59 protein-coding genes, 1 tRNA gene and 1 pseudogene (2 of these 61 only partly in view) are annotated in these 56,878 nt (G+C 51.0%); 47 read left to right on the top strand and 14 right to left on the bottom strand.

All coding sequences use genetic code 11. From position 1 onward, the window contains the following. The 6 genes from C162_RS14005 to C162_RS13980 form a co-directional block, all read left to right on the top strand. A protein-coding gene (locus C162_RS14005) for a cache domain-containing sensor histidine kinase (RefSeq protein ID WP_036695088.1) crosses the window boundary here: on the top strand, positions 1-1,140 show its 3' portion. 636 nt of this gene lie to the left of the window's left edge; the window shows 1,140 of its 1,776 coding nt (coding positions 637-1,776); its start codon lies beyond the left edge, outside the window; it ends in the stop codon at positions 1,138-1,140. A gap of 195 nt (positions 1,141-1,335) precedes the next feature. Further along, positions 1,336-2,664 (top strand): ABC transporter substrate-binding protein, encoded by a 1,329-nt coding sequence (locus C162_RS14000; RefSeq protein ID WP_036695087.1) that lies wholly within the window; start codon positions 1,336-1,338, stop codon positions 2,662-2,664. Positions 2,665-2,868: 204 nt separating this feature from the next. Beyond that, positions 2,869-3,765, top strand: a complete 897-nt coding sequence (locus C162_RS13995) for a carbohydrate ABC transporter permease (protein WP_036695086.1) — start codon at positions 2,869-2,871, stop codon at positions 3,763-3,765. Next, complete coding sequence (locus C162_RS13990; RefSeq protein WP_036695085.1) at positions 3,758-4,582, top strand: carbohydrate ABC transporter permease; 825 nt, start codon at positions 3,758-3,760, stop codon at positions 4,580-4,582. Before C162_RS13995 ends, C162_RS13990 begins: the two co-directional genes overlap by 8 nt. A gap of 317 nt (positions 4,583-4,899) precedes the next feature. Then, complete coding sequence (locus C162_RS13985) at positions 4,900-5,202, top strand: ArsR/SmtB family transcription factor (RefSeq protein ID WP_036695142.1); 303 nt, start codon at positions 4,900-4,902, stop codon at positions 5,200-5,202. A 144-nt stretch (positions 5,203-5,346) separates the two neighbouring features. Continuing rightward, positions 5,347-6,531, top strand: a complete 1,185-nt coding sequence (locus C162_RS13980; protein WP_036695084.1) for an MFS transporter — start codon at positions 5,347-5,349, stop codon at positions 6,529-6,531. Between the two features lie 177 nt (positions 6,532-6,708). On the opposite strand, the gene C162_RS13975 is transcribed toward C162_RS13980, so the two are convergent. Further along, on the bottom strand, positions 6,709-7,614 hold the full coding sequence (locus C162_RS13975; RefSeq protein WP_036695083.1) for an AraC family transcriptional regulator: 906 nt from the start codon (positions 7,612-7,614) through the stop codon (positions 6,709-6,711). Between the two features lie 300 nt (positions 7,615-7,914). Between C162_RS13975 and C162_RS13970 the strand changes: the two genes are divergently transcribed. The 3 genes from C162_RS13970 (at position 7,915) to C162_RS13960 (ending at position 10,415) form a co-directional block, all read left to right on the top strand. Next, entirely contained in the window at positions 7,915-8,745 is an 831-nt protein-coding gene (locus C162_RS13970) for a copper amine oxidase N-terminal domain-containing protein (RefSeq protein ID WP_036695082.1), read from the top strand. Positions 8,746-8,788: 43 nt separating this feature from the next. Continuing rightward, a complete protein-coding gene (locus C162_RS13965; protein WP_084648924.1) occupies positions 8,789-9,853 on the top strand; it encodes a DUF1835 domain-containing protein in 1,065 nt (354 codons plus the stop codon). 70 nt (positions 9,854-9,923) lie between these two features. Further along, positions 9,924-10,415: a DinB family protein gene (locus tag C162_RS13960; protein WP_036695081.1), complete on the top strand. Its 492-nt coding sequence runs from the start codon at positions 9,924-9,926 to the stop codon at positions 10,413-10,415. Between the two features lie 66 nt (positions 10,416-10,481). Here the strand turns inward: C162_RS13960 and C162_RS13955 are convergent, their stop codons facing one another. After that, complete coding sequence (locus tag C162_RS13955; protein ID WP_036695080.1) at positions 10,482-12,158, bottom strand: ABC transporter substrate-binding protein; 1,677 nt, start codon at positions 12,156-12,158, stop codon at positions 10,482-10,484. A gap of 123 nt (positions 12,159-12,281) precedes the next feature. On the opposite strand from C162_RS13955, the gene C162_RS13950 reads away from it, so the two are divergent. From C162_RS13950 to C162_RS13940, 3 genes are all read left to right on the top strand, one after another. Further along, positions 12,282-13,820, top strand: a complete 1,539-nt coding sequence (locus C162_RS13950; protein ID WP_036695079.1) for a DUF4153 domain-containing protein — start codon at positions 12,282-12,284, stop codon at positions 13,818-13,820. Positions 13,821-13,884: 64 nt separating this feature from the next. Beyond that, positions 13,885-14,583: a Crp/Fnr family transcriptional regulator gene (locus C162_RS13945; protein WP_036695078.1), complete on the top strand. Its 699-nt coding sequence runs from the start codon at positions 13,885-13,887 to the stop codon at positions 14,581-14,583. 160 nt (positions 14,584-14,743) lie between these two features. Continuing rightward, positions 14,744-16,447 (top strand): methyl-accepting chemotaxis protein, encoded by a 1,704-nt coding sequence (locus C162_RS13940; protein ID WP_051493485.1) that lies wholly within the window; start codon positions 14,744-14,746, stop codon positions 16,445-16,447. A gap of 55 nt (positions 16,448-16,502) precedes the next feature. Here C162_RS13940 and C162_RS13935 read toward each other — a convergent pair whose 3' ends face one another. Further along, positions 16,503-17,585, bottom strand: a complete 1,083-nt coding sequence (locus C162_RS13935; RefSeq protein ID WP_036695077.1) for a nucleotidyltransferase domain-containing protein — start codon at positions 17,583-17,585, stop codon at positions 16,503-16,505. 184 nt (positions 17,586-17,769) lie between these two features. Between C162_RS13935 and cysK the strand changes: the two genes are divergently transcribed. Both cysK and C162_RS13925 read left to right on the top strand, forming a co-directional pair. Next, entirely contained in the window at positions 17,770-18,693 is a 924-nt protein-coding gene (gene cysK, locus C162_RS13930) for a cysteine synthase A (RefSeq protein ID WP_036695076.1), read from the top strand. Between the two features lie 19 nt (positions 18,694-18,712). Further along, on the top strand, positions 18,713-19,729 hold the full coding sequence (locus C162_RS13925) for a hypothetical protein (RefSeq protein WP_036695075.1): 1,017 nt from the start codon (positions 18,713-18,715) through the stop codon (positions 19,727-19,729). A gap of 29 nt (positions 19,730-19,758) precedes the next feature. Here C162_RS13925 and C162_RS13920 read toward each other — a convergent pair whose 3' ends face one another. From C162_RS13920 to C162_RS13905, 4 genes are all read right to left on the bottom strand, one after another. Beyond that, a complete protein-coding gene (locus C162_RS13920) occupies positions 19,759-20,274 on the bottom strand; it encodes a VanZ family protein (protein WP_036695074.1) in 516 nt (171 codons plus the stop codon). Between the two features lie 47 nt (positions 20,275-20,321). Next, positions 20,322-21,179: a D-Ala-D-Ala carboxypeptidase VanY gene (locus tag C162_RS13915; RefSeq protein ID WP_036695073.1), complete on the bottom strand. Its 858-nt coding sequence runs from the start codon at positions 21,177-21,179 to the stop codon at positions 20,322-20,324. A 173-nt stretch (positions 21,180-21,352) separates the two neighbouring features. Continuing rightward, entirely contained in the window at positions 21,353-22,450 is a 1,098-nt protein-coding gene (locus tag C162_RS13910) for a HAMP domain-containing sensor histidine kinase (RefSeq protein ID WP_036695071.1), read from the bottom strand. After that, positions 22,443-23,138, bottom strand: a complete 696-nt coding sequence (locus C162_RS13905; protein WP_036695070.1) for a response regulator transcription factor — start codon at positions 23,136-23,138, stop codon at positions 22,443-22,445. The genes C162_RS13910 and C162_RS13905 overlap by 8 nt, the downstream gene beginning before the upstream one ends. Positions 23,139-23,379: 241 nt before the next feature. Here C162_RS13905 and C162_RS13900 point away from each other — a divergent pair, with 241 nt between their 5' ends. The 7 genes from C162_RS13900 to C162_RS13870 all read left to right on the top strand — a co-directional run bounded on the left by C162_RS13900 (position 23,380) and on the right by C162_RS13870 (position 31,243). Further along, a complete protein-coding gene (locus C162_RS13900) occupies positions 23,380-24,252 on the top strand; it encodes a sensor histidine kinase (RefSeq protein WP_036695069.1) in 873 nt (290 codons plus the stop codon). Beyond that, positions 24,221-24,886 (top strand): response regulator, encoded by a 666-nt coding sequence (locus tag C162_RS13895; protein WP_036695068.1) that lies wholly within the window; start codon positions 24,221-24,223, stop codon positions 24,884-24,886. Before C162_RS13900 ends, C162_RS13895 begins: the two co-directional genes overlap by 32 nt. 29 nt (positions 24,887-24,915) lie before the next feature. Further along, a complete protein-coding gene (locus C162_RS13890; protein ID WP_051493483.1) occupies positions 24,916-25,575 on the top strand; it encodes a DUF1775 domain-containing protein in 660 nt (219 codons plus the stop codon). A 266-nt stretch (positions 25,576-25,841) separates the two neighbouring features. Then, positions 25,842-26,108, top strand: coding sequence for a hypothetical protein (locus C162_RS13885; protein ID WP_051493482.1), 267 nt, complete (start codon positions 25,842-25,844; stop codon positions 26,106-26,108). 50 nt (positions 26,109-26,158) lie between these two features. Beyond that, the gene (locus C162_RS13880; RefSeq protein ID WP_036695067.1) at positions 26,159-26,386 is read left to right on the top strand and encodes a bacteriocin immunity protein; all 228 of its coding nucleotides are present in this window, start codon (positions 26,159-26,161) and stop codon (positions 26,384-26,386) included. A 201-nt stretch (positions 26,387-26,587) separates the two neighbouring features. Further along, positions 26,588-29,965, top strand: coding sequence for a X2-like carbohydrate binding domain-containing protein (locus tag C162_RS13875; RefSeq protein WP_051493480.1), 3,378 nt, complete (start codon positions 26,588-26,590; stop codon positions 29,963-29,965). Between the two features lie 606 nt (positions 29,966-30,571). Beyond that, positions 30,572-31,243 (top strand): hypothetical protein, encoded by a 672-nt coding sequence (locus tag C162_RS13870; RefSeq protein WP_036695065.1) that lies wholly within the window; start codon positions 30,572-30,574, stop codon positions 31,241-31,243. 72 nt (positions 31,244-31,315) lie between these two features. Here the strand turns inward: C162_RS13870 and C162_RS13865 are convergent, their stop codons facing one another. After that, positions 31,316-31,933 (bottom strand): nitroreductase family protein, encoded by a 618-nt coding sequence (locus C162_RS13865; protein ID WP_036695064.1) that lies wholly within the window; start codon positions 31,931-31,933, stop codon positions 31,316-31,318. A gap of 324 nt (positions 31,934-32,257) precedes the next feature. On the opposite strand from C162_RS13865, the gene C162_RS13860 reads away from it, so the two are divergent. The 13 genes from C162_RS13860 to C162_RS13805 all read left to right on the top strand — a co-directional run bounded on the left by C162_RS13860 (position 32,258) and on the right by C162_RS13805 (position 42,731). Further along, the gene (locus C162_RS13860) at positions 32,258-32,695 is read left to right on the top strand and encodes a DUF1641 domain-containing protein (RefSeq protein ID WP_036695063.1); all 438 of its coding nucleotides are present in this window, start codon (positions 32,258-32,260) and stop codon (positions 32,693-32,695) included. Between the two features lie 31 nt (positions 32,696-32,726). After that, positions 32,727-33,905: an NAD(P)/FAD-dependent oxidoreductase gene (locus C162_RS13855; RefSeq protein WP_036695062.1), complete on the top strand. Its 1,179-nt coding sequence runs from the start codon at positions 32,727-32,729 to the stop codon at positions 33,903-33,905. Positions 33,906-34,070: 165 nt separating this feature from the next. Beyond that, a complete protein-coding gene (locus C162_RS13850) occupies positions 34,071-34,700 on the top strand; it encodes an SGNH/GDSL hydrolase family protein (protein WP_036695061.1) in 630 nt (209 codons plus the stop codon). A gap of 310 nt (positions 34,701-35,010) precedes the next feature. Continuing rightward, positions 35,011-35,310: a hypothetical protein gene (locus C162_RS13845; RefSeq protein WP_036695060.1), complete on the top strand. Its 300-nt coding sequence runs from the start codon at positions 35,011-35,013 to the stop codon at positions 35,308-35,310. An 88-nt stretch (positions 35,311-35,398) separates the two neighbouring features. Continuing rightward, on the top strand, positions 35,399-35,560 hold the full coding sequence (locus C162_RS35970; protein WP_156949628.1) for a hypothetical protein: 162 nt from the start codon (positions 35,399-35,401) through the stop codon (positions 35,558-35,560). Positions 35,561-35,640: 80 nt separating this feature from the next. Continuing rightward, positions 35,641-36,387, top strand: coding sequence for a type I methionyl aminopeptidase (map, locus tag C162_RS13840; protein ID WP_036695059.1), 747 nt, complete (start codon positions 35,641-35,643; stop codon positions 36,385-36,387). Between the two features lie 153 nt (positions 36,388-36,540). Further along, positions 36,541-36,828: a carboxymuconolactone decarboxylase family protein gene (locus tag C162_RS13835; protein ID WP_036695137.1), complete on the top strand. Its 288-nt coding sequence runs from the start codon at positions 36,541-36,543 to the stop codon at positions 36,826-36,828. Between the two features lie 107 nt (positions 36,829-36,935). After that, positions 36,936-37,358, top strand: coding sequence for an Rrf2 family transcriptional regulator (locus C162_RS13830; protein ID WP_036695058.1), 423 nt, complete (start codon positions 36,936-36,938; stop codon positions 37,356-37,358). Positions 37,359-37,748: 390 nt separating this feature from the next. After that, positions 37,749-38,297 carry a GNAT family N-acetyltransferase gene (locus tag C162_RS13825; protein WP_036695057.1) on the top strand — a complete coding sequence of 183 codons (549 nt, stop codon included), beginning with the start codon at positions 37,749-37,751 and terminating at the stop codon, positions 38,295-38,297. A 29-nt stretch (positions 38,298-38,326) separates the two neighbouring features. Next, positions 38,327-38,722 (top strand): hypothetical protein, encoded by a 396-nt coding sequence (locus C162_RS13820; protein WP_036695056.1) that lies wholly within the window; start codon positions 38,327-38,329, stop codon positions 38,720-38,722. 30 nt (positions 38,723-38,752) lie between these two features. Continuing rightward, positions 38,753-39,418 carry a DUF4085 family protein gene (locus C162_RS13815; protein ID WP_036695055.1) on the top strand — a complete coding sequence of 222 codons (666 nt, stop codon included), beginning with the start codon at positions 38,753-38,755 and terminating at the stop codon, positions 39,416-39,418. Positions 39,419-39,652: 234 nt separating this feature from the next. After that, positions 39,653-40,519 (top strand): VOC family protein, encoded by an 867-nt coding sequence (locus C162_RS13810; protein WP_036695054.1) that lies wholly within the window; start codon positions 39,653-39,655, stop codon positions 40,517-40,519. 181 nt (positions 40,520-40,700) lie between these two features. Further along, positions 40,701-42,731, top strand: a complete 2,031-nt coding sequence (locus C162_RS13805; RefSeq protein ID WP_036695053.1) for a Na+/H+ antiporter — start codon at positions 40,701-40,703, stop codon at positions 42,729-42,731. A 204-nt stretch (positions 42,732-42,935) separates the two neighbouring features. Here the strand turns inward: C162_RS13805 and C162_RS13800 are convergent, their stop codons facing one another. The 3 genes from C162_RS13800 to C162_RS13790 form a co-directional block, all read right to left on the bottom strand. Continuing rightward, positions 42,936-43,373: a threonine/serine exporter family protein gene (locus C162_RS13800; RefSeq protein WP_036695052.1), complete on the bottom strand. Its 438-nt coding sequence runs from the start codon at positions 43,371-43,373 to the stop codon at positions 42,936-42,938. A 27-nt stretch (positions 43,374-43,400) separates the two neighbouring features. Beyond that, positions 43,401-44,168: a threonine/serine exporter family protein gene (locus C162_RS13795; protein ID WP_036695051.1), complete on the bottom strand. Its 768-nt coding sequence runs from the start codon at positions 44,166-44,168 to the stop codon at positions 43,401-43,403. A 150-nt stretch (positions 44,169-44,318) separates the two neighbouring features. Next, positions 44,319-44,900, bottom strand: a complete 582-nt coding sequence (locus tag C162_RS13790; protein ID WP_036695050.1) for a YitT family protein — start codon at positions 44,898-44,900, stop codon at positions 44,319-44,321. 116 nt (positions 44,901-45,016) lie between these two features. Here C162_RS13790 and C162_RS13785 point away from each other — a divergent pair, with 116 nt between their 5' ends. Then, positions 45,017-45,238, top strand: a complete 222-nt coding sequence (locus C162_RS13785) for a hypothetical protein (RefSeq protein ID WP_036695049.1) — start codon at positions 45,017-45,019, stop codon at positions 45,236-45,238. A gap of 69 nt (positions 45,239-45,307) precedes the next feature. On the opposite strand, the gene C162_RS13780 is transcribed toward C162_RS13785, so the two are convergent. Both C162_RS13780 and C162_RS13775 read right to left on the bottom strand, forming a co-directional pair. After that, on the bottom strand, positions 45,308-47,743 hold the full coding sequence (locus C162_RS13780) for a GH36-type glycosyl hydrolase domain-containing protein (protein WP_036695048.1): 2,436 nt from the start codon (positions 47,741-47,743) through the stop codon (positions 45,308-45,310). A gap of 186 nt (positions 47,744-47,929) precedes the next feature. Next, complete coding sequence (locus C162_RS13775; RefSeq protein ID WP_036695047.1) at positions 47,930-48,985, bottom strand: LacI family DNA-binding transcriptional regulator; 1,056 nt, start codon at positions 48,983-48,985, stop codon at positions 47,930-47,932. A 201-nt stretch (positions 48,986-49,186) separates the two neighbouring features. Between C162_RS13775 and C162_RS13770 the strand changes: the two genes are divergently transcribed. From C162_RS13770 to C162_RS13740, 8 genes are all read left to right on the top strand, one after another. Further along, a complete protein-coding gene (locus tag C162_RS13770) occupies positions 49,187-49,621 on the top strand; it encodes a VOC family protein (protein WP_036695046.1) in 435 nt (144 codons plus the stop codon). A gap of 97 nt (positions 49,622-49,718) precedes the next feature. Next, on the top strand, positions 49,719-49,928 hold the full coding sequence (locus C162_RS13765) for a hypothetical protein (RefSeq protein WP_200869206.1): 210 nt from the start codon (positions 49,719-49,721) through the stop codon (positions 49,926-49,928). Positions 49,929-50,011: 83 nt separating this feature from the next. Beyond that, entirely contained in the window at positions 50,012-50,683 is a 672-nt protein-coding gene (locus C162_RS13760; protein WP_036695044.1) for a stalk domain-containing protein, read from the top strand. 165 nt (positions 50,684-50,848) lie between these two features. Then, positions 50,849-51,415, top strand: coding sequence for a hypothetical protein (locus C162_RS13755; protein ID WP_036695043.1), 567 nt, complete (start codon positions 50,849-50,851; stop codon positions 51,413-51,415). A gap of 184 nt (positions 51,416-51,599) precedes the next feature. Then, complete coding sequence (locus C162_RS13750; protein WP_051493476.1) at positions 51,600-52,223, top strand: hypothetical protein; 624 nt, start codon at positions 51,600-51,602, stop codon at positions 52,221-52,223. Continuing rightward, positions 52,216-52,743, top strand: coding sequence for an accessory gene regulator ArgB-like protein (locus C162_RS13745; RefSeq protein WP_036695042.1), 528 nt, complete (start codon positions 52,216-52,218; stop codon positions 52,741-52,743). The genes C162_RS13750 and C162_RS13745 overlap by 8 nt, the downstream gene beginning before the upstream one ends. Beyond that, on the top strand, positions 52,743-52,880 hold the full coding sequence (locus C162_RS35390) for a cyclic lactone autoinducer peptide (protein WP_083677765.1): 138 nt from the start codon (positions 52,743-52,745) through the stop codon (positions 52,878-52,880). Before C162_RS13745 ends, C162_RS35390 begins: the two co-directional genes overlap by 1 nt. A gap of 17 nt (positions 52,881-52,897) precedes the next feature. Beyond that, positions 52,898-53,293: a LytTR family transcriptional regulator DNA-binding domain-containing protein gene (locus tag C162_RS13740; RefSeq protein WP_036695041.1), complete on the top strand. Its 396-nt coding sequence runs from the start codon at positions 52,898-52,900 to the stop codon at positions 53,291-53,293. Between the two features lie 135 nt (positions 53,294-53,428). Here the strand turns inward: C162_RS13740 and C162_RS13735 are convergent, their stop codons facing one another. Further along, the gene (locus C162_RS13735; protein WP_036695040.1) at positions 53,429-53,959 is read right to left on the bottom strand and encodes a GNAT family N-acetyltransferase; all 531 of its coding nucleotides are present in this window, start codon (positions 53,957-53,959) and stop codon (positions 53,429-53,431) included. A gap of 598 nt (positions 53,960-54,557) precedes the next feature. Between C162_RS13735 and C162_RS13730 the strand changes: the two are divergent. From C162_RS13730 to C162_RS13715, 4 genes and pseudogenes are all read left to right on the top strand, one after another. Beyond that, positions 54,558-55,046 (top strand): annotated as a pseudogene (locus C162_RS13730) (Rpn family recombination-promoting nuclease/putative transposase); the annotation flags it as partial. A 117-nt stretch (positions 55,047-55,163) separates the two neighbouring features. Next, a tRNA-Val gene (locus C162_RS13725) sits at positions 55,164-55,235 on the top strand. A gap of 259 nt (positions 55,236-55,494) precedes the next feature. Beyond that, positions 55,495-56,322, top strand: coding sequence for a lipase family protein (locus C162_RS13720; protein ID WP_036695134.1), 828 nt, complete (start codon positions 55,495-55,497; stop codon positions 56,320-56,322). Positions 56,323-56,367: 45 nt separating this feature from the next. Then, positions 56,368-56,878: the 5' portion of a lipase family protein gene (locus C162_RS13715; protein WP_036695039.1), read on the top strand. Its footprint extends 335 nt past the window's final position; 511 of the gene's 846 nt are visible here — the first part of the coding sequence; the start codon lies at positions 56,368-56,370; the stop codon falls past the right edge of the window.

The raw sequence follows: 56,878 nt of genomic DNA, 5'->3' as shown, positions 1-56,878 counted from the left end.
GGGAGCTTTGCCAGTACCGGGAACGATGTATTGATCCTCAATAAGCAGGGTATGATAGTGTCAAGCAACCGTAGTGATCTGATGGGTCAGCAGGCGGGGGATCTATTACAGGTGGCCAGCGAGATTGAGGAGCAGCAGCTTGCTTACCAGAACATTGATTTCCAGGGCACCGATACAATCCTGATTGCGGATTATCTGCCGTCTTATGATTTCTATATTGTGAACCTGATCGATAAGCAGACGGCCCTCGGCCAGATGGTCAACGGTAAAATGGTGGTGCTGTTCTGCTCAGCTATCGTGGCCGTGGCCCTGATCGTGGTGTTCTTGATCTTCAGAAGGCTGACCCGGTCGCTCACGCTGCTTACCCGGCAAATGTCCAAAATCACCGAGCGTAACTTCCACAATTACATTACGGTTACAGGGAGCTTTGAATTTCAGGAGCTGGGGCATGCCTATAACTATATGCTGGACGAGCTGAATGAATATGTCGAGAAGCTGGTGGATACGCAGAAGGAGCAGCGGAATGCCGAGATTGCGGCCTTGCAGCATCAGATTAACCCGCATTTTCTGTACAATACACTGGCTTCGGTCAACTTCCTGGTGCAGCAGGGCAGTCAAGAGAAGGCGGTGCATACAATTCATGCCCTGATCTCGATGCTGCAGAATGCGCTGAGCAATGTCAGCGAGAGCATCACAGTGACACAGGAGCTGGAGAATCTGAAATCCTATGTGTTCATCAACCATGTGCGGTACGGCGAACGGATCAGGGTGAATTTCTTCGTCTCCCCGGATTGTATGGACTGTCATCTGCCGAAGCTGATTATTCAGCCGTTTATTGAGAATGCCTTCTTCCATGCGTTTACGCGCAAAAACGGCGGATATATCCATATCCTTATCTCCCAGGATGCCGGATCTCTGCTCTGTGAGGTGGTGGATAACGGGGACGGAATGGATATGGGAGCGGCTGATCTGCCTATGTCCGGCCTGGCGGGGAAGCGCCAGCTGTTCACCGGAATCGGTATTAGGAATGTGCATGACCGGCTGGTGCTGATGTACGGCGAAGAGTATGGAGTCACCATTAAGAGTGCGCCGGGGGAGGGAACTGCCATCCGAATCCGCCTGCCGCTGATGAAGAAGTGAGATTATTACCATTTTCTAAAAAAAGAACAAACAGCAATCAAGGTAACGCTTACAATTAGGCGATAAAATGACCAATCCCCATAAAGTAAGTTCTAACGGGTCCACCGGAGCGGATGATAAGATTACTTATGTAATAAATAAGCGCTTACATTCAAACGAGATATAGTAAAGCGCAATCAAAGGGGAGGCTTACCAATGAAAAAAGGCTTTGCGTTAGTCCTGATTTGCCTGCTACTGCTTACGGCCTGCAGTTCGAACTCCGGGTCCAAGAATTCCGGCAATACGGCTGCGGACACAGGAAAGACAGAGAATACAGCAGCTACAGAGCCTTCACAGGCGAAGGAAATTACAATTTGGGCTTGGGACCCTGCATTCAACATCGCCGCACTGGAAGTGGCCAAAGCAGAATATGCCAAGACAAACCCTGATGTAAAAATTAACATTGTGGAATATGCACAGGCAGATATCATCCAGAAGCTTAACACTGGGCTGAATTCCGGAACCACCAAGGGTCTGCCGAACATCGTGCTGATTGAGGATTACCGTTCCCAGAGCTTCCTGCAATCGTACAAGGATTCCTTCTACGATCTGAGCAGCTCAATCAAGGGCACCGACTTTGCGGATTACAAAAGCGGACCGACCAGCCTGGACGGCAAGCAGTATGGAGTTCCTTTTGACTCCGGCGTTACCGGCCTCTATCTCAGAACCGACTATCTGGAGCAGGCAGGCTACAAGCTGGCCGATCTGCAGGATATCGACTGGAAGCAATATATTGAAATCGGCAAAGCTGTGAAAGAGAAAACCGGCAAGGCGTTGATTACGCTGGACCCGAACGACCTCGGACTGATCCGGGTGATGATTCAATCCGCAGGCGAGTGGTACCTGAAGGAAGACGGCAAGACGCCGAATATCGCGGGGAATGCACCGCTTAAGGAAGCTTTTGAAACCTATAAAGAGTTGATGGAATCGAACGTAGCCAAGGTGCATGCAGACTGGAGCCAGTTCGTAGCCGCCCTGAACAGTGGCGATGTAGCATCCGTGCCGACAGGCAACTGGATCACCCCATCGATTACGGCTGAAGCGTCACAATCCGGCAAGTGGGGCATCGCACCGCTTCCGAAGCTTACTGTGAACAAATCTGTTCATGCCTCGAACCTGGGCGGAAGCTCCTGGTATGTCATGAACGTGGATGGTAAGGAGACGGCAGCAGACTTCATGGCGAAGACCTTCGGCTCGAATGTTGAAATGTACCAGAAGCTGCTCACGGACATCGGTGTCATTGGCACCTTCAAAGCGGCTGCGGGCGGAGAGGCTTACAGCCAGGCCAATGAATTCTTCAGCGGCCAGAAGATTGTATCGGATTTCGCCGCCTGGACGGAGCAGATCCCAAGCGTCAATTACGGAATCAACACGTATGCGATTGAAGACATTCTGATTGTAGAGATGCAGAATTATCTGAACGGCAAGGATATTGACAGCGTGCTGAGCGATGCCCAGGCCCAGGCCGAGTCACAGATTAAATAGTTAACTCTCATACAGTGACCTTGGGCGTGGCCTGCAGCTTCCGGGAGTTCAGGAGGCGGGCGGCGTCCGGGGTTTATTTTAAATATAAGAATTGATATGTTTCACATGATAAATTATCCTTCTATTTCTCGCTGAAACGGTACCGTCCTTAAAAGGACGGCAACGCCGTTTCCACTTGTATGATAAGGAAAGGACTGGGCAGCTGTGCATCAAACAAATTCCAAACTAAGATTCCGCACCAAAAGCGTTTTGACCGGATGGTCCTTCGTCCTGCTTGCGGTCATTCTGATCTTCGTCTTCTATTTCTACCCGATGCTTCAGGCACTTATTCTGTCGTTCCAGACGGGAACGGGCAGCAATCTTACGTTTACCGGCTTCGATAACTATTCACGGCTTCTGTCTGACAAGACATTTATTGTATCGGTTAAGAACACCTTCATCTATCTGCTGGTTCAAGTGCCGCTGATGATCATCCTTGCGCTGTTTATCTCGGTGCTGCTGAATGACAGCAAGCTGAGATTCAAGGGGTTTTTCCGGACGGCGATCTTCCTGCCCTGTGTCACTTCACTGGTTGCGTATTCTGTAGTATTCAAGTATTTGTTCTCCGGCAATGGCCTGGTGAATACGATGCTGCTGAAGCTCCATCTGGTCAGTGCCCCGATTGAATGGATCACCGATCCGTTCTGGGCCAAAATCACCATTATCATAGCGATCACTTGGCGCTGGACGGGTTACAATATGATTTTTTACCTGTCGGCCCTGCAAAATATCGATCACTCCATCTACGAGGCCGCCAAAATTGACGGAGCATCGTCTACCCGCCAGTTCTTCGGAATTACGGTCCCGCTGCTGAAGCCGATCATCCTGTTCACCTCCATTACCTCAACCATCGGGACGCTGCAATTGTTCGACGAGGTCATGAATATTACGAAGGGCGGCCCGGGCAACGCGACCCAGACGATCTCCCAGTACATCTACAATTTGTCGTTCAAATATGCAGCAGACTTCGGCTATGCAGCCACCGTATCGTATTCGATCGTCATTATGATCGCGCTGCTGTCGGTCATCCAGTTCAAAGTGGCAGGTGAAAAAAATGGATAAAAGTAAACGTTTCTTCATGTATCTGTTCCTGAGCATCGCGGCCATTGTCTCTATCTTTCCATTCCTGTGGATGGTTGTCAGCTCGACGAACCAGTCGGTGGATGTCACCCGCGGGCGGCTGCTGCCGGGTACCCATCTAATGGAGAATCTGCGCAAGCTGCTGGACACCACGGACCTGCAGGTATCCCTGATGAATTCAGCGAAAATCTCCATAACCACCACGCTGCTGGCGCTGCTGATTGCTTCGCTGGCCGGCTACGGCTTCGAGGTCTTCCGCAGCCGCTCGAAGGATATCGTATTCAACATTCTGCTGCTGTCGATGATGATTCCGTTCGCCGCGCTGATGATCCCGCTGTACCGGATGTTCGGCCAGATCTCGAACGTCTTCCCATGGATGGGCATTGATACGATGACCTCGGTCATTCTGCCTACCGTGACTACCGCATTCCTGATCTTCTTTTTCCGCCAGAGCACGAAAATGTTCCCGAAGGAGCTGCTGGAGGCCGGCCGGATGGATGGGCTTAGCGAGCTGGGCATCTTCCTGCGCATCTACCTGCCGACTATGAAGACGACTTACGCCGCTGGGGCGATCATTACGTTCATGTCGAGCTGGAATAACTATCTCTGGCCGCTGATCGTATTGCAGACGCCGCAGACCAAGACCATGCCGCTGCTCATCTCCACTCTCGGCTCGGGCTACGCCCCGGACTATGGGATGATTATGATCGCGATTGTAATCGGCACGATTCCTACTGCACTGGTATTCTTCGTGATGCAGAAGCAGTTTGTGGCTGGGATGATCGGGTCGGTGAAGTGAACTGGAGTTACTCTCTATATTGGGAATAGTCGTGGCTCCGGGGATCGTTTGGACTTTCGGCCGCTGTTGTCTCCAGATTTCTTGATTCAAGCCGCTTCCAGCGGTTGAAATCCGGAGACAAAGGCGGACGCTATCGCTCCTACAGTTCCAAACATCCCCTCCGCCACTCCTCCCAAATAGGGGGAAGCTCAAGTTCACTTACTGTGGGGGGAGGCAGGTGGGAAAGCCCTCTAATTTTATCGATGCGAGATAAATATAAGGAAAACCAATACGCCTTACGTATTGACATATCGCAAATCATCGATATAATAAAAATTATGAATCCAATTGATGTATTTAAAGCTTTATCGAATGAATCCAGGTTACAGATCTTACAATGGCTCAAAGAGCCATACGTTCATTTTAAACCCCACGAAGGAGTGGATATGGAGGAAATTGGGGTTTGTGTAAGTCAAATAACCGACAAGCTGAACATGACTCAGTCAACGGCCTCTCAATATCTTACGATCTTGCAGCGGGCAGGGCTGATCACCACAAAGCGTATAGGCAAATTTACGTATTATCAGAGAGACGAAGAAGCCATACGGCAGTTAGCTCAGTATACGATGACTGACATGTAAGAGAGATGAAACTGAGTTCTGTACACAGAATTCAGCTTTTTCTCAGCACTATGATTCGACATTTCGCGATATCTATTTTTATATATCATATCGACAAATCACGAATTGTACATTTAAAAATATTCAAAGGGGTTGTATCATTCTATGTCTGTAAGCTGGAAAGTGTATATTTTAGCCATTGTTAGTTTTTTGGTAGGGACGTCCGAGTATATTCTGTCTGGCATTCTAGATAAGGTGTCCATTTCACTTGGTGTTTCAGTTGCTGCAGCCGGGCAATTAATTACGATTTTTTCGCTAGTCTACGCTATATTCACTCCAATTCTTATGGCTGTAACCGCAGGTATAGATAGACGGAAATTAATCATGATGGGTCTAGGTTTGTTTGTGGTATCAAACATTCTCGCCGTTCTTTTGCCCGGGTATGGATTGTTTGTAGTTGCCCGCATTATTATGGCCATAGGCGCAGGGGTAGTGGTTGTTACCGCCTTAAACATTGCCGCGAAAATTGCCCCAGAGGGTAAACAAGCAAGCGCTATTGCAACGGTCGTAATGGGCTTTACTGCATCATTAATCATTGGCGTACCTCTTGGGCGCATTGCAGCGGATACGCTTGGCTGGAAATCTGTGTTCGGGGGAATCGCCCTTTTAGGGATTATCGCAATGATTATACTTTCTTTCGCCATTCCGCGTGTGAAGGGAGATGAACCTATTCCAATACGGCAACAATTACGTTTGCTACAAAAGCCTAAGGTCGCCTTGGGACTCTCGATTACCTTCTTTTGGCTTGGTGGATATTCGGTAGCATATACGTATCTTTCACCGTATCTGCTTGAAGTATCGGGCATAAGTGATAAATATCTCAGCGGTGCTTTGCTTATATTCGGAATAGCTAGTATGATAGGCTCCAAAATCGGTGGCTTGAGCACGGACCGGCGGGGGGTTAACCGAACCTTATTCAGCGGGTTGATACTCCATATTGTAATGCTGATCCTATTGTCTTTAGTAACGAATATACTCATTGGTGTAATGGTTGTGCTATTGTTGTGGTCCTTCTCCGCATGGTCCTCTGGTCCGACGCAGCAATATCATTTAACGACAATTGAACCCGAAGCCTCAGGTGTTATGCTTGGCCTTAATCAGTCTATGATGCAGCTTGCTATGGCAGCAGGTGCCGGTATAGGCGGAGTAGCTATTGAAGCAGTCTCGCTTGCATCTGTTACATGGATTGGTGCTGTTGGGGTTGGAATTGCTATAATCGCTACGCTCATTTTATATAGAATGAATTCTAAATCAGAGATGAATGTTCAACATCTAGTTCAAAACCAGTGAATGTTGCTAACCTTGCACAAATACATCTGGTGACAAAAAAGCGGTGGCCGGTTTTTTCCGGGCACCGCTTTTTTCAAAATATAAGAATTTATATGTTTCACGCTATAAATTATCCTTCTATTTCTCGCCGAAACGGTACCGTCCTATAAAAGGACAGCAAAGCCGTTTCCACTTGTCCTATTCCCCGACTCTATACCATAGTTCACAATATTCATAGCCATCTGCGCTTGTACCATACATCTCGAAATTACCGCCATCTAGAATCGTATAAGTTGAGGTTTGCAGCCATTCAGAGAAAATACGATTCTTCAAAGACCGCAAATCATACTTGCCGCTGCCGTTCCCATCATGGAGTGTTGAGAAAACGACCCACGTAGCTTCGGGAACATCAACCACAGTGTATCCGTTCACTTGGCTGCCTGGCGCTTTGTAGCACCCGATTAGATAAGGGAAGGTCGAGTTGCTTGTGAATGTATAGGCATCGAATGCAAAGACCGCTCCAAGTTCCTTGCTGAAATTGCCTTCGTCTCTCCAAGCCCCGCTTACTGACTGGGCTAAACGTTCCAATTCTCCATTCTTGCAGATATTTTGCCAAACCTCCGGGATCGTTACGCCCGCTTCATTCGTAATATTGTCGTAGTGGTAGATATCCTCCAGCCCATACACTTGAAAAGCATCCCGTTTCTCCATCCGGTAATTCATTCCGGTCACTCCCTTTAAGATGATTTGAAAGGAGATGCGGGGATAGGCTCTTAACTCACTTCCGGCATTGCGCGCTAATGTAGGCGTCATTCCATGCAGATTGTGAAACGCCCGGGAGAAGGCTTCCGGTGATTCATATCTGTACTTCAAGGCTATCTCCATCACAGTGTTCTTTCTGTCCTTTAGATCAAATGCAGCCAGCGTCAGTCTTCTGCGCCTGATATATTCGGATAACGGGACTTCAAGTACGAATGAAAACATACGTTGAAACTGGTAAACCGAACATAAGGCAATTTTAGCGATTTGATCGTAATCAATGTCTTGTTCCAGGTTGTCTTCAATATAGCTGATCGCCCGATTCATTCGCTCCAGCCACTCCACCGCAATTCCTCCTTTCGTAACAAGCATATCATCGGGTTGTAATCGTAGCCTGATTATCCATGCAGCATATTGTCAGGTGGTCATCCTTTGCATTAACTTCTCTATTATTATAAATATATCAAGTTGGTATTCAAACTGCTTTTACGTGTTCAGGCAGAGAAAGGTATGTCACAAAAATGACAATGCATCCCTGGGCGGTTTGTTAGATTTTAGTAGAGAGGCGCAACTGAGGCGGGGATTTGGAGTAATAAGAAAGATAATAAAATTATATGAAATAGAGGAAAAGAGAGGATGTCTGGGATGAAGACAGGTAAAAAAGTGTTGACAGCCTTACTGGCTGCGGGATTGAGCTTCGCTATGTTGACGGGGGTGAATCCGGGGAAGGTAGAGGCGGCGGCTAAGAAATATCCTGCACTGCTGAAAATCAACGATTATTATGTGCTCTATACAGCACCGAAGGCGCCATATGTGGATGCCAACTACCGGACGATGATCCCGCTTCGCTCAATCAGCGAGCTGATGGGGGCGAAGGTTAGCTATGATGCCAAAGCTAGAACGGCTGCCATCGAAAAGGATAGTGTAACGGTTAAGTTCACAATTGGTTCTAAATCTGTTTCGGTTAACGGGGTTGCCGGGTCGATGGACACGGTTCCGGTGATGGAGCAGAATTCGATGTTCATTCCGGTCAGTGTGCTCGCAGGACGTCTGGGCATTGTGAGCAAATGGGATCAGGCGAATCAGCTCTACACGCTGACGGGTGAAACCTTGATGCAGACGGATATCATCAAGTATTCTATAGAGGACATTGAGAAGGGCCCCTTCACTTCCCCACCGGGGACGATTATTAGCGACGATGCGTTCCGGCCCATTTCTTACACCTTTGACCCTGTAAAAGGCAGCTTCACGGTAAAGTCGAAGAATATAACAGGTAAGGATGTTCCTGAAGGGGCGGCGGATGTAGCAGCGTATATACTGTATGATGATCAATTGATTCAGTTGCCGGCGCAGAAGCGGGAAAGACCGGCTGTCCGTAAGGATGGAACAATTGAGGTTACCGTTAAAACCGAAACACCGAGTACTCCTGCTTATTTACTTGTAAAAGGGCGCCTGCTCGACCGCTCCGAGAATTAATTTCAATTTAGATTTTGAATCAGAGGTGAATCCGGTGAAGGACATGCTGGCGATCAAAAAGGCTGTAAGTACGCTCAGGGATGAGGAAGTTAAGTCATACTTGACGCAGATTCTGGCGGGGATAGGTGAGTTGAAGGAGCAGTACGGGCAGCTGGAGAGACCGCTGGAGGAGCATATGGCGGAGCCGGTTGCCGAATTGATTGAACAGTACTCATCATTGATGAGTCTTCCGGCACAGCGTGCCTTCTGGGACCCGGCTCCTGACAGCACCCATGTCCACATCCTCTGCGGCGACTCCTTCGGGGGCAGCATGAAGCAGGTGCTTAAAGAGTTTGGCTGGACGGATACCCATAAGCTGATTATTCTGCGGGAGAATTATGCTATAGGTCCGCTGGATCAGTTGGATACACCAGTGGGAAGGAAACTGCGCAGCGATTGGTTCCGCCAGCATATCCATGAATATTTTACGGTCTCTGATGAATGTGAAAGAGAGTATACTGAGCTGCTGGACAACCTGGAGCAGATTTCTGAGCAGGCCCAAATTGTAATCTGGACCGGGAGTAATGCATCCGAGCAGGCGGGGCTGCGTCTTGCGGTCCATCTGCTGGGGAACAGACAGAATGAGATTATAGTGCTTGATGCCGGGGCCATCTGTGAGAAGTTGTTCAACCAGCCACATGCTTTTATAAACTACTGTCATTCCGGTGAGATTCCGTCAGACAAGCTTAGGGAAGCGCTTCTGCGGATCGATGGGGGCAGCAGGCTGACTGCTACGGATATTGCGCGGTTATCTCAGGGTTGGCTGACGATTTCCGGGCAATCCGGCGTGCTGCGAATCTGGCGGGAGGATGCCTTGCTGGAAGTGCCCGCTGATTACTACGACAGCTATCTGCTGGAGAAGCTGGACTCGCTGGAGCCGCCGCCAGGGAATGATGGATTCCTGAAATCAGCCCGGCTGGTCGGAGAGGCGATCGGATACTGTGAGCAGTATATCGGTGATGCTTATTTCGAGCACAGGGTGAGGGAGCTGATCTACAGCGGTGTGCTGGAGATCAAGGGTGTTCCCACTGCGATGAGATTCTATAGCATCCGGCGTAAGAAAGGGTAAGATATAAAGGTATATAAGAAGCACTAGAGAATTTAACAAAAAGCAAAAGAAGCGGAGGGGAAGGCCAACCATGCAAACTTTATTTCGCTATAACTGGCAGGTCCGCGAGGAATGGTATCAATGGTGCGAGGAGCTGCCGGAAGAAGAACTGGTGAAGACACGGATTGGCGGAGTGGGCGGAATCCTGCAGACGCTAGTGCATATTGTGGATGTGGAATTAAGCTGGGTCCGGGATATGGAAGGTAAGCCGGATATCCGTTTAGACTTCACGGAGTACAACACTCTGCAGAGAATCAGAGAGGTAGACGCACGCTTCCGGCCGGAGGTGGAGTCCTTCGTAGTGGCCTGGAATGAGGAATTGGAACGGAGGATTCTAAGTGAGGATGGGCCGGATGGGCAGCTTACCCAGCATAGATGGGGCGAAGTCATGCGCCATGTTGCCGCGCATGAGATTCATCACATCGGCCAGCTCTCCATCTGGTCAAGGGAACTCGACCGTAAGCCAGTCTCCCCTAATCTGGTGCGCAGAGGTCTGGCTACGTATTTACCCGGCAGAGAATAAAGGGGGCTGCCGGTCTTGTTATAGTCTGGCGGTGTAGTCAGCCTCCCCCGACCTTCTACTCTATAGCTACAGCTCCGGCGGAAACCACAGATGGCGCAGATCGACCCAGCCCTGGCTGTTGAAGGTCACCCCGCGTACGGAGGGCAGATAGGCAGTCTCGGCAGGCCGTTCGTACAGAATATGCAGCTGGTGGTCACGGGTTAGAGTATCCTCAATCAACAGGAAGCCTTCCGCCCGGACGGCGGCGTCAGACTCCCGCGAGATCTGGCGCAGCCTGCCCTCAATGCCCGCACGGGTGCGCGGTTCGATGTGCTGCGAGAGGGTCAGATACAGATCGTACAGCCGGAGCTGCTCATCCTGGTCGCGGAGCAGCGAGAAGACGATCAGGTCGGACTTCAGGCGGATCGGGCCTTTGAATTCCTCCGGCGACACGGATAACACCTTGCAGGAATATCCATGCTGCGTTAGTCTTGCGGCGATGTATTCGGCATCCCCGGCATACTGCGGGATCGTGGCAATCTGCAAGACTTCAGCCGGAGGCGCTGCGAAATGCCGGAAGGGCACTCTCGGAGTTTCCTGCAGACAGGATAGCAGCTCGGCACGGAGAAGGGGATCGCTTAGCGGTCCCTTTTTCTTCGTGTTGCAGGTTACGAATTTGCGGACATAGGACTCGGAATGAATTCTGCTTAGAGAGTCTGCGCCCGCTGTGGACGGATTAGGGATGACATGGAAGGCAGAGCCGGTCTCTGAGGGCTCCCGGTCAAGGCTCCACGGGACATAGATAATCTCCACACGGTCCAGATGGGCCCGCCCCTGGAAGTAATACGGGAACACTTCCAGCACACAGGTGTCTTCATTCATCTCCACGACCTTGAACGGACCGGTGCCCGCCGGTCTGCGTCCAAACAGATTCTCTCCGATGGACTCCAGATCGCGTGGCACAATCGCCGCCCGGCTGGTGCAGAGGAAGGGAAGGAAGAGCTCATTCGGGTTCTTCAGCAGAATGCGGACGGTAGAGGCATTCAAGGCTTGGACCTCCTGAATCTCCTTGACAATATAACTGTACAGCATGCGCTGCGAGGTGGACATCATCCGTTCGAACGAGTAGACAACATCCTCCGCGGTCAGTACCTTACCGTGATGGAACAAGACCTCCTTCCGCAGATGAAAGGTCCAGGCCGTCCGGCTCCCGTCTGTCTCCCAGGCATGGGCCAGGCCGGGGATCACCTTGCCGCGTTCACCGCTGCGGCCGACCAGCCCGTCAAAAACATGGCTGGAGACAAACGACTCCGCCAGCAAATTCATATAGAGCGGATCGAAGGTATGGAGCTGCTGGGTGACCGGCAGCCGCAGCGTATCGATCCGCTTGTCGCTGTGCACCTCGGCATGATGCCCGAAGTAAGCGAGCAGCCAGCCTTGCAGCGTGTCCTGCAGCGATGAAGTTCGGGCATGTCCGCGGATGCCCTCCAGCGCACTGCTGATATCCTTGCTGCTTATGGCCTGCTTCATGGATTCCAGGGCAATGTCCTCGGCTGCCGCTAGGAATACCAGCTTGGAGCGCCGTCCCCGTCCCCGGCTGGGGGTCCAGGTGATCCAGCCGAGATCGGCCATTTTGCGGATCACATGCAATGCATTGCGGTGGGTGCAGCCAAGGGTCAAGGCCAGCTCGTCCAGGGTGATGGAGATCTCAGCCGGACCTCCATGCTGCGAATGCAGCTTCAGGAATTGACTGTGCAGCTTCATCTGGGATATTCTCCTCCTGCCTCAACATTAAAATAGGAAATTAATAATATTATATTTCTCTTTTTCTTCTTATTTTATCAGCTAGAATCAGGATATGACAGTAAAAAGATGGGGGAATTTACCATGGATGAACAAATGGTATCCAAACCGGGGCTTGGGCGTGTAGCCTTATTAGCCGCATTTCTGCTTGCGATTGTGCATCAGTACCTGTTCTACGGCAAAATGCCGGGGATCTCTTACCCGATTTTTGTCACATTGTTCTACGCCTTTATGCTCTATTTCGCCAAGGAGCGGCTTCGCAAGCAGACCTGGTTCAGCTATGTTTGGATGGCTTCTATTTTTTTGTTGTCCCTGACCTATATGCTGTTCGGCAACTGGTTTTTCTTTGCGCTTAATATCGTTGTTATTCCGGTGCTGATTCTATTACATATGACGTATATGCTTAGTTACCGCAAGCCCGCTTGGAGCGGAATCGCACTGATCGGCGCGGCCCTGGAGCATCTGTTCCCGCAAAGTCTGCGCAACTGGGCGACGGGACTGAGACTGCTGCGCCGGGGCAAAGGCGGGATACCGAATGAACGCAAGCAGGTATTGATGCGGGTGCTGATTGGCCTGCTGATTTCCGTGCCGCTGTTGCTGATCGTGATCTCGCTGCTCTCTACGGCGGACGGAGTATTCAGTCAGCTGCTGGCAGCGCTCCCAAGGATTTTTGACAATATTTCGCTGGGGGACTGGATCTTCCGGGGCTTGTGGGTTCTGCTGCTCGGGCTGGGCATGTTCGGCTTCGTCTGGGGGTTTGTACAGAGTAAATCCTATATCCGCACTCCACTGGCCAGTGAGTTTGATTCGATGGGACAGAAGCTGGTAGCAGCTGAAGCAGGGGACGAGGGTATTGGTCTTGATGACCCCGTCATTATCACTACTGTACTGACTGCAATCAATGCAGTGTACATGCTGTTTGTGAGTGTCCAGTTCTCGTATCTGTTCGGCGCCTGGGACGGGATTCTGCCGGAGAACAGTACGTATGCGGACTATGCGCGGAGCGGTTTTCTGGAGCTGATTCTGGTCACATCCATTAACTTCGCGATCTTGCTGCTGTCCTTACTGGCTGTGCGTAAAGCGGGCGGCATTCTGAAGCGGGTAATTCAGCTCCTGCTGTACATTCTGGTGTTATGCTCCATGATCATGCTGTATTCTGCGTACTCGCGGCTGACTCTGTATGAAGAGGCTTACGGTTATACCTACATCCGGTTCCTGGTGCATGCCTTCATGATCTTCCTCGGAATGCTGCTGGTGCTGGCGGCCGTGCGGATTAGCCGGGAACCCTTCCCGCTTCTCAAATGTTACATCGTGCTCGGCCTGCTCTCCTACGTGCTGATGAACTATATAGGAATGGATCATATCATTGCCCAGCAGAATATCCAGCGTTATGAAGCAAGCGGCACACTGGATGCCGGTTATCTGGCCGGACTCTCCGCAGATGTGGTTCCAGAGCTGATCAGGTTCAGCAAGCAGGAAAAGGGGATTCTGGACGAGGCGCTGCGCAGCAGACTGTCTGAACGTACTCAGCCTAAGCAGAGCTGGCCTTCGTTCAATCTGGCGAATCACCGGGAGCGTAGAGTGCTTGCGGAATATTTTGCAGGAGAGGTAGTGTACAAATAGCTTCCGGGCTTTGACTTGTGATACAGTAATTTCAGCAGAAATGACACAAGGAGAGAAGAAGCTCATGCAATCGATTATAAATCCGGAGGCGGTTCGAAGCCTTACCGAGCAGAATGGACTCACAGCCATGTTCAGCAGCAGCGCGATTGCCCAGATGGAGCTTCGGCGTTACAGCGGCGGGGAGGCCGTCTGCTCAGTGGGCGACCGGCTGGAGCATATGTTTTTCCTGATGCAAGGCAAGCTGAAGATTCATACGCTGCTGCCTAACGGCAAGTCCATGCTGGTCCGGTTCGCCCGGCCGATGTCGGTAATCGGGGATGTGGAGCTGCTGCGCCAGTATCCGGTCAAGAATGAGGTCGTCTCTGTAGGGGACAGCCTGCTGCTTGTCGCCGGAAGGAAGCTGCTGCTCCGGGAGATTGAAGACAATACTGCGCTGTTGCGCTTCCTGGTAGGAGAGTTGAGCCACAAAATGTACACGCTCGGCCAGACCTCAGCCATGAATGTGCTCTATCCGGTAGAGAACCGGTTCGCCAGCTACCTGATGTCGCTGTTCGCGGACAACACCGGCGCCCAGCGCGTAGAAGAGATTCGTACCTCCACACTGACAGAGACCGCCGATCTGCTTGGCACCAGTTACCGGCATCTCAACCGGGTGGTGCGCCGCCTGATTGAAGACGGAATTATTGAACGCAGGAACGGCCGATTGATTGTTCGGGATGAGGAGCGGCTGGCAAGGCTTGCGAACGGGAATTTGTACGATTGAACCGGATGATAGGAAGTCATTCAGAGAACCTCTATTTCTGCCTTGGCAGGGATGGGGGTTTTTCGTGTGATCAGTGCATTTCAGATTTATTTAAGTATTGTGATGTACGATACGTAGAGATTACATAGTAGAGCTTACATATCGAGTGGAGGTAGTTATCATGTCGAGCAGACTTAGAGGAATCCGGGCCAAAATCATGTTTGGTTTCGCCGCTGTTATTCTCGTGTTCATTCTCGCAATAACCGGCAGTACTATATTTCAGGGTAAGGTGACCATGCTTACAGATCAGATCAACCGTAATTACAGCAAGCTCTCGATGGTACAGAAATTAACCGATGAGATCCGGACGGCGGACGGCCTGGCCGCAAGGTATGTGATGAGTAATACCACTGAGGAGAGAACTGCCAATCTGACCGCCTATGAAGCCAAGATCCCGGAGATTACAGCCGCAGTTGAAGAGCTTAAGGGCGCCGGCCTGAATCAAGCGGAGCTTGCAGGAATTCAGAAGCTGGAGGGGGAGTGGGACAATTATCTGACGGTGCTGAAGAAGGCTTTTGCCTTGGCTAAGGAAGGGGATTTCCCGCAAGCGCAGAAGTCGTTCACAAGCCTCTCCCTTACGACTATTATCGATTCCCAGCTGGTGTTCGAGACGATGCTGCATGATGAAATTATGAAGGAACAGAGCCAGGCGGCTACCCACCGCAGCTCCTCGATGTTTACCAGCATGGGGGTGACAGGCTTATCCGTGGTGCTGGCTCTGCTGATCGCATTCGTATTGTCGGCAAGGATTCTGAAGCCGGTGAACGATGTGAACAGGCAGCTCCAGGAGATTGTGGGCGGCGATGCCGACTTAACCCGCAAGCTTAGTGTGCAGACGAAGGATGAGATCGGTGAGCTGGCCCGGAATTTCAATACAATGACCGATAATCTGGCAGCAATGATCACCCAGGTGAAGCTGTCGGCGAACGGTCTGGCGGCTTCTTCAGTGAAGCTGACCTCGGATAGCGGAGCGACCGCCGATACTACCGAGAAGATCGCCGGAATTATGGGTGAGGTCGCAAGCGGCGCGGGCATGCAGATGAATGATCTGCAGACCAACATGAACACCATTATTGAAATGTCGGACGGGATTCAACAGATTGCTGCCAGTGTACAGGATATCTCGGAAGCTTCTATGCATTCTTCAGATTATGCGGTGGCCGGGGATCTGTCTCTGCAATCTGCCGTCCGGCAGATGGAATCGATTAACGAATCCATTCAGTCATTATCGCAAAAGGTTATGGGCTTCGTGAATCGTTCACAGGATATAAGCAGCATTGTAGGGGTGATCAAGGGGATTGCCTCGGAGACGAATATGCTGGCACTGAATGCAACCATTGAAGCGGCCCGGGCCGGAGAGCACGGCAGAGGATTTGCTGTTGTAGCCGATCAAGTGCGCAGACTGGCCGAACAGTCCGCAGATTCCGCCAATCAGATTGCCGAAATGGCGACTGGAATCCAGGCCGATGCTGATCATGCAGTGAAGGTGATGAAGAACAGCATGAACGAAGTAATGGGCGGAACCAAGATCATAGAAGAGGCAGGGCAGTCTTTCAATGCCATCCGCCATTCGATTGATTCACTGGCGGGACAGGTCCAGGAGGTATCCGGTGCGGTAGAAGAAATCACGGCAGCGACGGAGGAGATTGTAGATTCCATCCGCACCGTTACGCATATCTCGGAGACCACCGCGGCAAGTACACAGCAAGTATCCGCCGCATCGCAAGAGCAGATGGCTTCAGTGGAACAGATCGCCTCTTCTGCCAGTGCACTTAGCATGCTGGCGCAAGGGCTGCAAGGTTTGGTAGCACGTTTTAATGTATAATTAGACGAAGCCCCTACCCTGAACGAGAGGGAGGGGGCTTCGTCTTGCTTTTTCGCTACTTTTTCATATATTCCCGGTACAGCTCTTCCAAAGTATCGTAACGCTGAAGCTGCCGTCCGACCCGGTGATATTCCTCCAGATAGTCGTCCATTGCCAGGAGGAACCGGTCCTTGAACAGGTCCAGATAGTCCACATCAAAATACTGCATAAGTTTGAACTTCCGCGTTCCCCGCGACTCGGTCATCTCATCCAGCAGACCCTGCGCTCCCATAGCGGCGTAAAAGGCGTAAGAGGCATCCTTACTTTCAACGCTGGAAATCACCTTGTTACGGTAGTTGCACCATAATTCCTCATAGGTTCCCTTTAGATTATCATAGGTGGGCACAGGCTGTTCCACATATTGCTGATGCAGCGCTTTGTGAAGCTCAAGGATGCTATTCAGCAGGAAACGGGAAGTGTTTCTGATCTCATCCACATTTTTTGCTCGGATCACATTCCAGTAGTTCGTCTCGAAATCCCCCGGAAGATGCCGGAAGGACTTCACCTCCTCCAGATAACGCTTCAGCCCTCTCTGAAAATACGTATTATTCATTTGCGACAAAGCGTTCACCAGATTATACACCATTTCGGCTGATGCCAGCCTGACTGCCCCGATCTCCTCATGAAGATATGCATTCGCATACTCCTGCTTCGCCAGATCAATCCACTTCTTGGCCCGCTCCAGGCATTCGCTTCCAATGGGCTTCGCCAGTGCATCCTGCGCCCGCTGCTGATAGGCTCTCAGCTTCTCCATATATTCCGGCTTCGCGCAGTAGAGCACCAGCAGATCGGTCAGACTGGAGATCATCGGACTCTCAAGCGCCGCCTGATCTTCAATCCGGGTCTCCCAAGGCGTGCAGTAGATATCATATCCGACATCCCCGAGAATGAAGCAGGATGAGATGTCCCAGCCTTCATTATTGTTATTGATGATGATCAGATCGAGATCGCTTTTGTCATGGAAATCCCCGGTTCTGAAAGAGCCCGTAAGTCCGATCACTGCAATCTCTTCCGGAAAATCCCGTTTGGCCCGCTCGATCACCATATTGATTAATTTTTCATTTTTGGATAATAATTCTTTCCTGGTACTTTCGTTCATAGCTGATTCCTCCTGCGTTGTGGCTTGTTGTTGTATTCATTGTAAAAGGATCTGGAGTCCTCGGGTATACCGACTTCGGTTAGGATCATTCTCTCCCTGATGCAAAATCGACAAGCAATACAGGTTAGCGATACAATAGAAGCTAAATCATGAAGACCGAGGCAGAAACAAAGGAGGCATACCCATGACGAATCGGGTAGTAAGCAATATTACAGAGCTGATCGGCGGCACGCCGGTTGTGCGCTTGAACCGGGTAACGGGATCTGCGGATGCGGAGCTGTATGTGAAGCTGGAGATGTTCAATCCCAGCGGCAGCGTCAAGGACCGGGCGGCCTATAATCTGATTCTCCAGGCGGAGCTGGACGGGCGGCTGCAGCCGGGCGGGACAATTATTGAGCCGACCAGCGGAAATACTGGAATTGGACTGGCGATGAACGCGGCAGCGAAGGGATATAAGGCTATCCTGATCATGCCGGATAATATGACGAAGGAACGGATCAATATCCTGAAGGCTTATGGGGCGGAAGTGGTGCTGACTCCGGCGGCGGAGCGCATGCCCGGCGCGATTGCTAAGGCGGTGGAGCTGGGACGGGAGATCCCCGGCAGCTTCATTCCGCAGCAGTTCGAGAATCAGGCGAACCCGGATATTCACCGCACCACCACCGCGCCGGAAATTCTGGAACAGATGGAAGGGCGGCTGGATGTCTTCGTTGCCACTTCCGGGACGGGCGGCACTATTACCGGAACCGGGGAGGCGCTGCGCGCACGACTGCCGGAGCTGCGCGTGGTTGTCGTGGAGCCGCAGGGTTCGCCGGTGCTGTCCGGCGGCCAGCCCGGGCCGCATAAGCTGGTGGGAACCAGCCCCGGCTTCGTGCCGGCGATTCTGAATACCGGCATCTACGATGAGATTGTGCAGGTATCCGATGAGGATGCCTTGGAGATGGTAAGAGAACTGGCCCGTACTGAGGGAATTCTGATCGGACCTTCCGGCGGAGCCGCAGTCTGGACGGCCTTGCAGGAGGCACGGCGCCTGGGACGGGGCAAGCGGGTGTTATGTATCGCGCCGGATACCGGGGAACGTTACCTCAGCATGGGGATTTTTGACTAAATCATATTGGAGGACCGCTATGAATCAAGCGAAGCGCAGTTTCAGGTACGGGGTAAGAGCGGCCGGAAGTCTTATTCTTACAGCAGCGATAGCCTCTAGTCTGACCGGGTGTGCCCGGACGAACAGCAATGATGCTACCAGCAGTGCAGCAGCTTCGGCAGGGCCGTCTGACGGCAGTCCATCACCAGCCGCACAGCCGACGGATAACCAGCCAAGTGCCGTTCCGGCAGCATCAGCGTCAGCTACGGCCTCCCAAGCCCCGGCTACCTTCCTTGACCCTGCCAAGCTGCAGCCAGTCTTCGGATTCGCTAGTGAGACCGGGAGTCATATTATCGTCACCAGGGAAGAGGAGGGAGCCGGAGAGCAGTTGAAGTCCCTGAACACTGCCATCGGGAACGGAGGTCAGGTGCTGGCTGTGAAGCTGGAGAAATGGCAGACGGGCAACGATAACAACAACGGACGGGAGCTGGCGAATAATATTCCGAATATGTCCGGTTATCTGTTCAAGGTAGAGGGTGACGCAGCGATGCGGGATGAGACCTATGTTCTGGTTGATTCTGCGGTCTTTCCGCAGGCAGCGTTGCTGGAGCTTCAGCCCGCCGACCCGGCAGGCCCGCAGCTTGCAGCCGGTGATCCGCTTCGTAAGAGTATAGCAGCCGTCAAAGGGCGGAAGATCCAGGCCGCCTGGAAGCTGGCCGGGCTGGGACCGGACAGACAGCTCTATCTGGTGCAGTTCGTAAGACAAGATAAGGATATGCTATTTAGCCTGGTGCTGGAGGAAGACGGGAAGCTCAGCTTCAAGGACTATCCTGCGGAGATTACGGATAATGAATATTCAGTCTGGCGTGTCGATGACGGCGGAGAGTTGAACCCGCAGATGTTCTCCCTGCTGTTCGCGGCACATACAGCAGAGGGGCTACTGCTTGGGCTGAACTGGTGGGGAGCGGAGGGTGTGAACAGCTTTTTCCTGAAGCAGGCAGGCAATGGCTTCACAGAGCTTGCGATCGAATATGGCCGCTATACCTCTCCCTTGTGAGCAGGGCGAACGGACAGCAAGGCTCCCCGTCACTTCTGGGTGACGGAGGAGCCTTGTCTGCCTGTCGTATAGATCGTCAGGATAGGCCGGATCAGCATATATCCCAGCACCCCGCCGAATGTATTTAGAAGAAGGTCATCCACATCAAACGTTCCAATATAGAATACGGCTTGCGAGCATTCCAGCACGGCGCTTAACGCGAAGGACCACAGCAGGACACCGGTGAAGGAGCCGCTGCCTTTTCCATTCGGGTTGAGCAGCACCAGGAAGATGCCATAAGGAATGAATAAGGCGATATTCCCCAGAAAATTAACGACGGTGCTTGTGCTGATATGGTGATAGGTATTGGTTAAGGTGGCCAGCGGGACCAGATTTGCGCGTTGCAGACTGGCGGCAATATGGTCCGGGCTGTGCTGAAGCTGCTGCCATAGAAACGGGAGATTCATCGAACCGAATTTGAACAAAATAATTTTAAACAAAATATACACGTAGACGGTAAACAGTACCTGTAAACCGTACTTTGTCTGCTTGTGTGCCTTATTCATTTTATATCACCGCTTTCTGTAGATTGTAATGTTATATGGCTTAGTCATTAAGGATAGACCGTCATAATCACACCGTTCATGTTATCGCCGGAGAACTCAATATGCTGGGCGTCAGGGGTGGGAACAGGAGTGTTCCCGTTAATTTCGATATAGGAAATCTGATATTCGACTCCGTTAACGGTAGTGGCAATCGACTTCTTCCCCTTAAGGAATTCAAGATATTCTTCCAGCGTGAAGTTCTTGTCGCGCATAATCACACTGTGCGGAAGTCCTACATATCTGAAATGCCAGGGCTCATACTTGATGCCGGTGATATCTGTTTTATCCTCAGGATAGCGCAGAATAAAGCCGTAATCCCATGCATGCTCCCGCAGCCATTGTCCTTCAGGGGCGCGGCTCATGGCCATTTGGGAGGAGCCGATGTCAAGCGACAAGCCCAGGTTATGCTCGCTGTATCCGGGCGGAAGAGCATAATCTGCTCCTTTTTCCTCATATAACTGCTTCTGCTTCTCATTGTCCCGGTAACCGCTGCTGATCAGGAAGCTGTTGATGTCATCCCCGGCTGCGGCATGTACCATCTTGGTGAATTTCTCTGCCACTTGCCTCGAGAGCAGCGTTTTGTGATCCAGCAGCAGGTAGCCGGAAGTCAGCTCCTCATAGTCGGTAAGCCTTACAATATCTGCGCTGACCCCCGAGGGCTGAACGGGATAATCCTTGTTGACCAGCAGCAGGTTCCCCTGATAGATCTGGCCCTTCGGGATCACGGTCAGAGTCTTCGAGCCATTATCTGCAGAGACTCGTATTGTCTTAATATTCAGGTCTGCCGTGGCATCCTCTTGATCCCTGGACATCCACTCATAACCGATCAGCAGGGCAATCACAATTACCACTAACCATTTCTTCATGTTCTCGTCCTCCTTGTTTCAATGACTTAAGCATAGAGGAGCGTGTTTAAATAGAAGTGGGGAAAAGATAAAGTTTTTCTTAAAATAGCTTGAAGTGTTCCAGCTTGAAATGTAAATGCAAAAAAACCGTCCTCCTAAAAGGACGGCAACACTGCACCTATCGACGGAGCATACTACTCGATCACACCCGGCAGACGGACCTCGAAGAGCGTGCGGATCGTGTCACTCTGTACGGAGATCGTCCCCTGATGCTGCTCGACGATATTTTTGGCAATGAACAGGCCCAGCCCGGTGCTGCTCTCCTGATGGGTCCGCGCCCGGTCGCCTGTATAGAACATATCGAACAGAAAAGGCAGATCCTCCGCCGGGATCATATCCCCGTAATTCATAACATGGACAACGATCGTCTCACCCTCCGGGTAGCAGCGGATATCGACATAACGGCCGTCTTTGCCGTAACGCACCGCATTGGTCAGCAGGTTCTCGAACACCCGGGCCAGCAGTTCCCCGTCCCCGGTGATTTTGAGCTGTGGAGTGATCTGGGTCCGGGCCGTCAGCCCGTTGTTCTCCAGCAGAGGATACAATTCCTCGTTCAGCTGGACCAGCAGCTCGCTCAGATCCAGGGGGCGCTGCTCCACGGTAAGCATGCCGTAGTTCATCCGGGTAATCTCGAACAGCTCGTCGATCAGCTTTTCCAGCCGCTGTGATTTGGTGTAGGCAATCGTGGTGTAATGCTTAACTTGTTCGGCGGTTAACTCCCCGTCCTTCAGCACCAGATCCAGGTAGCCGAGTACAGAGGTCAGCGGAGTCCGCAGATCATGAGCCAGATTGAGCACCAGCTTGTCCTTGCTGTTCTCCGCGAAGTCCCCGCGTTCCACCGCTTCCTCGAGTTTGTCTTTGGCTTGGTTAAGATCAGCGGCGATATCCTCGAATTCATCGTTAGAATGAATTTCGATCCGGCTTTTGAAATCCCCGTTAGCCAGCAGGCGGATGTGGTGCGAGATTTCTTTGAAATAGCGGGCATACGGCTTGGTGAACAGGAAGAAGAACAGCAGCGCCAGCGGAATGAAGAAGATCAGGAAGAAATTCAGGTCACCGAAATCGGCAATTAGGTAACGGAAGCGGGTCAGCTTGTCTTCATACTTCACCTGAGAGGTGTAATACATTTGCAGGCTTTTGTAGAGTACAAAGGTAATAACGCCGGAGCAGAGCATGCTGAGTACCAGCAGGGATATCATTTTGAAGCGGAAGCTGCGGACCAGATTAGCCATTGAACGTGTACCCAACTCCCCAGATCGTTTTGATCCATGTATTTTTACTCTGGTCTTCGCCCAGCTTTTTGCGCAGGGTGCGGATATGGACCATCACGGTGTTCCCGCCTTCATAATAAGCCTCACCCCAGATTTGCTGAAAAAGCTGCTCAGCGCTGAATACTTTCTTCGGGTAGCTGGCGAGCAAGTACAGGATATCGAATTCCTTCGGCGTCAGCTCCACGGGCTGTCCGTACAAGGTCACGGAACGACGGTCCGCATCGACGATCAGTCCCCCAGCTTCCACCACGGCCTTCTGCTCGGTAACCGGCTGGTTCAGCTTCATGGAACGTCTGAGCTGTGCGTTCACTCTGGCGACCAGCTCCATGGGATTGAAGGGCTTGGTCATATAATCGTCGGCGCCGATGACAAGCCCGGTGATTTTATCCAGATCCGAAGTCTTCGCACTCACAAAAATAATCGGCAGCCCATGCTGCTCCCGGATCTGCCGGGTCACCTCATACCCGTCCAGCCCGGGCATCATAATATCCAGAATCGCCAGGTCGATATGCCTGGACTGGATGACCTGCACCGCCGCCGGGCCGTTTGTAACCTTTATGGGGTGGTAGCCTTCTTTTTCCAAATGCAGTCCGATCAGATCGGCAATCTCGGGATCATCGTCGGCGATTAGAATCGTAATCCGTTTCATTTCATTATCTCTCCTAATAGTGTCAGCATGAATGTATACTTGATTGCATGTCATTCCTAGTGTACCCTATCGGATATGGTTTCGCTAACTGTTATGATAGGACGATGGGAGCTATGAAAGGAATGGATTAACTTTTAAATACTTAATTCTGTAACATATGCGGACGGGCATAGCCCTAAAGAGTCATGCCGGGGATCAACCGGAAATGGTAAAATAACGAACAGAAATTAGGGAGGGAACTGTGACGTATACCCGAATTAAAGTGCTTATCCTGCTGATTCCCACGGTTATGGTCGGTATCTGGGAATGGGTGAGACATCAGTTCCTGATGCCATACGTCTCTATGGACACGGGCAACTTCTTAACACCTGTATTGGTATTTCTCTTCAGTATTATGCTGCTGCTGCCGCTCTTTCGCCTCATGGAGCGCAATCAGCGGGAGCTGGAGCAGGAGCGGGCGGCCACCGGAGCGATGGAAGCACGGGAGGCGCTGGCCAAAGAGCTGCATGACGGAATGGCCCAGTCCCTGTTCCTTCTCTCCGTGCGGATAGACCGGCTGGAGCATAACCGCAAGGACGGCGGGATCAGCGCGGACAGTGTGGATCAGATCAAGAAGACCGTTCACGAGGTTAACCGTTATGTACGGCAGGCTATTGCCAATCTGAAGGTGCCGGTGAGCGGCGCGGAGAGCTTCTCACTGGAGCGTTCTATCCATGAGCAGCTGGCAGCCATAGCCGGAGAAGTTATGATCGAGGTATCCCTGGACTGGCATCTGGAAGAGCAGGCACTGACACCGGCCGAACAGGCAGAGCTGTTGTCCTGCATACGTGAAGCGATTATCAACGTGCGTAAGCACACACGTGCGGGCAGGGTGTCCGTATCGGGCCAAGGAAATGAGCACGGCTGGCGTGTAACCATTGCAGATGACGGCGCGGGAATTGAGCATGATGATCCTTTTGCAGTGAGCGGCAGCTATGGCCTGCAGATTATGAGGGAACGGTCCCGCAGTATGGGTTGGGCGCTTCAACTTCACTCAGGAGCGGAAGGAACAACTGTAGCAATTGTAAAAGGGGGTGCGCAGGATGGAACGCTGCCGGGTACTAATCGTCGATGACCATGCACATGCCCGCGAGGCAATGAGCGAGATACTGGCGCTGGATGAACGGTTTGAAGTGATTGGTGCGGTGGCCAGCGGAGCGGAGGCGATCGTCTGGACCGGGCAATGGATGCCGGATCTCATTCTGATCGATATCGAGATGCCGGGAATGGATGGTCTGGAGACCACGCGGCGCATTAAGCTGGAATATCCGTATGTCCGGATTGTCATCGTCACCGTGTCGGATGAGATCTCTTATCTGTTCGAGGCGCTTAAGCAGGGGGCGCAGGGGTACCTCCTGAAGAACCTGGCCCCGTCTACCTGGATCGAATATCTGCTGGCGATTGTAAGCGAAGAGGTGCCGCTTAGCCGGGAGTTGGCGTTCCAGATTCTGAAGGAGTTCGCGCTCACCTCCGTCAAGGAGGAGCGGGAGGCATTAACGGCGCGGGAGAAGGAGATACTGGGCTGTGTATCCTCCGGGTCCACCAATAAGGAGATTGCCGCCACCCTCGGGATTTCCGAGCATACGGTCAAGAATCACCTGAAGAACATCCTGCAGAAGCTTCAGCTTCAGAACCGCACACAGCTCACCAGATACGCCCTGGAGCAGGGGCTGGCTTCGCGGGAGCGGGATTTTCCGGGGAAGAGATAGACATACACAAGAGAGAAGGGGAGATTCCATTGAATAGAATATTTCGCAAAATAGCAGCACTGGCCGCACCGGCAGCCGCCGCATTACTGTTGTTCGCCGCCGTGGCGAGCGCCCACGTAACCGTTAGTCCAGCAGAGTCCAGCACGGGGGCCTGGGAGACATATACCCTGAAGGTACCATCTGAGAAAGAAAGCCCCACCGTCCAGGTGGATCTGCGGATTCCGGCAGGCGCGGAATTCAAGCAATACGAAGCCACTCCCGGGTGGGAGGTAACCGTGGACGGGAATAAAGTGAGCTGGATTGCCAAGGACGGCGGCATTCAGGCTGGACAGTTCCAGCGCTTCTACTTCACAGCCAAGAACCCCGACTCCGCAGGCAATATCGCCTGGGATGCCTACCAGCACTATGCCGATGGCAGCCTCGTGCAATGGTCCGGCGAACCCGGTTCGGAATCCCCGCATTCCATCACCGCCATCGCTGAAGCCTCCGGCAGCGCCGATGGCGGTCACGGCCACGGTGCCGCAGATATGTCCGGCAACGGCACCATGACCATGGACGAGCATCAGGCCATTGTGGAGAAGGAAGGCGCCAGCACCGGCACCTCGCCGATGCTCTACATTACCCTCGGCATCTCCCTGGTCTCCTTCCTGCTGGCAGCGATAGCTCTGCTTCGGGGGAAGCAGGAGTAGGCTGGAATGATTTGTATTGTATGGAGAGACCCCCGCAGCAGATGTGAAATCACATCTGCTGCGGGGTTGTTTGTTTTTGTATGGGTGCGAGAAGCTGGCCCGGACTATTGTCTGTTGCACAGGATGCGAGCAATTGTGAATGGATAGAGGAGCTAACTATATACCAATTCCAGCAACTTTTATTATAATTACATATACTGGGCTCTAATACATAAAAATTCGCCTTAAGTTAAGCTTGAATCTATCCGCGATAGGAGGAATCGTTTATGTTTGATGATATTGATTTTTCACCGGGTATAATTACTTATAATGAAACGAGGGACTTGGATCAAGAGGATATATTTCAAGTCAGTTATTTCGAAGGGAAATATACTCTTGATGTTGGTTGGTATAGAAATGAGTTCGCGGTATATGTAATTAAAGCTTTCGATCGGGAGAATCCAATGTTAGAAAAGCGTTGTACAGAAGTGGATATGCTACATGAACTGGTTCAGGAATGCTCCGTATATGTTGGAGATATTCTAAGCCGCTAATTCAGTTAGGTTTATTACTTAAAATTCTACCATAAAGGAGCCCCCCAAAAATGTCCCTATCCCGACAACAACTAATCGCATTCGTAACCAAAATTGTGAACGCCGAAGGAACAGAGGCCGAGCTGGATGAGTGGCTGGAGGTCGTAGCGAGCAATGTAGCTCATCCCGGCGTGAGTGATCTGATTTTCTGGAATGAGCCGGAGCTGACACCGGAGGAGATTGTAGATGCTGCGCTGGGTTATCAGCCGATTGTGCTGCCGCCCCCAATAGAGAACTAGCACTAGAACTGCCTTGCGATTGCTGATCGTGAGGTTTTTTCATAATATGGAACACTTAAATCCCCAATTTCGTCAAGTGTGAAAATGGTGCGCTAATTGCTGACAAAATTCCCGCAGAATCAACCGTTTTCTCTCACAGCATGGGCGAAATCCGCTCTATAATGGAAGCGTTACCAAAGTATGCTTGGGGAGGTAAGGATCATGAGTCGAAAACGTATCCGTAGACTAGGAATACTCGTCCTACTGACAGCGATGTCAGGCTCTTTGTTTAACGTTGCTCCCGCTGTAACCCATGCCGCAGCCAGTGAAGACTACAGCTGGAACAGTGTGGTTACCGGTGCGGGCGGCGGTTTTGTGCCGGGGATTATTTTCAACCAGACGGAACCGAATCTGATCTATGCGCGGACGGATATTGGCGGGGCTTACCGCTGGAATGAGGCGGACGGTAGCTGGATTCCGCTGAATGACTCGGTCGGCTGGGTGGACTGGAACAAGAACGGCGTAGACGCGCTGGCTACCGATCCGGTTGATCCGGATAAGGTGTATATGGCAACCGGGACGTACACGAATTCCTGGGATGGCAATGGTCAAATTATGCGTTCCAGCGACCGTGGGGATACCTGGCAGTCTACGGCGCTTCCCTTCAAGGTTGGCGGTAATATGCCTGGACGTTCAGCCGGGGAACGGCTGGTGATTGACCCGAATAAGAACAGCATTCTGTTCTTCGGGGCGCGTAGCGGGAACGGTCTGTGGAAGAGTGTGGACTCAGGCGTGACCTGGTCTAAGGTTACCTCCTTCACTAACGTAGGGACGTATGTCCAGAATCCGGCGAATGAGTATCAGAGTGATATCGTGGGCTTGTCCTGGATTACTTTTGATAAAAGTACGGGCTCTGCCGGACAAGCTACCCAGACCATCTATGTCGGCGTCGCGGATACCGCCAAAAGTGTGTTCCGCAGCACAGATGGAGGTGCAACCTGGTCAGCGCTGCCGGGTCAGCCGGTAGGCCTGCTTCCGCATCATGGGGAGCTGTCGGCAACCGGCGATCTGTACCTTACCTACAGTGACGGGGTCGGGCCGTATGACGGACGCAAGGGTGAAGTCTGGAAATATAACACAACCAGTGGCGTCTGGAAAAACATCAGCCCGTCAACCGGAGCTGACAACTTCTACGGCTTCGGGGGACTTGCGCTGGATGCCCAGCATCCGAATACGCTTATGGTCGCCAGCCTCAATGCCTGGTGGCCGGACGAGGTGATCTTCCGCAGTAAGGATGGCGGAGAGACCTGGAGCCGGATCTGGGATTGGGGCTTCTATCCGGAGCGCAACTACAAGTTCGAGATGGATATCACAGCGGCGCCGTGGCTCAATCTTGGGCTGACTTCGAGCTCGCTTGATCCTGCACCGAAGATGGGCTGGATGATGGGGGACCTTGAGATTGACCCGTTCAACTCGGACCGGATGATGTACGGCACGGGTGCTACGATCTACGGTACGAATAACCTCGGAGCCTGGGACACCGGCGGCAAGGTCAAGATATCCGTGATGGCCAAAGGGGTAGAAGAGACCGCAGTGCTCGGGCTGATCAGCCCGCCGGCGGGTGCCCACCTGATTACCGCGCTTGGCGATGTGTCCGGCTTCCGGTATGAGGATCTGACAGCGGCACCCGTCAAGTTCCAGACCAGCCCTTCCTGGGCCAGCACGAACAGTATCGATTATGCGGAGCTGGACCCGGCCTATGTTGTCCGTGTCGGCGGTGTGGACAAAGAGAAATATCCGAACAGTAAGTCGATCGGGATTTCGAATGACAACGGCAAGAACTGGTATATGCCGAACGCTGAGCCCTCGAACGGAGGGACAACCACGGTTGGGCAAGGCCAGGTAGCTGTATCTGCGAGCGGCAATGCGCTTTTATGGAGTACGTCAGACATCGGGGTCTATTATTCCAAGACCGGCGGCAATGCCTGGACCGCAAGCAGCGGCGTACCTGCCGGAGCGAAGATTGCCTCGGACCGGGTGAATCCGAATAAATTCTATGGCTTCTATGAGGGCAAGCTCTATGTCAGCACGGATAGTGGAGCTACCTTCACTGCTACGGCAGCCACCGGCTTGCCTGCCAATAACGTGAACGGCCTGCAGCCCAGCCAGGCACAGGTCAGTCTTAAGGCAATGCCAGGCGTTGAAGGAGATATCTGGTTTGCCGGAGGACATCCGCAGGATAAGTATGGCATATGGCATTCTACCAACTCAGGTGCCAGCTTCACGAAGCTGAGCAATGTGGAGGAAGCGGACCTGATCGGGTTCGGTAAGGCTGCGCCGGGTGAGAATTACATGGCACTCTATACGGTAGCCCAGATTGATGGTGTTAGAGGAGTCTTCCGTTCGGATGACGCCGGAGCCAGCTGGGTGCGGATTAATGATGATAATCATCAGTATGCCAGAATTAATATGGCGATTACCGGAGATCCGCGCGTCTATGGCCGTGTCTATCTCGGAACCAATGGCCGCGGGACTTTATATGCTGATCCGGTGAACCCTCCGGCAGCAGGCTCCGTCATTACGCCGGTCACTGCCAGCTTCGATAAGAAGACGGGGAATCAGAGCGACGTTGAAGTGGCAATGACCCTGAACGGAAATACTCTGGATTCCATAACCAATGGAGCAACTGCACTAACTGCTGGCACGGATTATACAGTCAGCGGTTCAACGGTAACGATTCATAAGGCTTATCTGGCAGCACAGCCCATCGGAGCAACAACCCTAACCTTCCATTTCAGTGCCGGAGCTGCGAAGACCTTAACGGTTACGGTGGCAGATACGACATCAACGGCTAATGATTCAACCCTCACACCAGTCACTGCCAGCTTCGACAAGAAGACGGGCAATCAGAGCGACATCGAAATAGCGATGACCTTGAACGGGAATACTTTAACTTCTATTAAAAACGGCCCGGCAGTATTAACCGCCGGAACGGATTATACAGTGAGCGGATCGGTTGTAACGATCCGCAAGGCCTATCTGGCAGCACAGGCTGTGGGAACAACCACGCTGAGCTTCCAGTTCAGTGCAGGCGCACCGCAGAGCCTGGCGGTCATGGTGACAGATACGACAACGCCGGTGGACGGCGGTCTGAAGGTCCAGATGTTCAATAGCAGCACCGTTAATGCTGTCAATGCCCTCAGCCCGCGGATCAAGCTTGTGAATACCGGTACTGCTGCGGTCTCCCTCGCTGATGTGAAGCTCAGATATTATTACACCAGTGATGGCGAGCAGGCCCAGAATTTCTTCTGTGACTGGTCCCAGGTAGGGAGCGCCAATGTGACAGGGACGTTCGTGAAGCTGCCAGCAGCCTTGAGCGGCGCGGACCATTACCTGGAGCTGGGCTTCACAGCAGCAGCAGGCTCGCTTGCTCCGGGAGCCAGTATCGATATTCAGATGCGGGCCTCCAAGGCAGATTGGAGCAATTACTCCCAGACCGGCGATTATTCCTTCAATCCAGCGGGCACAGCTCCTGCGGATTGGGCCAAGCTGCCGGCTTACATCTCCGGCAGTCTGGTATGGGGGATTGAGCCTTTGTAGAATGAACGGCAGCCCATGCACAATTGCATGGGCTGCCAGTTTTTAGTCTAGGGCATTGAACACATATAAACCTCTATCGTTGATCAGTACATCAACAATAGAGGTTTATATTGTTACCACTATACCCATGTTAGTCTCAGACTCCTTATCCTATCCTTTGTTCTCAGCCGGGTAGAAATGGTCCGAGGCGGCAGTATATTTGCCTATCCTGCACATTCAAACTGATCTCAACTGATCCGCTTACCACGATAGGATGGGATTGTGAAGCCAGTGAGCTTTAAGAAGCTCATACCGTTTCGTGTAGGGACTCACTTAAGGCGGGAATGTCAGGATCAAAGATATAGTCTCAGTCACAAGGTGGAGCGCTGCTTAAGATTAGCTGCCGGAGATTCTGTCCTGGCTAACGTTCTTCCTGCAGTGTCTGTTTCCTTGAGCTGATACCTGAATTATACCGTCCGAACGGAGAATAGTAAAAAGCCGAAATTTTTAAATTTGCACTTTCTAATTGGGAAAAGGTATTGTAAGCGCTGTTATTCTACGTTTTCCTTAGAATCTGCTGAATTCAAATCCCACTGCCTTTACTGTATAATGAAAAGGATGGTTTCAATGCTGCGTAGACTCCGGCAGCTTTGCCTGGAGGGAAAGGATACGGAAATGAGCTTGTATGGAGTGAAGCTTGAGGAACTCGGCAGCGGGCTGCTGAAATCCTTTTTGGAGGATAATTATATATGTGCGGGTTATCCCGGTACGGGTGATCTGGAGCAGCATAGCAGAGAAGAGATCAGCAGCAAGCTGGCTGCCGCAGGCTATCACGGGCAGGAGCTGGAGGGCGCAACCCATACCCTGGATATCTTCGTCAATGCGATGCAGGATGGGGATTATGTGCTGATCGCCGATGAAGAGTGGGTGTATCTCGGGGACCTTGGCGATTACTTCTATGATACCCGGCACAGCGGCACTGAGGATAGTACAGCCCACCGGCGCGGTGTCACCTGGCTGAAGAGTCTGCCTTTTGCTGCGGTTAATCTGGCTGCAGCAGAGCTGCTTGCTTCTGACAGCAGAATAACTGCTTATTCAGGAGTGCTGCCGACAGCCCGAATCGATCTGTGGCTGGGGAATCAGGCAGGGGATGGCGGGAGTGCCGCCGGGGCCTGCTGCGTTCAGGTGGATGAAGCTACAGTAGCGCAGGCGCTAGCTATCCTGAAGGCGGCTCTATACAGCACGGATGTGGAGCGGCAAGAGCGTGCGGCTGTGGCGATTTTGCAGTATGCGCGGTGAGTACGGATTAGGAATACGTCAGGATGATATAGATAAGGGTCTTTCGGCAGATTAGCCGGAAGACCCTTTTTATTAGATAAATTCAACAAACTCATTAACCGGCTTGCGGTAGCCGCGCGGTCTGATCTTGTGCTGGTTATCCTTGCCGATCGTAATCAGCATCACCGGAACCATATGGTCGCCGAGACCGAGTGTAGCCTTCACTGCCTCCGGATCGAAGCCGATCATCGGGCAGGTATCCCAGCCCTTATCCTTGGCAATCAGCATGAATTGCATCGCCGACAGAGAAGCATTGCGGATCGCTTCATCCCGCTGGAACGCATCATTCCCGGTATAAGCATCGTTGATGGATTGAATGGTTTGCTCGTAAGCATCCTCGCTCATCGCTCCCAGCAGCTTAAGCCCGCTATAGATTTCAGGAGCCTGCAGATAGGCATTCTTGTCACCCAGTACCACAATAACAGCCGATGCGGTGTGGATCTTGTATTGACCATACGCGTCCTTGCGGATGGCTTCCTTCACGCTGTCATCGCTGATCACCTTGTAATGGGCGTGCTGAAGATTATAAGCTGAGGGAGCCAAACGGGCCAGGGAGAACATCTCTTCGAGCTCACTCTGCGGGATGGTAACACCTTCCACGAAATTATTAGCCGATCTGCGGGATTGCACCAATTCGGAAAAAGTACTCATAAATCATTACCTCCATCTAATTATGTATGCTGCTTAGTTAAAATTAATTGCTAATATTAATTAATAAACTTACATTAAGTTACTTGCTTAAGATATCACGACTCTTTGCATACGTCAATGAGCAAATACATAATAATTTGTAAATTTAACCTGATTAAATAACTGAGTTCGATAAAATCGATAAGGAAGTGATAATAATCACAAAAATAGGTTGAAAAGACAAAAAGATTGTGACAATAATAACAAATAGAGTGTTATAATAGTCACATAGTTTCACTTGGATGTCATTATGCAAGAATACGATTTGTAAAAGGAGACTTCGATATGTCAGAAACCGTTACCCAAAATCTTCCTGAACAAGAAATACCAGAAGCTGCCCTTCCCAAAGAGGATGTGCTGAAAGAGCTTTTGAAGCCGGAGGTTCAGCAATCTCTGATGGCACTGGTCGAGCAGTTGCCGCAGATCACACAAATGGTCAGTGTATTGTCCAAGTCACTAGATTTTGTGCAGTCGGTTGCCACGGATGAAGTACTTAAGAATGATACAGTCGGTGCGATCAAGGAAATGGCGGGTCCTGTGGTGGGCACTGCCAAGAATCTGGCGGCTACTGTCATTGAAGCGAAAGACCGCGCGGATGCAAGCAGTGAAACCATCAGCCTGTTCGGCATGATGAAGATGATCAAGGACCCGCAGGTGCAGAAGGCTCTCCGGTTCATGAATGCTTATCTACAGGTCAGCGGTGAACGTCAATCGGGCAAATAAGCCCGTAATACTTAATGATGGAGGAATGATCATGTCAAAACATATAGTGATTCTAGGTGCAGGCTACGGCGGCTTGCTAAGTGCCTTAACCGTTCGTAAATATATGAGCAAAGCGGAAGCCAAAATTACGGTAGTCAATCAGTATCCGACTCACCAGATTATTACGGAATTGCACCGGCTTGCAGCGGGCAGTGCGTCTGAACAGGCGGTTGCCATGCCGCTGGCGAAGCTGTTCGCCGGTAAAGATATTGATCTGAAAATCGCCAAGGTCAATTCGTTCTCCGCAGAGAACAAGCAGATTATTCTCTCGGACGGCGTCATGCTGACTTATGATGCTCTCGTTGTCGGTCTGGGCAGCACGACAGCATACTTTGGTATTCCGGGACTTGAAGAGTACAGCATGGTGCTGAAATCAGCAGCAGATGCGCTCCGGATTCGCCGGCATATTGAAGACCGGATTCGTGACTATTCCAAAACCCGCAACGCAGCAGATGCTACGATTCTGATCGGAGGCGGCGGATTGACCGGGGTAGAGCTGGTAGGCGAAATCGCCGACATTCTGCCCAAGCTGACGAAGCAATATGGAGTGAATCCTGCTGAGATCAAGCTTCTGCTCGTTGAAGCGGGTCCGAAGATTCTCCCCGTCCTGCCGGATCATCTGATTGAGCGCGCTACAGCCAGTCTGGAGAAGCGCGGGGTGCAGTTCCTGACCGGTCTTCCGGTTACGAAGGTGGCCGACAATACGATTGATCTGAAGGATGGGCAGCAGATTGTGGCGAACACCTTCGTCTGGACCGGCGGGGTACAGGGCAATCCGCTGGTTGGCGAATCTGGTCTTGAAGTCAACCGCGGCCGGGCCACGGTGAATGAGTTCCTGCAGTCCACTTCGCACCCTAATGTATTTGTAGCCGGAGACAGCGCTGTTGTCTTTGCACCGGATGGCCGTCCTTATCCGCCGACGGCACAGATCGCCTGGCAGATGGGTGAGCTGATCGGCTACAATCTGTTCGCTCATCTTAATGATAAACCGCAGGAAGCCTTCAGCCCGGTCAATTCCGGCACACTCGCCAGCCTAGGACGCAAAGACGGGGTAGCCATTGTCGGCGGTAACTCCACTCCGCTGAAGGGGCTGCCGGCTACACTGATGAAGGAAGCCAGCAATATCCGTTACTTGACTCATATCCATGGCTTGTTCAGTCTGGCCTATTAATCTCTTATCCTAAGATCCCCCTAGGGCTGTCATATGGCAGTCTTAGGGGGTTTTCTGATTTAAAATAAGGAATAATTTTCAATTAAAACGTGTCCGCAGGAAAATCTATTTGCTATAATGATCATGTTTACATAATACAGATATTTTCATAGGAGGATTTCAGGCATGCCATTTCAAAAGAACGATATCATCCTGTTCCAGGGGGATAGCATCACGGATTGTGGACGCAATTACGCCGATGCCTCTTCGCTGGGTGTAGGTTACGCGCTGATGGCGGGCGCCCGGCTTGGCCTTCAGTATGCAGAGAAGAATCTTACGTTCCTGAACCGCGGAGTCAGCGGCAACCGGGCGGTCGACCTGCAGGAGCGCTGGGAGAGGGATTGTCTTGGGCTGAAGCCAACCTGGGTATCTATTTATATTGGAATAAATGATACCTGGCGGTGGTATGATTCCGGGCAGGAGACTACAGCGGCTGAATTCGAGTCGTCCTACCGTGATCTGATTGAACGGACCAAGCAGCATCTGGATGCCAAGCTGGTGCTGGTAGAGCCGTTCGTATTGCCGGTGCCGGTAGACCGCAAGGGCTGGCGTCAGGACTTGGACCCCAAAATTCACGTAGTTCGTGAGCTGGCCCGTGAATACGGCGCTGTACTCGTGCCGTTGGATGGTCTGTTCGCAGCGGCATCCGTCAAGGCTGAACCTGCCTACTGGGCGGCGGATGGCGTGCACCCTTCGCCTGCGGGACATGCCTTAATCGCCGATGCCTGGATGAAGGCCGTAGGTGCAATAAGCTAAAGTGGAGTTCAGCGGGAGATTGAGCCGCGCAATTATTGCCTATTGAGATCACCGTACTCACCGGTTCCAGCGTCTGCGGGGGCCGGTTTTTTGACGTCTGCCTGACAGACGCCTTGCTGCTGAACGGCAGGAAGGAGGCGTTCATTTCACTCTGCGTAGTAAGACTGTTATACTTAGAAGATACATAAGATTTGGAGGTGGAACCCATTAGGCGGTTGCTGCTGATTCTGCCTGCCCTTCTGGTTGTTCTATTACAGAGAGGGCTCCTTTTGAATCCAAGAGATTCAGTGATGAGGAGTTCATCCAGACGATGGCTGCGGCCGTGAATTCAAGCAAGCGTATTGCCGGCGAACTGGATTATGATGCAGATTTCCGCATGAAGCTGGTCTACGATGACGGCTATACAGAAGATTACATTCTGGGTCTGGGCCGGGAGGAAGGGAACAGCGGACTTCTGCTGTCTGCTGAGCGCAGCGGGACGGGGTATACCGTATCCGCCAGTAATGCCGACAAGCTGCACAAGCTGATCTTCAACGGAGGAGGACTGGTCTGTTCCTTCTCCTCTGGCAGGGCGGAGCTGGAGCGGGCAATTCCGGCTGCTTCTTACTGATGAACAGGGCGAGGCCATCGGAACGTTTGCGCTGAGCCGGCATTTCACCGGAGAGCTGCGGTTCGGCGATCTGTTCCAGATTCAGTTCGTGGATTACAACGGGGACGGCAATCCCGACTTTACAATAGGCCAATATGGTTCGGGCCACGGTTCAGTATTCAAGCTGAAGCAATATATTAATTCGCTTGGGAAGCAGGTGGAGACAACCTATCGCTGGGATGGATCTGCTTTTCAGGAGGCTGCCAAGTAGAGACGCTGGAACCATTAGGTGCCGGGCTGCACAGGATGAAGAATCGGGGAGCTTTCGAATACGAGAGGATAGTGGATAGAATGACGAGCGAGACGCTCCAGGATATGCAAGGACTGAAAGCGGCGGGTGCAGTGGTAGGCCACACCATCGCGGAGATGAAGAAAAGTGTAGTTCCCGGAATGACGACTGCGGAGCTGGATGAAGTGGGTGCGAAGATTCTGAACCATTTTGGCGCAAAATCTGCTCCAAAGGTAACCTACAACTTCCCTGGAACGACCTGTATCAGTGTGAATGAAGAGGTGGCGCATGGAATTCCGGGACAACGCGTCATTCAGGCCGGAGATCTGATCAATATTGATGTCTCTGCCGAGCTGAACGGTTATTTTGGCGATGCCGGGGTATCGTTTCAGCTGCCTCCTTATAATGAGAAGCTGGTTCACCTCTGCCGGAGTACGGAAGAGACTATGATGAGCGTGATTAATCATCTCCGGGCGGGTATGAAGGTTAACGAGATCGGCCGGGTTATGGAGTCGGAAGCACGGAAGCGCGGCTATAAAGTAGTGCGTAACCTGTGCAGCCACGGCATCGGCAAAGCGTTGCATGAGAAGCCGTTTGAGATTCTGCCCTTCTATAATCCGCGTGTGACGACAGTGCTCAAAGAAGGCCAGGTCATTACGATCGAGCCGTTTCTGTCCACAGGCACTGATTTTGTAGAGCAGCAGCCGGATGGTTGGACGCTCAGCGTTGCCGACAACAGCCGTGTGGCCCAGTTTGAGCATACCATTGTGGTCACCAAGGGCAAGCCGATTATTCTAACCAGTGCGTGAAGATATATAGGAATATTTAACAGTTGTAATGTATGCATTACGCAAGAAACCCTCATACTAAAGATGATGTTATGATATGGGATGCAAGAATCTTTTTCCAAAATCGGAGGGTTCATTAAAGTGGATAATGTACCGCAAGTCAGTCATGCCTTTATGACATTTATGAAGGAAGCGCCGGAGCAGCAGAAGGCCCTTGGCGAAATTGTGAAGAAACTGGATGCCGCAAGCAGTCTGGATGCCAAAACCGAGGAGATTGCCTATATTTCCGTACTCGCGGCGGTTAGGCTGGAGAGCGGGCTTCCCTTCCATGTCAAGCATGCCAAAGCGCTCGGCGCAACCCGTGACGAGATTATCAGCGCAGTGCTGCTGCCTCTTCCGGCGGTAGGCAATGTGGTGATTCAGGCCCTGCCGGTGGCATTGCAGGCTTATGACAGTGAATAGTGTTCTGTTGTCTGCAAACTCCCCGCGGGATTGACAATTGCTCGAAATGTAACTATTATAGTTGCATCTGGCGGAAGTTTTCCGGCCAGTGTGAAGGAGTGATTGTTATGAACATTAGCACGCGGTTTGCGGTGGCTATTCATATTCTAACCTTAATCGACAGCAACAAAGACGGCAAAAGCACCTCCGAGTGGATCGCCGGCAGCGTGAATACGAACCCCGTAGTGATTCGCCGCCTAACGGGTATGCTTAATAAGGCAGGACTTGTGGAGGTACGTCCCGGTGTGGCTGGAGCGAAGCTTGCCCGCAGTGCAGCTGATATTACGCTGCTGCAGATTTACAAAGCGGTGAATGCGGTGGAAGAGGACTCCCTGTTCTCTGTCCATGAGCATCCGAACCCGGAGTGTCCGGTAGGCAAGAACATTGCAGGCGCTATTGTTCCAGTGTTCTCTCTTGCCCAGAAGGCGATGGAGAATGTGCTGCAGGAGGTCACCCTGGACCAGATTGTACATCAGATTCCTGTGGCTTGAGACTGGTTCTGATGCAAGTAAATTTAAGGAAACCTTCAGCCCCGTTTTATGTTTTTTTAAGGTTCGGGGAGTATAGTGAAGTTCTCCACCCCCCAGTGGAACCATTTGTGGAAGACCCCGCCGTGCCTCGGCAGGGTCTTTCTTTTTGCTGCCAGATATATTCATTCATTTTCATTAAACCTTTATGTGTTTTTCATCTGGCCTTAAGCTTCGCTCAGTATAGTAGACCCATGACCCCCTTACAATAGACTTTGGCCCTGCCGGTTACCGGCGGGGCCACTTTTTTGATTGATGAGCTGCTGGCTTGGTATTAACTTTACACGGCAATTTCTATCGTTTAGACTGACACATATGTGATAGGACTACAGGAATATAAGGAGTGATCTCATAATGATTCTTTTTCAGAACGGGGACCTCAGTGTCCGCAGGCTGGAACAGCAAGATGCGCCGCTGCTCGTAAGGTGGCTCTCGGACCCGGAGGTGCTGGAGTATTACGGGGGCCGTGACCTTCCGCATGATCAGGAGCTGGTGCAGACGACTTTTTATATTCATGAGGAAGAGGAGATTCATCGGGCAATTGTGCAGTTCAAAGGCAGGGACATAGGCTATATCCAGTTCTATCCTGTCGGAAGGGAAGAGCTAATAGAGTACGGTTACGCAGAGTATATGGGAAAAGTCTACGGTATGGATCAATTCATCGGTGAGCCGCAGAGCTGGAACCAGGGCATTGGTTCCTTATTAGTAGGCGGGATGGTGAAGCATCTGATTGAAGCGGAGCAGGCAGACCTGATTGTCATGGACCCGCAGTGCTGGAATCACCGGGCACTTAGAGTCTACGAGAAAAACGGGTTTATCCGCAGCAAGCTTTTACCGGAGCATGAACTACATGAAGGAGAATGGAGAGACTGTTGGCTCCTTACGTATAAGGCTGCGAATTAATCTAACATACATATAAGGAGATACTGTACATGAAGAATCAATATACCATTCTTGGAGCTGCTCTGATTCTGGGCCTGTGTCTGGTTGCCAGCAGCTTCGTAATCGGTGATCGGATTAGGGCGGGTTATGAGATGCAGCTGCTGACACCTGCCGGAGCGCAGAGTGGAACTCAAGCTGAGGAACATCCGTTATTGACACTTGCAGAGACTGCACAGTTCCTGCGTCTGAGTGAAGATCAGGTGAAGAACATTATGAAGGCGGAGAATGCAATGTTGCGCAATGACGGACCCTTCGAGGGGATGAAGCTCCCATATCTCAAGGTAGATAATGAGTTCCTGTTCAATAAGCAGCAGTTAACCGTCTGGGTTCTGGCTGCTTCGCAGGAGCACAGGGTATACATGGGGGAGAAGCTGGCCGGGAATTAAGGATCGCAACAGAGTGGAGGAAGCGGCAGGATGAAATTTTTCACGATACCCTGGTATGAAGAAATGCAGGTGCGCGGGTTCATGGTCTTCCCGGAGACGGAGCAGGATTGGGTGGAGGATGTGGCCTGGCATGTGGCGGAAGGGATCAGCTATGAGGAGCGGGCCAAGGATTTTCTGGAATATATGAAAAAAGATCTGCTGAAATATCTTCCCGGGTACTTCCACGCCTCGATACATGACGGAACGATAAATTCCACCTATCCTGCGTCTGAGTTCAAGGAACGGGCCTTGCAGTGGCGCAGGGAATATGATGAACGGTTGCAAGCGCTTTTCAGGGAATACCGGAAAGGGTACGAAACCATTAAGAATGAACTCCCGGAGGGCGCCGTACAATTAGCCGAGAAGAGTCTGCATGATGCCAGAGTAATCTCCTATGCCATGCCTGCAGAAGGTGTGCTTGAGATGATTCTGGACTGCGGCGGGGCGATGCATTACCAGTGTGAGATTAAGCTAACGTTCAGCGGTGTGAGCGGACTGCACTTGACGGAACCGCTTGAGAAGAAATATTGGCTGTATGACGAGATCTATGCCGCGGAGCAGGGGTTCGAGCTACGAGTTCTGATGGATTCCCCGCCAAGTGAACTAATAATTACTGCACAGGATGTATCGATAGAGATTTTTGGTGAACCTAAATAACGGAATGACTGCTTCGGAGTCTGGCCTGTTGGCTGGGCTTTTTTGTTGGACATGATCTGTATTGTAAAAGTAATTGACAAACATATAGAATGCTACTAATATTAAGTAAGTAAGTATGTAACGGAAATTGAAATTACCTTTGCATGGAGATGATAGTAACAGTTAACACTAACCGTTATTATGCACCGGAGATTGTATTTGAATTAGCATATATTCATTTCAGGAGGGATTCCTATGACAGCAACAGCTATATTACCGCAAGCACTGGAAATTGGACTTGTACAGATCCGTGTAAGTAATTTGGAGCGCTCGCTCAGCTTTTATCAGAATGTGATCGGACTGAAGATTCTGCGGCAGCAAGGGCGCACGGCAGAGCTGACGGCAGACGGCCGGCAGGTGCTGCTGGTTCTGCGGGAGATTGAACAGGCTCAGGTGCTGCGCCGGAACTCTGTGGCCGGACTGTACCATTTTGCGATTCTACTGCCGGACCGGCCCTCTCTGGGACTGGTGCTGCGCAATCTGATCGACTCGGGGATATCGGTGGGCCAGGGGGATCACCTGGTCAGCGAAGCCTTGTACATTGAGGACCCTGATCATAACGGCATCGAGCTGTACCGCGACCGGCCCCGTGACACCTGGAAGTATGAAGCAACAGGCAATGTGGTCATGACTACAGATCCGGTGGATGTGGATGGTCTGCTCGCTGCCTCGGAAGGACTGAGCTGGACCGGGCTACCTGCCGGTACTGTAATGGGCCATGTTCACTTCCATGTGGGCGATCTGGCAGAGGCCAAGAAATTCTACGTGGATGCGCTTGGATTCACAGTGACCGCTCATTACGGCGATGCGGCTATGTTCATCTCGGCTGGAGGCTATCATCATCATATGGGACTGAATACCTGGGCTGGCAAGGGGGCTCCTGCGGCTCCTGCGAATGCGGCGGGCATTGATTATTTTACACTGCTGCTCCCGGACATTCAGGATGTGCATGAAGTCGCTGATCGTGTGAAGCGTGCCGGGTACCGTGTGGAAGAAGAGGGCGGTATCGTCACTCTAAGGGACCCGTGGAATATAGGCATACAGCTGCTAGTGAAACGCTAAAATAACAGGACAGACAGCATCGAATTACTATCTACTGCTAGACCAGCGGCGGAAGCCGTGAATGATAAGGCAACGGAAGGTACGGGCGGAGAATTGTAATTTCCGCGGTGCCTTCCGTTTGTTGACGTTAGCCGGGTCATTGCAATATTATAATTGATTATCAGACGGGGAGATGATGGGCTTGGAGACTTTTCTGGCTGTGCTGTTAATGCTTGGATTAATCGCCGTATCGAATATCTTGAACCGCTTCATTCCGTTTGTCCCGGTTCCCCTGATTCAGATAGGACTTGGAATCATTGCTGCACTCATTCCGACGGGAATACATATGCACTTCGAGCCTGAGCTGTTTTTTGTATTATTCATCGCTCCGCTGCTCTTCAATGACGGGCGGCGGACACCGCGCGGTGAGCTGTGGAACCTTAGGGCACCGATTCTGCTGCTGGCACTGGGACTTGTGTTTGTTACGGTATTTGTAGCGGGCTATGCGATTAACTGGATGATTCCCTCGATTCCGCTGGCGGCCTCCTTCGCACTGGCGGCTATTCTGTCTCCTACCGATGCGGTAGCGGTGAGTGCGCTGGCTGGAAGGGTTCATCTTCCCAAAAGCATCCACCGGATTCTCGAAGGAGAATCGCTGATGAACGATGCCTCCGGCCTGGTCGCCTTTAAATTTGCGATTGCAGCCATGGTTACCGGCGTGTTCTCTCTGCCTAAGGCCTCGCTCAGCTTTGTGCTGATTGCCGCAGGGGGACTGCTGCTTGGTGCAGTGCTGTCGTTCCTGCTGATCCGGCTCAGCGTGTTCATCCGCAGATTCGGCATGGAGGATGTGACCATTCATGTCCTGCTGCAGATCCTTACCCCGTTCATTATTTATCTGATCAGCGAGGAGATCGGGGTCTCGGGTATCCTGGCCGTGGTGGCAGGGGGAGTTATGTACGCCATTGAGAAGGACCGGGCAGTCTCTCCGCAATATAAGCTTCAGCTGGTATCTGCCAGTACCTGGTCAGTGCTGCTGCTGGTGCTGAACGGACTGGTCTTCCTGATTCTCGGTGTGTCCGTTCCGGATGTGATTGAGGTTATTTACCGGGATCAGACGCTGAATAACTTCATGGTGGCCGGCTATGTTCTGGCGATCACGGCGCTGCTGATTGTGCTGCGGTTTCTGTGGGTCTATGGGTACTCCTTATGGGAGAGCAAGCGGCTGAAGGCAGAGAAGGCTCCGCTCAAGTCACAGATTATTACGTCGATCTCAGGGGTGCGTGGAGCGGTAACCCTTGCGGGTGCCTTCTCCATTCCGCTGGTGCTTGGGGACGGGGTGACACCTTTTCCAGAGCGGGATCTCATTATTGCGCTGGCAGCAGGTGTGATTCTGATGTCGCTGGTCATCGCCAGTATCTTCCTTCCGCTGCTTGCGGACAGTGAAGAGACTATAGTTCAGAACGTCGGAGTAGTGCACGGGAATGCGGAGCTGACGGCTAGAAATGTGGTCATTGACGCCGGGATGTCGATGCTGCGAAGCCTGGTCTCAGAGAGCCCGGAGCGTTCAACACAGCCTGTACTGCTGGAATTCACAGATAAGGTTGATAGGCTGTGTGCTGCAAGACCGGATCATGACCCGGCCCATGAGCAGTTCCTCCGTCTGGGAGTCGAGGCACGCAAGAGCGCGCTCGAAGCCGAACGCACAGAGCTGCGGCGGATTATGGAGAACGGGGCACTACCGGAGCCTGTTGCCGTGAAGATGGAGGAGCTGCTGGACCATACGGAGTCTCTGCTGTGCAAACGCCTGAATACACAGATTAAATTCTCTGTTACAGAAATTCAGCGCCTGTTCTCTGGTCTGTTCTCAGGTAAGTTCAGCGGAGAAGGAGGACAGCTCGCCCTGCAAAATGCCGAAAGTGCGCGGACGGCGAAGATTGCGATGTGCAAGGCGGCTGTATCGGCCGTTAGTGCAGGAATGAGTGACGAGAACCGGCTCGCCTCACAGAAGGTCATCGACAAGTACGAACGGCTGGAATCCAAGCTGGTGCAGGGGGAAGGCTGGAGTAATGACGGCGTACTGGATGATGACAAGCTGGAGCTGAAGCTGCAGGCGATTCAGGAGCAGCGGAATACCGTGCAGGAGATGTACCAGAACGGGGCGATTAATCTTAAGATTGCCGGCAGGCTGCGGCGGTTCGTGGATCAGCTCGAAACCTCCATCTGGGAGGATTAAGATCAGATCAAGTGGAAACGGCATTACCGTCCTTTTAAGGACGGTACCGTTTCAGCGAGAAATATAAGGATAATGTATCGTGTGCAACATATAAATTCTTATATTTGTATAAAGCCCGCTTGCCGCAGGGACCCGGGGTCCTTGCGGCAAGCGGGCTTGTCTGTGCTGCCTGAAGGCTCAGGCTGTTATCTGTGGAATGGAGCGTTACGGTTGTTTGGGCAATTTCTTGATACGCAAAAACATCTGTCCGAGCACCTCGCTAAGCACCAGACCGGCCGCAATGGCTCCGGACAGCAGGAGCGCCTGAACCCCAAACTGGATACCAAGGTTATTATCATTCTCCACGAACTTGCGCATGGCATCATACGCAAGACCGCCCGGCACAAGCGGGATGATGCCGCCGACACTGAAGATTATGACCGGCATTTTGAAGGAACGCGCAAAAAACTGGCTGATCAATCCGACCACAACGGTAGCACCGAAGGTTGCGACGACAGTATCGGAACTGTAATCCAGCAGCAGGTACAGCATCCAGCCGATCATTCCGGCGAAGCCGCATTGCAGCAGCGCGCGCACCGGTGCATTGAATAGAATGCAGAAGGTTGAGGCAGCGATGAAACTGGTGATCAATTGCAAAATCATGGCAGGACGACCTCTTTCAAATGGGTGTTAAAAAATCGACAGGACCAGCCCAATGCCGGTCCCGATGGCGAACGCAGTCAGAAAGGCGTCGGCCCCTTTGGAGATGCCGGATACCAGGTGGCCGGCCATCAGGTCACGGACCGCATTGGTGATGAGCAGCCCCGGTACGAGCGGCATTACACAGCCGATGATAATCTTGTCCATCTCCCGTCCTACGCCGAACTTGACGGAGAAGAAGGCCAGCAGTCCGATAATGAAGGAAGCAATGAATTCCGCGAAGAAGCGGATCTGCACCAAGCGGTGAAGATAAGTGGCCGCTGCGAAGCCTGCACCGGAAATCAGCAGCGACGGCAGAGCATCCTGCAGGCTGCCCTTGAACATGACCGTGAAGCAAGCTCCGGTCAAGGCTGCCGCTGCGATCTGTACCCATACCGGGTAAGCATGGGCGGCGTCATCGACCACGCCCAGACGCTCCCGCGCTTCAGCGGCTGTCAGCTGACGTTCGGTCAGCCGCCTGGAGATGTCATTCACCTCGGATACTTTTTGCAGGTCTGTTGTCCGTTCGGCAATCCGGAACAGCTTCACCGGCTCTGTCCGGCTGGTGGTGAACATAATGACTGTCGGCGTGACGTAGCTATGCGCACCGGGGAAGCCGAGTGCCGCCGCCATCCGGCTCATGGTATCCTCCACACGGTAGGTCTCTGCACCGCTCTGCAGCATAATCTTGCCTGCCAGCAGGCACAGATCGATAATGTCATGTGTGGAAGTATTGTTATTCGTGCTTGTACTATCCAACTTCGTTGATCCTCCCCGGGAATGTTATCTATTCGATTGTCGCCTGAAAGTCTGAAAATTTCAACCTTTATTCCATAGCTTCCGGCAAATCCCGGGTTTTTATCAGCAATAGTACAGAAATCATGCTCCTTGCCGCATTATGTTTACCGGCTATTCCTCCAGTGTGCATAATCCTGTGGCCACCCCTCCTGCAATAATCGTCAGAATCGAATGGAAAAAGGTCTCCTTGGAGATCAGAATACCACCAGCCCCAATGATCAGGAAGTCCGTCAGGAAGATGATCAGGCCGACATTCAGCGGAAGATAGCGTTGGATGAATCTGGCCAGCAGGTCTGTTCCGCCTGTACTGGCTTTGAACCGCAGCATCAGCCCGAGTCCGCTGCCCATCAGGAAGCCGCCGATAATGGCGCTTGAAATGGAGCCCAGCTCAATATAGTACAGGAAATAATACTGGAGCGGGTAGAGCAGCTCGATCAGCAGGGAGGAAGCCAGCAGACCCAGAATACTGTTGTAAAAGATTTCCCGTTGCCGGAACCAGGCCAGCAGGAAGATAGGCAGACTGCATAGCATAATGCACAGTCCGATTTTGGCGCCGGAGATATAATTAATAATGAGGGCAATGCCGATAATTCCTCCATCGAGGATTTTATAGGGGACCAGGAAGAAGTTTGTTCCTGTTGCAATCAGCAGGCTGGCCAGCAGAATAATCACATAGCTTGGGAAGGATCTCATAGTCAACATCTCCGGAATTAAGGCATGTCTTAATCTTTATGCGCCTATCTGGAAAAAAATAGCTAAAATTTCTGCTCTGCCCGAATCAATTGACAATAAAGCAGGTGAAGTCTGAAATGGGTGATTTCTATAAAATACTGGAGACTGATATGGAGCTGCTGGCTGCTGCACTATCGGAGGTGCCGGTGGCAGTATTGCTGAAGAGCGGGACGGAGGAGCAGCTGGAGACGGGCCCGATTAGAGCCTACACACCGCAATCCGTGCGGATTCGCGGGTTATCCTACTGCCGGGAGCTGCATCAGTTCCGCATCCTTGCCCCGGGTTCCGCCTGTCCATAAACAAACAACCCGGCTGTACCGCCTTGGCGGACAACCGGGTTGTTATGCCTTTATAGGAGTGATAGATAATTAACCGAGAGTGACTACAACCTGGTGTACTGCACCGTCGCCCGCAGGAGCGATAATATTGCCTTCCACGGCAGCGCCGTCGAGGGTCAGGCTGGCTACGCCTTTGGAGACATGGTTAGGATTCTGGATTGAGATCACATAAGTGTCGCCGCGGAAGACGCGGGTAATCTCGAAGCCGTCCCACTCCGCAGGGATACAAGGGTCAACCTTGAGCCCGGCGAAGTCTGCCTGAATCCCCAGGATAGACTGGGTGATCGCTACATAGTTCCATGCGGCTGTACCTGTCAGCCAGGAGTTTTTCGCTTCCCCGTGACGTACGGCATCTTTACCGGCGATCATCTGGGAGTACACGTAAGGCTCCATACGGTGCACTTCGCTGATGTCCTCCAGGTAGGCCGGAGCGATTTTGCGGTAGATGTCAAAAGCTCTGTCGCCATGTCCAAGGACCGTCTCTGCAATCATGATCCACGGGTTGTTATGGCAGAAGATCCCGGCATTCTCTTTGTAGCCCGGAGGGTACGTGGAGATTTCACCTAAGTTCACATAGTATTTGGAATACGGAGGCTGCTGCAAAACGATACCATAGTCCGTATCCAGACGTTCCTGCACGGAAGTCAGGGCGCGGGCCGCTTCACCGTTCTCTACACCGATTCCGGCCATAACGCACATGCCTTGCGGCTCGATGAAGATCTGGCCTTCTTCGTTCTCCTTGCTGCCGATCTTGTCACCATAGTGGTCATAAGCGCGCAGGAACCAGTCGCCGTCGAAGCCGTGAGACAACGTGATGGCACTCATGTTCTCAATCTTGGCCACAGCGTCAGCGGCTACATCATCCAGTCCGCGCATCCGGCAGATCTCGGCATAGTCCGGTCCAACGAAGACGAACAGACCTGCGATGAACACAGATTCCGCTACGCCGCCTGCGATATTCTCCGTGGTCTGGAACGATTCTCCCGGTTCAGTAGAGAAGCAGTTCAGGTTCAGACAGTCATTCCAGTCCGCGCGTCCGATCAGCGGCAGGCCGTGAGGACCGAGGTTGTTCGTCACATGCTCGAAGCTCAGCTTCAGATGCTCGAACAAGGTTGCAGTGTGATCCGGATTGCTGTCAAAAGGAACCTGCTCATCGAGAATCGAATAGTCGCCGGTCTCCTTAATATAAGCTGCTGTACCGGAGATTAGCCAGAGCGGATCATCGTTGAAGCCGGAGCCGACTTCGTTGTTGCCCTTCTTGGTAAGCGGCTGGTACTGGTGATACGCGCTGCCGTCAGGGAACTGGGTAGCGGCGATATCGAGAATCCGTTCTCTGGCACGCTCAGGAATCTGGTGAACGAAGCCAAGCAAGTCCTGATTGGAGTCGCGGAAGCCCATACCGCGGCCAATTCCGGATTCGAAGTACGAAGCGGAACGGGACATGTTGAAGGTCACCATACACTGGTACGGATTCCAGATGTTCACCATCCGGTTCAGCTTGTCGTCACCGCTCTTAATCTGGTATTTCGACAGCAGGTTATCCCAGTGCGCAGCCAGAACCGCGAGGGCAGCATCCACCTGGGCGTCTGTAGCGAACTGATCAATGACAGCCTGAGCCGGCTTTTTGTTGATAACGTTCAGGGCTTCCCATTTCTCATCCTCAGGGTTCTCAATGTAGCCGAGCACGAAGATGAAGCTCTGGGCTTCGCCTGGCTCCAGCGTGATGTCAAGTGCGTGGGAGCCGATTGGCGACCAGCCGCTGGCGACAGAGTTAGTAGCCTCACCGGCAGCAACTGCCTGAGGAGCATCCAGACCATTATACATGCCCACGAAGGATTCGCGGTCCGTATCGAAGCCGGAAATTTCCTTATTTACAGAATAGAAGGCGTAGTGGTTTCTGCGCTCGCGGTATTCTGTTTTGTGATAAATGACAGAATCCTTCACTTCGACTTCGCCGGTGCTGAGGTTACGCTGGAAGTTGGTCATATCATCGTTGGCATTCCACAGACAGAACTCGGCAAAAGAGAAGAGCTTCACAGTCTTCTTCACATCACCCGTGTTCTTAACAATCAGACGGTGGACTTCCGCATTGTGGCCCATCGGTACAAAAGCAAGCTGATTCACAGAAATGCCGTTACGCTCTCCTGTAATGGAGGTGTAACCAAGACCATGGCGGCATTCGTAGAAATCGAGATCCCGCTTCACCGGCATCCAGCCCGGAGTCCAGAAGTCCCCGCCATCGTGCAGGTAGTAATAGCGGCCGCCGGTATCCAGCGGAATATTGTTATACCGGTAACGGGTAAGTCTTCTCATCCGCGCATCGCGGTAGAAGGTGTAACCCCCGGCAGTATTAGAGATTAGGCCGAAAAACTGCTCGTTGCCGAGGTAGTTAATCCAAGGATAAGGTGTTTTGGGGGTGTTGATTACATACTCTTTACGGGTGTCGTCAAAGGTTCCGAATTTCATGAGAGACAAGTCTCCTTTCGATTGTGAACGCGCGTTTACAGAGCGGAGAAAAAATTCCCTCGGGGCAAGGGATTTTTCAAAATATAAGAAATTATATGTTGCACATGATAACTTATCCTTCTATTTCTCGCTGAAACGGTACCGTCCTAAGGACGGCATAGCCGTTTCCACTTGGCAAGCTAGATTCTACTTCTTCGGCGGCTGACAGGAATCTCGGGTAATCAGACGCGCCGGGAAACTGATGGTGCTGAAGGTCGGCTGCTGTGAATCACATAGCTCAATGACCTTCTCGACAGCGGCTTTGGACATTTCATAAATCGGCAGACGGACGGAGGTCAGCTTGGGATGAATCCGCGCAGCAAGCTGCACATCGTCGAACCCCGCAATGGAGATATCCTCCGGCACGGAAATGCCATGCTCCGAGAACGCTTCCATCGCCGAGATAGCCATATCGTCGTTGGAGGAGAAGAAGGCGGTCGGCAGCGGGCTGCCGGAACTGAGCAGCTTCTTCACTTCCTGATAGGCGGTCTCCTTGAGAAAATCACCCTGAAGGACGAAGTCCTTCTGCAGGCCAAGTCCATGGCGCTTCAGCGTATTCTCGTAAGCCATGTAGCGCTCCCGCCCGGAATAAGTATTCATCCGTCCGCAGATCATGCCGATCTCCGTATGGCCGAGACCGATTAAGTACTCAATGGCTTCTGCCGTACCTTCATAATCCTTGGAATTCACAATGGCGAGATGATTGCGGTCCAGATGCTCTGACATAATCTCCGAAATGTCATAATCGATCAGCACAAGCGGGGAGCCGAGACCTACCATCTCCCGTACAATCTCGATATCCTTCTGGGTGCCGACAATGATGCCTCCGTCAATCCGTTTCTGGAGGAAGGCCTGCTTGACCTTCAGGAAGTCGTCGGGAGAATAGACGGTGTGAATCAGAACATAACAGCCGCGGGCATTCGACGTATCTACCACAGCATCGACGAACGGGGCGAAGTAATTATTCTGATAAATTCGCGTCGCATTCTCCTTCTCGTTCATACTGATGGCAAACAGCCCGATCGTGTCGGTCTTCTTGCCGGCCAGAGCCCGGGCAAAGCTGTTCGGCTCGTACTGATGCTGTTCAATTACCTTCAGCACCTTAGCCCGGGTCTCTTCAGGGACATTGGAATAATTGTTGATCACACGGGATACGGTGCTTCGCGAAACCCCGGCTAGCTTGGCAATATCTTCGCTTCGCATAATGTACCCCCTCTAATGTAAACGCGCGTTTATGAACTTATTGTAAAATAATCCGGCCTGGAGGTCAATCATTTGCCGGAAGATTTTAATTTGATAATTTTTGCCCGCGAGATGTACGAATTCTCACATTAATGGGAACGTGTGTTTGCTATAGTCTTTTTATGAAGAATAAGTCTACTAAAGATGAGGAGATGCATTCCTATGCAACTGGGTTGTACCTATCTAGTCGTTCGGGATATGAAAGGTTCGATTGCCTTTTACGAAGCATTATTAGATAGGAGAGCGGAATCCAGAAAGCCGGAGCGCTGGGTAGAATTCCACTGCGGGAATACCCTAGCCTTGTGGAATCCCGAATTTGATAAGGAACTGATAAGGAACAGCAGCGATGTGTCGGATCATTTCAATGAAGCCTATTTGAATTACAAGGAGGAAAGCGGGCTGCGGTATGGAAATAATGCAATCCTTAACTTCAACGTTACCGATTTGAATGCAGAGTACCAGAGAATAAAATCACTGAATATCGGTGCAGTCTCAGAGATTTTCTATATTAATGTTGTGCGTCCGTATTACTGCTTCATGCTGGAAGATCCGGACGGTAACTTGATTGAAATCACGGGTGATTATAAGCCGGAATAGGCTCTTTACTTTGCATTGCTTACATAAATGTGCCAAACTTGTTATGATCAGGATAGAGATCTTATATCATTTCGAATGGGGGATGTACGCTGTGTATATGACAGGTTTTGGGTCCTTGCTCGCTGGAGGATTCAGTATTTTTGCACTTTTGCTCTGGTTCTTTTGTCTGGGGATGGGGATTTATTTATTTGTTCTGGTGGTGAAGCTTGCACGCAGGGGGATTATTGCACTGGACTTGTACAACCACTCCAAAAATATGGAGATCCGCGAACGTTATGAATCGGCTCACCGGAGAGATGATTTCTGAATGATTGCATCTGCTGGCAGGATTTATTATACTCCGAATATGGAATATTCAAATTTGTCATATCTGGAGAGGAGTTTGAGCGAATGAAGAAGAAGATGACTGCTGCACTGACGGCATTTGCCGTACTTGGGGGAATGGGCACGGGCGTGTATGCCGGAGCCAACCTGCAGGAGATCAAGGCTTTTCTGAATCCAAGCATCAAATTCAAGATGAACGGCCAGCCGGTGCAGCTTAAGAATGGCAGCGGTGCAGTGATTGCCCCAATTTCCTATAAAGATACAACATATCTGCCAGTCCGTTCCGTATCCGATTTGTTGGGAGTTACCGTTAAGTTTGATGCTGCAACTAACACCATTTCCCTGGGAGAGCAGACTGCCGGTGTGCCGATCGCTACAGGCTTTGACAATATGTATCATACCAAAGACCCGGGCAAGACCGTCTATAAAGACAAGGACTACAAGGACGTCTTCTTCGATAACGGCAGCGGCGACCGCGGCAGTTCCTTCATGCTGGAGCCGAACAAAAAATATCAGAAGCTTTATCTCCAGGTAGCCGCGATCGGCGGAGAGATCAAAGACTTCGAGGTACAAGACAGCGACACCAACACTGTACTGAAGACGCAGACCATTGACCCGGCTAACGGGCTGACTACCATAGAAGTGGATATTGCCGGAGTCCGCAGCCTGTATATCAACGGGGATGTGAAGGACGGAACAACGGTCTTCGTTCCGCTTACGACATCGTATTATAAATAATTTCTGAACTTATAAATCATTCAAGAATGACCCGGGAGCCTTGGTTTCCGGGCATCTTTTTGTCTACATTCGTTGTTTGGGAGAAGAAGAAAATGGGTATTATCCGGTAAGCCGGTGAATCTAACTGGCCATGTAACTGTTCAAGAATTGATGAGGAGTGAGAAGATGTATACCAAAAAACTAATAATGTCCTTATCCTTGACGTTGTCTCTATTGGCCCTCAGTGCCTGCGGTAATGCCGAGGATAAGCCGTCAACCGAATCGATGCAGACCACTGCACCGGCAACAGAGAGTGTCCAGACTCCTGCGCCGACAACAGAGGCTGAGCAGACCCCAGCACCAACGGCAGAGCCGGAGCAGACTCCTGAGGCGACAGCTGGAAGCAACGAGACGGCTGCCGGATCTGCGGACCTGCCGAAATACCTGCCGGAGGATTTCCCGATGCCGGAGAATGTAACGGAGACCATTCTTTCGAATGCGGAGGAGAATGAGGGCAAGAAGACAGCATTGCTGATTTTTAGAACAACGGATAGTATGGAATCGGTAACGAAGCTCTATGATGATTATCTGGTCTCTAAGCTGGGCGATCAGTCTGTGAAGACTATTGATCCCAAGAATCTGATCATTCAAGGCACGACGAAGGACGATAAGCAGAGCTGGTCAATCATTGGCGGTCCGCTTGCATCTCAGGAGGGAACCGTTGAGGTTAACGTGATTTGGTCTGAATTATAATACAGACAGCCAAACTGTTGTAAACAGAGGAACATTCGTTGAGGCTCGATTCAGAGCGGCCAACGGATGTTTTTTTGTCATTGAGCAAAAAGTGTCGAATTTTGTAATTAAGTAGTATACGTCAAGCACGGTGGAGTTATATAATTAATCTTGTGAACGAAATTAGTAAGGCGGTGTAAATGGTTTGTCATGGGAACCTGTAGGTTTTATGTTTTTTTCAACCATAGAGACGCTTGCGCTCTATTATTTGATTATGTCTCTCTATAGATTCAAATGGAGATGGTACATATGGCAGGTCCTATTCGTCATCTTGCTGAACAACCTTCAGAGCTATCTATTGCGAAATGAGCTGGGAATGTCGAATGTGGCACCACTTGTTTTAATCTTGATTTTTATCATGTTTTTCACAGCTGTAGTCAGGATGCCCCTCGTCCTGTCAATCATCGCAACGATATCAGGTTATGCTATGTTTGCCGTAATCCAGACGATTATTGTACTTCTTGTCTTTGGCTCCATTTCAAATATTACCGGTGTGGCGGAAGGATATTTCCTTCAGCTGATGACAGCGGTAGTGGTGTTCGCGGCTTTTAGCTATATTTACCGTAAAGGCAAGGGCTTCACGTTCGATCTCGATAAGCTTCGGTTTAAATTAGAAGATATTCTGCTGTCAGTGCTGATTTTCGGTTTCGTGATAGGTGTTTCCGTCCTGCTCTACTATAATGACATTCTGCTAAATGTTTTGATTTTTCTAGTGATGTCTGCATTCCTTCTTTACTACTCTACCCGGAAGGAGCGGGAAGATGCTTGAATCCATGTCCGCCAAGCTGGCACTTACGATTAAAAATATCGTTCCAGAGCACCCGGCATCCTATGCTGTCCTGAAGTTTGCTATCAGTGTGGTGCTTAATGTGGTGTTTATAATTGCGTTGACACTGTTAGTATCTATTTGGACGGGGAGGACAAGTGAAGCTTTGCAGATTTTGATCTCCTTTGCCTTATTGCGTCAAGTGTCCGGCGGGGCCCATCTCAGATCCGGTATAGCCTGTGTCTTGTTTACGGTAAGCTTGTTCACAGTCCTGTCCTTTGTGGAGGTTAGCTCCTTTTACGTTATGCTAATGAATGCAGCTAGTCTGTTAGTGGTTCTATGGCTGGCGCCCATTGGGATTGAACGACAAACCCGGATTCCCAGGCGGCATTGGCCTAAGCTGAGAATTGTGGCGTTACTGCTTGTCGCTGCCAATATCGTTGCAGGATCATCTGTTATCGCGGCCAGCTTTTTGGCACAATCCCTCAGTCTGATTATCGCTAGAAGGGAGGTGAATACTTAATGATGAAATCCTTGCAACGTAAAGCAGTGTACAAACTTGCTTCTGGTTTATCTGCTATGGCGGCAATTCTTGTGTTGGTTACAGCCAGTGTCCTGTACATTAACCAACCAGAGGTTCCTGAAGAGCTACTTAAATAACATTGGAGTTGATCCCTTTGAGCACTATATCTGTTACTAGAGACACAGAGGGAAACACTGGTGTATTCTCGCTAGATATTGAAAAAATAACTTTTATGGAATTTGAACGGACTATCTATCGGATCATTGTCCATACGTACGATCAGACCTTTTATACAGTAGGTACGCTGAAATATTGGCTTAATACCCTGGCCAGTTCAGGATATAATTTCGTTCTAGCAGATAGAAACACGTTAATTCAGGTTTCTAACATTATCCAGTTGGATAAGACGTTTCATATTGCTTATTTTGGGGAAGACCACAGAGGAGTCGAACAAAAGTGTTTTCTGTCAGAGAAGGGCTATAAAGAAATTCTCAAATACGTAAAGACATTCGAATCGGATATTATATTAGTGGAGCTGCCCCAGTGGTAGCTTTATTTTTTATGGGGGTTTGCGGTCTTTTCCAGGCTGAGAAGCGAGGAGTAGATTCTTTAACGGTACATCAAATAAGGCTGACCTGCGCTGTTCATTCTGAAGCGCCTAGGGCCAGCCTTTATTCAGATTATCCTAATCAGTAGCTAACTTGGAATACATACACAGATCAATGAAGGCTCCTTTGGACTGCTCGCACTGTCTCAGTGTTCCTTCCAGCGAGAAGTTTAATTTCTGCAGTACTTTAATAGAATTGATATTAGCAGGCTGGGCCTTTGCTTCTATTCTATTGAAGCCCAGTGTATCAAACGCATAATCTATTAGCGCGCGAAGGGCTTCAGGCACATATCCTTTTCCCCAGCACTCGCGGCTAAGGTCATAACCGATCTCTGCCTTGGCATTGTCATAGTCCAGTGTATTGAAACCACAGGAGCCGATAATCCGGCCGGATTCTGCTTCCATGATGGAATAGCGGATCGCCTGATTCTCGGTGGCTAGATTATCAAGCAGCTCAATCATCTCTACGGCCTGACACTCATCCGTGAAGCTGCTGATATTCATAAACCGGGTGACTTCAGGATCGGACCAGATCGAGAAGAGACTGGTTGAATCGGCGGTGCGCATTTGTCTTAATACTAATCTCTCGGTTTGTAATTCTGTAATCATCAATAAGTTACCTCCATTAAATATATATGGTCTTGGTGAGGTACAACTATTGATATCTGCGCATAGTTCAGTCCTTTCCGTGTGTAAGCTGCCTCTATTATATAGAATACAGGGGAGGAAGTTAACATCAATTCAGGACTGCTTCAACAAGTCTTCACAAAGAGGGGGACTCTGCTTGGTGGCAACCTCGAATCTATCAACATATCAACATGTCCTATTTATTGTGAGAGCTAAGTAACTTAGATGATTCGTTCCTCTCAAATATATTGCGCAATGGAGAGGGCTGAAGATAAAGGATGTGCTTGTATTTTTCTTTGAGCTTTGGGGACAAAATAGAAATATATGGGGCACAAAAGGCTGGCTTTCCTCAACAGTACCTTTATGGAGGCCGGCGAACCCCGCTATTTGGTATTGCGTCCCCCTCGGGAATGAAGCTACTTCAACAGAATCATCGCGGAAGCGAGAAAGGCAAAGCTTAAAAATCTGGTCTTTGATTTCGTGGCGTCTTCGCATCTTTTACAAGCTCCTCGTCATTGCGTCCTTGTAAAATTATGCTACGGTTATGTGTTGCAAGCAATATCTAGTTTTAAGACACGCCCTAATGAATCCGTACACAGATAAGGATGCTCCAGCGGAGAAACAGTCAATTCTGGACATCAAGGCCAAGACGGCTGAGGGCAAACGGATCAACATCGAAATGCAGCTGTTCAATCCATACAATATGGAGAAGCGGACACTTTTCTACTGGAGCGAGATGTATTACCACCAAATTCAAAAAGGCGACGACTACAGTCAATTGAAGAAGTGTGTGACGATCAATATACTGAACTACTCCTGTCTCCCTAATGACCGTCATCATAATGTGTTTCACCTTCGTGAAGATCACACCGGGATTCAGTTGAATAACGATCTGGAAATTCATGTGATGGAATTAACAAAGCTCGAGGAGCAGGCCGTTCCATTAACTGGCGGACTGATTAACTGGTTATTATTCCTGAAGGGTGTTGAACAACCAAACTGGGAGGTGCTGACCATGAATGAACCGATGTTGAAAAAAGCAATGGATACGCTGGAGTTCCTGGCGGAAATATTGCGAAATTAACACCGTTGCAGTGAAAATTTAACAAGGGCAAAGCACTTTCATTCATATCATAAAAATATCTTGCCATTTCCTCACGTCCTGTGTTATTATAAATCTCGTTGCAGGACGGTAGCTCAGCGGGAGAGCACTATCTTGACAGGGTAGGGGTCATGGGTTCGAACCCCATCCGTCCTATACGCAGAAAGCCTTGAGATTCAAGGCTTTTTTGCTTTTTATGGAACTTTTAAAACGTGCCTAATTTGAAATTGGCGCCTATTTGGTACCGTAAATTCCATTCTTATAAAAGCTTTCTCAACTACCTTGCCAGCTGGCGACGTCATCATTTAGGGATGAGTTACATATTAATAATCGAGGGCCAGGAACAGTAATAGGAGATGAATATGAGAGAAAAACGAAGATGAATAAGCCCAAAAAGCGGAAAGGAAATGATAAGATGGGTTTCGGATACAAGCCGCCTGTTTTTGACAGCAAAACAGCCATATTTCTCTCAGCGATTAGCTATCAGACGTACCCGTTCTTTTTCGAGGGAAAGCTGGTTTTGCCCAAAGGCTTCAAACTTCGTTTTACGATCCGCGCTTTTGCCGACGTTGAGAATCCTACAGAGCTTGTATTCGGATTTATTGCTGAGTCGCCGGATCAAATCGTTGTTGCGTTCAGAGGATACGCTTCGTATCCGGCAGATCTTCTTGCCTCCTATGATATCTTTTTGATCCCGTATCCATTCGTCCGAAACGGTGGGAGAACGTCGCGCGGCTTTACCTGCCTGTATCGATCAACCCGAAACCAAATCATCCGGGAATTAAATAAGCTTGCCACAACAAAAAAGTTGTATGTTACCGGTCACAACTACGGCGGAGCTTTGGCCACGCTGGCCGCTTTGGATATTGCGGTAAACACCCGATTCAAGCATCCATTTGTCTATACATACGGTAGTCCACGCATCGGAGACCCTGACTTCGTTTCCCGCTTTAACAGGACGGTCACACACAGTGCGCGAATCGTCAACGTTCATGATTCATTCCCCACTTTCCCCGCCCGAAGGTATCTGCCTCCATTTACAAAGAAAGGTTTAATCTATCGGCATGTAAAAACGAAGATCCCGATCACTTTTCAATGGAACGATGTGCCGCGCAATGACTCAATTGCCTGCTATTTTAAAAACCTGAGCCGCAAAAACCCTCTTTTTGCCAAATCATTATGCGAAGATAATCCGGGATTTTGTCCTGATACCAGCATGTGTTTTCCGTTTGAAGGTTGTTGAAAGTCTGTCCGCCTGAGAATTGAATGCAAGGAAGGAGTTACCTATATGAAGCGTTCAGGTATGTTCAACAATGAACAGGCAATCTTGCTTGCGGCCATGATCGCGCAGTCTTATCAGCAATTTGAGCACGATAAGCTGGTATTGCCTAAAGGCTATTTGCTTCGCTTCACCATTCGCGCTCTTGCCGGTGTCGAGGAGCCGGAGGAGGAAGTATTCGGTTATATCGCGGAGTCGAAGGATAATATCGTGATAGTTTTTAGAGGAACCCGAACATTCAAGGACAATGAGTCGGATCAGGATTTATATCAAGTACCCTACCCCTTCGTCAGAAATGCCGGTAACACCCATCGCGGATTCACTCGCATCTATCAATCGGCAAGAAATGAGCTGATAGGAGCATTGAACAAGCTTTCCGCAGCCAAAATGCTGTGGGTTGCAGGCCACAGTTTGGGTGGAGCATTAGCCGTGTTAGCTGCCTTCGATATTTCGGCAAACACACGATTTCAGAATATTGCCGCATATACGTACGGCAGTCCACGGGTCGGAGACCCGGACT

This window comes from Paenibacillus sp. FSL R7-269 (genome assembly GCF_000517865.1).
In the GTDB taxonomy this organism is placed as follows: Bacteria; Bacillota; Bacilli; order Paenibacillales; family Paenibacillaceae; genus Paenibacillus_AQ.
The sequence above is the reverse complement of the archived record's forward strand: the minus strand, read 5'-3'. Positions and strand labels throughout refer to the sequence as shown.

What these genes read in the sequence shown, in the direction of transcription:
- C162_RS14000 (WP_036695087.1), top strand. Translation starts at nt 1,336, where the DNA reads ATGAAAAAAGGCTTTGCGTTAGTCCTGATTTGCCTGCTACTGCTTACG.
- C162_RS13990 (WP_036695085.1), top strand. Translation starts at nt 3,758, where the DNA reads ATGGATAAAAGTAAACGTTTCTTCATGTATCTGTTCCTGAGCATCGCG.
- C162_RS13985 (WP_036695142.1), top strand. Translation starts at nt 4,900, where the DNA reads ATGAATCCAATTGATGTATTTAAAGCTTTATCGAATGAATCCAGGTTA.
- C162_RS13980 (WP_036695084.1), top strand. Translation starts at nt 5,347, where the DNA reads ATGTCTGTAAGCTGGAAAGTGTATATTTTAGCCATTGTTAGTTTTTTG.
- C162_RS13970 (WP_036695082.1), top strand. Translation starts at nt 7,915, where the DNA reads ATGAAGACAGGTAAAAAAGTGTTGACAGCCTTACTGGCTGCGGGATTG.
- C162_RS13965 (WP_084648924.1), top strand. Translation starts at nt 8,789, where the DNA reads ATGCTGGCGATCAAAAAGGCTGTAAGTACGCTCAGGGATGAGGAAGTT.
- C162_RS13960 (WP_036695081.1), top strand. Translation starts at nt 9,924, where the DNA reads ATGCAAACTTTATTTCGCTATAACTGGCAGGTCCGCGAGGAATGGTAT.
- C162_RS13955 (WP_036695080.1), bottom strand. Translation starts at nt 12,158, where the DNA reads ATGAAGCTGCACAGTCAATTCCTGAAGCTGCATTCGCAGCATGGAGGT.
- C162_RS13950 (WP_036695079.1), top strand. Translation starts at nt 12,282, where the DNA reads ATGGATGAACAAATGGTATCCAAACCGGGGCTTGGGCGTGTAGCCTTA.
- C162_RS13945 (WP_036695078.1), top strand. Translation starts at nt 13,885, where the DNA reads ATGCAATCGATTATAAATCCGGAGGCGGTTCGAAGCCTTACCGAGCAG.
- C162_RS13940 (WP_051493485.1), top strand. Translation starts at nt 14,744, where the DNA reads ATGTCGAGCAGACTTAGAGGAATCCGGGCCAAAATCATGTTTGGTTTC.
- C162_RS13935 (WP_036695077.1), bottom strand. Translation starts at nt 17,585, where the DNA reads ATGAACGAAAGTACCAGGAAAGAATTATTATCCAAAAATGAAAAATTA.
- cysK (WP_036695076.1), top strand. Translation starts at nt 17,770, where the DNA reads ATGACGAATCGGGTAGTAAGCAATATTACAGAGCTGATCGGCGGCACG.
- C162_RS13925 (WP_036695075.1), top strand. Translation starts at nt 18,713, where the DNA reads ATGAATCAAGCGAAGCGCAGTTTCAGGTACGGGGTAAGAGCGGCCGGA.
- C162_RS13920 (WP_036695074.1), bottom strand. Translation starts at nt 20,274, where the DNA reads ATGAATAAGGCACACAAGCAGACAAAGTACGGTTTACAGGTACTGTTT.
- C162_RS13915 (WP_036695073.1), bottom strand. Translation starts at nt 21,179, where the DNA reads ATGAAGAAATGGTTAGTGGTAATTGTGATTGCCCTGCTGATCGGTTAT.
- C162_RS13910 (WP_036695071.1), bottom strand. Translation starts at nt 22,450, where the DNA reads ATGGCTAATCTGGTCCGCAGCTTCCGCTTCAAAATGATATCCCTGCTG.
- C162_RS13905 (WP_036695070.1), bottom strand. Translation starts at nt 23,138, where the DNA reads ATGAAACGGATTACGATTCTAATCGCCGACGATGATCCCGAGATTGCC.
- C162_RS13895 (WP_036695068.1), top strand. Translation starts at nt 24,221, where the DNA reads ATGGAACGCTGCCGGGTACTAATCGTCGATGACCATGCACATGCCCGC.
- C162_RS13885 (WP_051493482.1), top strand. Translation starts at nt 25,842, where the DNA reads ATGTTTGATGATATTGATTTTTCACCGGGTATAATTACTTATAATGAA.
- C162_RS13880 (WP_036695067.1), top strand. Translation starts at nt 26,159, where the DNA reads ATGTCCCTATCCCGACAACAACTAATCGCATTCGTAACCAAAATTGTG.
- C162_RS13875 (WP_051493480.1), top strand. Translation starts at nt 26,588, where the DNA reads ATGAGTCGAAAACGTATCCGTAGACTAGGAATACTCGTCCTACTGACA.
- C162_RS13870 (WP_036695065.1), top strand. Translation starts at nt 30,572, where the DNA reads ATGCTGCGTAGACTCCGGCAGCTTTGCCTGGAGGGAAAGGATACGGAA.
- C162_RS13865 (WP_036695064.1), bottom strand. Translation starts at nt 31,933, where the DNA reads ATGAGTACTTTTTCCGAATTGGTGCAATCCCGCAGATCGGCTAATAAT.
- C162_RS13860 (WP_036695063.1), top strand. Translation starts at nt 32,258, where the DNA reads ATGTCAGAAACCGTTACCCAAAATCTTCCTGAACAAGAAATACCAGAA.
- C162_RS13855 (WP_036695062.1), top strand. Translation starts at nt 32,727, where the DNA reads ATGTCAAAACATATAGTGATTCTAGGTGCAGGCTACGGCGGCTTGCTA.
- C162_RS13850 (WP_036695061.1), top strand. Translation starts at nt 34,071, where the DNA reads ATGCCATTTCAAAAGAACGATATCATCCTGTTCCAGGGGGATAGCATC.
- C162_RS13845 (WP_036695060.1), top strand. Translation starts at nt 35,011, where the DNA reads ATGGCTGCGGCCGTGAATTCAAGCAAGCGTATTGCCGGCGAACTGGAT.
- map (WP_036695059.1), top strand. Translation starts at nt 35,641, where the DNA reads ATGACGAGCGAGACGCTCCAGGATATGCAAGGACTGAAAGCGGCGGGT.
- C162_RS13835 (WP_036695137.1), top strand. Translation starts at nt 36,541, where the DNA reads ATGACATTTATGAAGGAAGCGCCGGAGCAGCAGAAGGCCCTTGGCGAA.
- C162_RS13830 (WP_036695058.1), top strand. Translation starts at nt 36,936, where the DNA reads ATGAACATTAGCACGCGGTTTGCGGTGGCTATTCATATTCTAACCTTA.
- C162_RS13825 (WP_036695057.1), top strand. Translation starts at nt 37,749, where the DNA reads ATGATTCTTTTTCAGAACGGGGACCTCAGTGTCCGCAGGCTGGAACAG.
- C162_RS13820 (WP_036695056.1), top strand. Translation starts at nt 38,327, where the DNA reads ATGAAGAATCAATATACCATTCTTGGAGCTGCTCTGATTCTGGGCCTG.
- C162_RS13815 (WP_036695055.1), top strand. Translation starts at nt 38,753, where the DNA reads ATGAAATTTTTCACGATACCCTGGTATGAAGAAATGCAGGTGCGCGGG.
- C162_RS13810 (WP_036695054.1), top strand. Translation starts at nt 39,653, where the DNA reads ATGACAGCAACAGCTATATTACCGCAAGCACTGGAAATTGGACTTGTA.
- C162_RS13800 (WP_036695052.1), bottom strand. Translation starts at nt 43,373, where the DNA reads ATGATTTTGCAATTGATCACCAGTTTCATCGCTGCCTCAACCTTCTGC.
- C162_RS13790 (WP_036695050.1), bottom strand. Translation starts at nt 44,900, where the DNA reads ATGAGATCCTTCCCAAGCTATGTGATTATTCTGCTGGCCAGCCTGCTG.
- C162_RS13785 (WP_036695049.1), top strand. Translation starts at nt 45,017, where the DNA reads ATGGGTGATTTCTATAAAATACTGGAGACTGATATGGAGCTGCTGGCT.
- C162_RS13780 (WP_036695048.1), bottom strand. Translation starts at nt 47,743, where the DNA reads ATGAAATTCGGAACCTTTGACGACACCCGTAAAGAGTATGTAATCAAC.
- C162_RS13775 (WP_036695047.1), bottom strand. Translation starts at nt 48,985, where the DNA reads ATGCGAAGCGAAGATATTGCCAAGCTAGCCGGGGTTTCGCGAAGCACC.
- C162_RS13770 (WP_036695046.1), top strand. Translation starts at nt 49,187, where the DNA reads ATGCAACTGGGTTGTACCTATCTAGTCGTTCGGGATATGAAAGGTTCG.
- C162_RS13765 (WP_200869206.1), top strand. Translation starts at nt 49,719, where the DNA reads ATGACAGGTTTTGGGTCCTTGCTCGCTGGAGGATTCAGTATTTTTGCA.
- C162_RS13760 (WP_036695044.1), top strand. Translation starts at nt 50,012, where the DNA reads ATGAAGAAGAAGATGACTGCTGCACTGACGGCATTTGCCGTACTTGGG.
- C162_RS13755 (WP_036695043.1), top strand. Translation starts at nt 50,849, where the DNA reads ATGTATACCAAAAAACTAATAATGTCCTTATCCTTGACGTTGTCTCTA.
- C162_RS13745 (WP_036695042.1), top strand. Translation starts at nt 52,216, where the DNA reads ATGCTTGAATCCATGTCCGCCAAGCTGGCACTTACGATTAAAAATATC.
- C162_RS35390 (WP_083677765.1), top strand. Translation starts at nt 52,743, where the DNA reads ATGATGAAATCCTTGCAACGTAAAGCAGTGTACAAACTTGCTTCTGGT.
- C162_RS13735 (WP_036695040.1), bottom strand. Translation starts at nt 53,959, where the DNA reads ATGATTACAGAATTACAAACCGAGAGATTAGTATTAAGACAAATGCGC.
- C162_RS13720 (WP_036695134.1), top strand. Translation starts at nt 55,495, where the DNA reads ATGGGTTTCGGATACAAGCCGCCTGTTTTTGACAGCAAAACAGCCATA.